The following is a 55,236-nucleotide window of genomic DNA, read 5'->3' as shown; positions in this document are numbered from 1 at the left end:
GTGCGGGCCGCCGGGTCCAGCAAGCCCGCGTGAAGGATCAGCCCGGGCGCGAGTTCGGTCGCCAATCAGCCACCCGCCGCGACGTCGCGGGTCAAGGTCTCCTTGGAGGCCACCGTGGTGTCGGCGCCGAGCTGGTAGATCAGCGGCTCGCCGGTCCTGATCTCCAGGCTGGCGATGGTGTCCGGCCCCAGATGGTCGAGGACCATCACCAGAGACCGCAGGGAATTGCCGTGGGCTGCGACCAGGACCCGCTGGCCGGCCATCACCCGCGGCAGGATCGTCTCGATGTAGTAGGGCAGCACCCGGGCCGCGGTATCCTTGAGACTCTCGCCCCCGGGCGGCCGAACATCGTAGGAGCGCCGCCAGAGGTGGACCTGCGCCTCACCCCACTTGGCGATGGCATCGTCCTTGTTGAGGCCGGCCAGGTCCCCGTAATCACGCTCGTTCAGCGCTTGCGCGCGTACGATTTCGATGTCCGAAACACCCATCGCCTCCAGCATCAGTGCGCAGGTGCGCTGTGCCCGGACGAGTCCGGAGGTGAAGGCGACATCGAATCCGTAGCCTGCGCGCCGGAGCGCCCCTCCCGCGGCCTGCGCCTCGGCGACGCCGCGCTCGGTCAGCCCGGGATCGCGCCAACCGGTGAACAGGTTCTTGAGGTTCCATTCGCTCTGGCCGTGGCGAGCGAGGACGAGCAGGCGCTCCATCGGACGGTCGTATTCCCTGATGGTCTAAAGCCCGAGCACGTCCGCCATCGAGTAGAGCCCCGGCGGCTTCGGATGCGCCCAGAGGGCGGCCTTCACGGCGCCGGCGGCGAACAACCCGCGGTCGGCGGCGTGGTGGCTGATGGTCAGGCTCTCGCCGGCCCCGGCGAAGATTACGCTGTGGTCGCCGACCACGGATCCGCCCCGCAACGTGGCGAAGCCGATATCGCCCGGCCTGCGGGCGCCCGTATGCCCGTCCCGGGTCGAGACCCGCACGTCCTTGAGCTCGACGCCCCGCCCCTCGGCGGCAGCCTCACCCAGGAGCAAAGCCGTGCCGGAGGGCGCATCCACCTTCATCCGATGGTGCATCTCGGTGATCTCGATATCGAACTCGTCGCCCAGAGTCTTGGCGACCCTGCGGACCAGTTCGGCCATCAGGTTGATGCCGAGCGACATGTTGCCGGAGCGCACGAAGCGGGCATGGTAGGCGGCAGCCTGCAGCTTCCCGAGGTCGTCGTCGGACAGGCCGGTCGTCCCGATCACGTGGACGATGCGCGCCTGGGCGGCCAGTTCGGCGAACTGCACGGTGGCAGCCGGGGCCGTGAAGTCCAGCACGCCGTCGGCGGTTGCGAACGCGGTCAACGGGTCGTCGGTCACCGGCACGTCGAGGGGCGGGAGGCCGGCGAGCACCCCGGCATCCTGCCCGAGGACCGACGAACCCGCGCGCTCGATCGCCGCCACCAGGGTACACCCCTCGGCCTCGTACACCGCGCGGATCAGCATCCGCCCCATGCGCCCGTCTGCGCCGACCACCACGAGCCGCATCTGTCGTTCCTATCGTCGTTCCGTCTCGGACGACCCTGGCCGATGCCGGGCGCCCCATCAATGGGCCCGACCTCGGCGAAGGGCCGTCGGGTTCCCGCGTCGCCGCTTCGAGGAGCGCGACCTGGGAACCCGGGCCGGCTCAGGCCTTCTCGGGGGCGATCGCCTCAAGGCCGCCAATATGCTTCTGGGCGTAGAGCGGCAGGCCGATCTGCTTGATCAGCTCGAGTTGGGTCTCGAGGAAGTCGATATGGCCTTCCTCGTCCGTGGCCAGATCCTCGAACAGGTTCTTCGAGACGCGCTCGTTGATCGATTCGCAGTACTGCGCGGCCTCGAGATAGAGGCTGCGGGCGCCGTTCTCGGCAGCCAGGTCGCACTCAATGATCTCCTGCACGGTCTGGCCGATGCGGAGCGGCTCCAGCTCCTGCAGGTTCGGGAATCCGTCGAGGAACAGGATCCGGTCTACGAACCGGTCGGCGTGGTTCATCTCCTCGATCGATTCCTTGCGCCAGAACTTGGCCAGATCGATATAGCCCCAGTCATTGAGCATCCGGAAATGCAGCCAGTACTGGCTGACCGCAGTCAGCTCGCTCTTCAGGCCGCGATTCAGGTACTCGATGACCTTGGTGTCGCCCTTCATGCCCCCGTACTCCTTACAGCTCTTTTGGCGGGGGGCTTAGGCGTTACGCCGTGATTCCGTCCTCCGCAGTTTGGAATAAGACCAAACTGCAAGCGTTAGCGCAAGTCGTCGAGCATTCATGGCTGCCCTGATCGGCTGCCGCTTCTCCCAGCGCGCTGCGCATGATCTCCCGAATGGTCCGGGCGCAGCGCCCGCATTTCGGGCTGCAGCCGAGGCAGGCGTAGACCTGCGCCGGGGTGCGGGGACAACCTGGGCCGGGTGACAGGCAGCTGCGAACGGCGCCATCGGACAGGACGTTGCAAGAACAGACGATCATGCGCGCTGCAGAACCCGTCTTCCTCGGGCCTGACCCGACCGTGTCGGACAAGGCGTTTCGGACCTACCAGATTAGAACGACTGAAAAGTAGAAGCTTTTTCAATAGTTTACTGGTCGCCGAGGGAGATGGCACCCAAGGCGGCCTCGGTCAAGACGGTGCAACTCTCAGCGCTTCGAGCGAATCGTCCCCGTCCGATCGACCAGCCGGCGGCCCGAACCGGCCGGCGTCAGCGCGCGAGTTCGCGCAGCCCGAGCCGAATCAAAACCTTCGCCTCGGCGCCCTCCCCGGCCCCCTTCAGGACCGACGCGATGGCCGAGGCCGCCTGCACCTGTGGATAGCCGAGATTGACCAGCGCCGAGATCGCGTCGGCCACCGGTCTGGGCGCGGCGCCGTCCTCGACCGCGCCGGTCAGGGCGACCAGGGCGGGGTCGATCGGCGCGAAGGTGGGCGCCTTATCCTTCAATTCGGCGGTCAGACGGGCGGCGAGCCGCGGCCCGACTCCGGGCGCTCGGCTGATCGTGCCCTTGTCGCCTGTGGCGATGGCGTTCGCCAGGGCATCGGGTTCCAGGACAGAGAGGATCGCCAGGGCGACCCGGGAGCCGACGCCTTGGACGGTCTGAAGCAGCCGGAACCACTCCCGCTCGGCATCCGAGCGGAATCCGTAGAGCCGGATCATGTCCTCGCGGACATACGTTTCGATCGACAGGTCCGCCGGCTCGCCGACCTTCGGCATGCGCTGGAGCGTCCGCGCCGAGCAATGCGCGATGTAGCCGACGCCGGAGACGTCGAGGATGACGAAATCCTCGCCGAACGAATCCACCACGCCCCTGAGCTTGCCGATCATTCTACGCCCGTCCGCTGCCGTCGCGATGCCTATAGAAGCCGGGGCGCGTCCGCCAGACGCGCTTGAGCCCGTGGGCACTTCGTGGAATCAGGGGCGCCGTGACGGCCAGGCTTGAGGACGACCGAGATCCGGCCGGACGAGCGGGGAAACGACCATGCGCGCGCCCATTCTCGCCCTGATCGGTCTTCTGTGCCTCGGCCCCGCCCGGGCCGAAGACGATCCGGCCGCCAAGACGCCGAGCAAGGACCCGACCCAGGTCCGGCCGGGCGCCTACGTCCTGGATCCGGATCACGGCAAGGTCACATGGTCGGTGAGCCATCTCGGCTACTCGACCTATTACGGCCAGTTCACCGGCCTGACCGGCACACTCACGCTCGACCCGAAGGCACCCGACAAGAGCCGCCTGGAGGTCAGCGTGCCGCTAAGCGGGGTCAGCACGGGCAGCACTCGCCTGAACGAAAATTTGGCGGCAGCCGATTTCTTCGACACGACCAAGTTCCCGAGTGCCACCTTCACGGCCACCACCGTGGAGCCGACGAGCCCGACCACCGCGCGGATCACCGGTGACCTGACCCTGCGCGGCGTCACCCGGCCGCTGGCGATCGACGCCACGTTCAATCAGGCGGGCATCCACCCGGTGGACAAGCGCTACACCGTCGGCTTCGACGGACGCGCGATGGTGAAGCGCTCGGATTTCGGCGTGAACGCCTACCTGCCGGCCCTCGGCGACGAGGTTTCGCTGCGCATCGAGGGTGAGTTCAAGGCGGCTCAATGACCTGCGGGAAGGATCGTGGCCGCAGGAAGGATCGGAGACACGGAAAGCAACGTCGGCCCGGCGCGTCGGCGCGATCGGACCGGCTCGACGTTGGCGCAGGCGGCCCCACCGGTTAAAGGCAGCCCAGGTCGCGCCCTCGCCGCGGACAGGTCGCCGGATGCGTCCGGGCCTGTCGCGGACGGCGCGCCGATCGCTGCCATGGAGATCTGAGCGTTGCGCGGAGCTTGGCTGATTTCGGTTCTGGTGCTGGCGGGTCCGGCCCGGGCGCAAGCGCCGGCGGTGCCTCCTGCGTCCACCCCCCTCGACAATTATGCCGAGGCGGCGGCTACGACCATTATCGCCGAGCAGGCCTGTCCGGGCATCCAGGTGAAGGCCGGGCAGCTCACGACCCTGCGGCTCGCGACCAAGGTCGCCGCGGCGCAGGAAGCCATCCTGCAGGAGAAGCTGCGGACCCGGGCCACGCAGGTCCGGCAGCAACTCGCCGCGGACGGGCGAGAGGCGTGGTGCACGCAGGCGCTGGCCGCGTTCGGCCCCCAGGGCAGCGTCGCCAAGGGCATTCTCGCGACCGGCGCACTGATCCGCTGATCCCGTCCAGGATTGACACGGAGCCACCCCGCCCCTACTGACCCGGCATGGCGCGCGGCCTCCTCGACGAGGTCCGCGCGTTTCGCGTTGTCCGGGTCCGCCCGTGCAATGACTTCAAACAAGAAGCCGGTCCAGGGGCAGCCGCCCCGGAGGCCGTTCGAGAACACGAGAGCAACGATGTTCGCAGTCATCAAGACGGGCGGCAAGCAGTACCGCGTCGCCGCCAACGACACCATCACCATCGCCACCCTGCCTGGCGAAGCCGGTGAAACCGTGACCTTCGGTGAGGTCCTCCTGTTCGCTGACGGTGCGGGCGCGACGCAAGTCGGTGCGCCGACCCTGTCGGGCATCAGCGTCACGGGCGAGATCGTGAGCCACGGTCGCGACAAGAAGGTCATCGCCTTCAAGAAGCGCCGCCGCCAGAACTCGCGCCGCAAGCGCGGTCACCGCCAGCACCACACCGTGGTGCGTATCACCGCCATCTCCGCGTGATCGAGCGCGGGCCTCCGGCGAGGCCCGCGATCCGCGCGACCCACACGCATTCGGAGCAGATCCCATGGCACACAAGAAAGCAGGCGGCTCGTCCCGCAACGGCCGCGACTCGGCCGGCCGTCGTCTCGGCGTCAAGAAGTTCGGCTCGGAAGCCGTGATTCCGGGCAACATCATCGTGCGCCAGCGCGGCACGAAATGGCATCCCGGCAGCAATGTCGGCATGGGCAAGGACCACACGCTGTTCGCGCTGGTCCCGGGCCATGTCCGCTTCGAGACGCGCCGCGGGCGCGAGTTCGTAGCCGTAACCCCGCTGGCCCAGGCCGCGGAATAACAGGCGGGCGCCCGAGCGGCGAAGCTGGCGTCCCGCCCGGTGTCCCACACCGGACCGGAGACGTCGATGCCGAGCCCCTGACGGGACGGATCGGACGGAACACCGGGGAGGATGGGGCACCATCCTCCCCTTCGTCGTCTTGAGGCGGTGCCCCGGAACCGGGAACGCCGCCCTGCGAGGGCACGATGTTCCCCGATCTCACCCGCGACGACGTTTTCCGGATCGAGACGCGCAGGCTCTGGCTGCGCTGGCCGACCGCCAAGGACAGGGACGCGGTCCTGACGCTGGCGGGCGACCGCTCCGTGGCCGAGATGACCGCCCGGATCCCGCATCCGCTCGACCGGCACGCCGTCGATGCGTTCCTGCTCGAGACGCGGGTCGCCAACACGGCCGGCCGCGGCCTGACGATGGCGCTGACCGAGCGGTCGGCCCCGGCCAAGCTGATCGGCCTGGTCGGGATCTCGGGTGGTGGTACGCCGGCGCATCTGGGCTATTGGCTCGGCCGGCCCTGGTGGGGCAACGGCCTGATGGGCGAGGCCGCGCGGGCCCTGGTCCATGCCTATTTCGCCTATGCGGGCGGGGGCCGGATCGAAGCTTCGGCGCTGCCGGCGAACCCGGCCTCCCGGCGTGTCTTGGAGAAGGTCGGTTTCCGGGTGACCGGGCGTGGCCCGCGCGCCTGCCCGGCCCGTGGCGGCGACCGGGAGGTCGACCTGTTCGGCCTCGACCGCAACGACTGGGTGGCCCATGTGGATGCTTCCGATTCCCCAGCGGAACTCGCAGCGGCGTCCTGAATCACAGCGTTCCGGCCTCCCCGAATGGAGGGGCCGGGCGCGGCGTCGAACAGTCCGACGCACCCACTCTATGCCGCGACGACTCCCGGGTTGCCGAGGCTAGCCAGCGACGAGATACACCGTGAAATTCCTCGACGAAGCCAAGGTTTATGTCCGCTCCGGTGACGGCGGTCCCGGCTGCGTCTCGTTCCGGCGGGAGAAGTTCATCGAGTTCGGCGGTCCGAACGGCGGCGACGGCGGCCGGGGCGGCGACGTCTGGGTCGAGTGCGTCGAGGGGCTCAACACCCTGATCGACTACCGCTACCAGCAGCACTTCAAGGCCAAGAAGGGCGAGCACGGCATGGGCTCGAACTGCCACGGCGCCAATGGCTCCGATGTGGTTCTGAAGGTCCCGGCCGGCACGCAGATCTTCGCCGAGGACGGCGAGATCCTGATCGCGGACCTCACCGAGGTCGGCCAGAAGATCCGGCTCGCAAAGGGCGGGAACGGTGGCTTCGGCAACGCCTACTTCACCACCTCCACGAACCGCGCGCCCAAGCACGCCAATCCGGGTCTTGAGGGCCAGGAGATGTGGATCTGGCTGCGGCTCAAGCTGATCGCCGATGCCGGCCTCGTCGGCCTGCCCAACGCCGGCAAGTCGACCTTCCTGGCGAGCGTCACCGCGGCCAAGCCGAAGATCGCCGATTATCCGTTCACCACGCTGCATCCGGGCCTGGGCGTCGTCCGCTCGGACAACCGCGAATTCGTGCTCGCCGACATTCCGGGCCTGATCGAGGGCGCCCACGAAGGCGTCGGGCTCGGCGACAAGTTCCTCGCCCATGTCGAGCGCTGTCGCGTGCTCCTGCACCTGGTCGACGGCACCACCGAGCATGCCGGCAAGACCTACAAGCTGGTCCGCGGCGAGATCGAGGCCTATGGCAATGGCCTGGCCGACAAGCCCGAGATCGTGGCGCTTTCGAAGGCCGACGCCCTCGATGCGGAGACGCTCAAGCGTCAGGTCGCCAAGCTGAAGCGTGCTGCCGGCCGGGCGCCGCTGGTCCTCTCGTCGGCCAGCCGCAAGGGCGTCCCGGAGGCGCTGCGGGCAATCCAGACCGAGATCGATGCGCGCATGGCTGAGGAGGCGAATGCCCGGCCCGTCGTCGCTTGGGAGCCGTGAGTGACGGGGCGGCACGCGCGCGTTCGTGGCGTACCGGCACCTTCGACGACGGGGAGCGGCTCGGTTAGCCCCCCAGGGCCGACTCGGACCGGGCGGATGCGCGAATCCCTGATCTTTGCCTACGCTTGCCGATCGGCACGGAACGCCGTTCGATAGGCCCGTGATCGACGCGCTGCCTGGCCGCCGTCTCAACGTTCGATGAGGCGCAGTCCAGCGTAGCGCGCAAGCTGGGCATGCCGGATCGGCCAGCGGTCGTGACATACTCGCGGTCGCGTCCCGGCCGCTGTTCATTCGCAAAAACATCGTCCAAACCGCATCCCGTGCCTCGTCTCCGCGAAGAATTATGATCCCGGCCCTCGAAGAATTCCGCCGCGTCGTCATCAAGGTCGGGTCGGCCCTGCTGGTCGATCGCAATGCTGGCCGGCTGCGCCATGCCTGGTTGGCGGCTCTGGCCGAGGACATCGCGGAGTTGCATGCGCGCGGCGTCGACGTGCTGGTCGTCTCCTCGGGCAGCATTGCGCTCGGTCGGACGGTGCTGGGCCTGCCGCCGGGGATCCTGCGGCTGGAGGAGAGCCAGGGCGCAGCCTCCGTGGGGCAGATCACCCTAGCCAGGCACTGGGCCGAGGCGCTCGGGCATCACGGCATCGTGGCGGGCCAGATCCTGGTGACCCCGCAGGACACCGAGGAGCGACGCCGCTACCTCAACGCCCGGGCCACCGTACTGAAGCTCCTGGAGATGCGCGCCGTCCCGGTGGTCAACGAGAACGACACGGTGGCGACCTCCGAGATCCGCTACGGCGACAACGACCGGCTGGCCGCCCGGGTCGCCACGATGATCGACGCCGACGTGCTGGTCCTGTTCTCGGACATCGACGGCCTCTACACCGCGCCACCCCTGTCGGATCCCGATGCGCGGCACCTGCCCGTGGTCGAGCGCATCACCCCGGAGATCGAGGCGATGGCCGGCGGCCCGGCCTCGGAGCTGTCCCGGGGCGGCATGCGCACGAAGGTCGAGGCGGCCAAGATCGCGGCCTCAGGGGGCACCCACCTGGTCATCGCGGACGGACGGGGCAAGAACCCCCTGAAGGCGGTGCGGGAGGGCGCGCGTTGCACGTGGTTCCTATCCGGCTCCACCCCGACCGCGGCACGCAAGACGTGGATCGCCGGCTCTCTGGAGCCGCGCGGGACGCTGACCATCGATGCCGGGGCCGCCAAGGCGCTGCTCGGCGGGGCCAGCCTGCTGCCGGTGGGCGTCCGGGCGATCGAGGGCAGTTTCTCCCGGGGCGACGCGGTGCTGATCCGGGATCCGGACGGGCGCGTTCTGGGCCGCGGCCTCGTGGCCTACGACAGCACCGAGGCGGCGCTGATCATCGGCCATCCGAGTGCGCACATACCGGATTTGCTCAACTATCCCGGCCGCGCCTGGATGGTGCACCGCGATGATCTGGCTCTGTTTTGAATTGAACTGACTCAGATCAATTATTCGCGTGCGGTCGATGGTGTGAACCCTGTCACGATTGCCGTGCCGACACACTTGTAGGCCCATCGCCCGATGTGCAAATACGACCCTCTCCCCCTGTCGGGCCGGTTTTCGCGGCCCTCGAACACTGAGGACGCCAGCGTGCCCGTCCTGAACCTGAGATCGGATTTCGCCGAGGCCGAGGCGCTGCCGGAGCAGATGGCGGCGATCGGTCGGCGGGCGCGCGTCGCCGGCCGGCGCATGGCTCTCGCCTCGGCCCAGACCAAGGACAGAGCCCTCCGGCTGATCGCCGAGCGCCTGCGGGCCAACGCCGCGGAGATCCTGCGGGAGAACGCCCGCGATGTCGCCGCCGCCCGCCAGGTCGGCCAGAGCCCGGCCCTGATCGACCGGCTCGCCCTCGATGCCGCCCGCGTCGCGGCGATCGCGGATTCCGTCGACAAGGTCGGCTCCCTGGCCGATCCGGTCGGGCGCCAGCTCGCCGCGATCGAGCGGCCGAACGGCCTGCTGATCGAGCGCATCGCGGTGCCGCTCGGCGTGATCGGCGTGATCTTCGAGAGCCGCCCCAACGTCACCGCGGATGCCGGCGCGCTCTGCCTCAAGGCCGGCAACGCCGCGATCCTGCGCGCCGGCTCCGACAGCCATCGCAGCGCCATGGCCATCGCCAAGGCGATGAGCGAAGGCTTGGCCGAGGCCGGCCTGCCGGCCGACGCGATCCAGCTGGTCCCGACCCGGGACCGCGCCGCAGTCGGGCTGATGCTCGGCGGCCTCGACGGCTGCATCGACGTGATCGTGCCCCGGGGCGGGCGCGGTCTCGTGGAGCGCGTCCAGGCCGAGGCGCGGGTGCCGGTCTTCGCGCATCTCGACGGCGTCAACCACGTCTACGTCGCGGCCGGGGCGGATCTCGACATGGCACTGGCCGTGGTGCTCAACAGCAAGATGCGCCGGACCAGCGTCTGCGGCGCGGCTGAAACGCTGCTGGTCGATCGGGCCTGTGCGGCGACCCACCTCGCGCCCCTCATCCGCACCCTGCTCGATGTCGGTTGCGCGGTGCGCGGGGATGCCGAGGTTCAAACGGCGGATTCCCGGGTGACGGCGGTCTCGGAGGATGACTGGCACACCGAGTATCTCGACGCGATCATCGCGGCCCGCGTGGTCGATGGGATCGACGCGGCGATCGAGCATATCGAGACCTACGGCTCGCATCACACCGACGCGATCATCACAGGTGACCGCGCCGAGGCCACGCGCTTTTTGGCGGAGGTCGATTCGGCGATCGTCACCCACAACGCTTCGACCCAGTTCGCCGACGGCGGCGAATTCGGCTTCGGGTCCGAGATTGGCATCGCCACCGGTCGGATGCATGCCCGCGGCCCGGTGGGCGTGGAGCAGCTGACCACGTTCAAGTACCGGGTCCACGGCAGCGGCCAGATCCGCCCGTGATCCCGTTCGAGGCGTTCGCCCCAGAAGACCCGGCGTGCGGCTGACCCTGCCGCCGAGCGCGCCCGGTATGCGGATCGGCCTCTACGGCGGATCCTTCAATCCCGCCCATAACGGACACCGCCACGTCACCGTGACGGCGTTGCGGCGCCTCGGGCTGGACCGGGTCTGGTGGTTGGTCAGCCCGGGCAACCCGCTCAAGAGCCGGATCGCCCTGCCATCCGTGGAGGCACGCTGCGCGCAGGCCCACGATATCGCCCGGCACCCGCGCATCGCGGTGACCGGGATCGAGGCGGCCCTCGGCGTACGATTCACGGTCCAGACCCTGCGCCACCTGACCCGGCGCTGCCGCGGTGTGCATTTCGTCTGGATCATGGGCGCGGATTCGCTCGCCACCTTCCACCGCTGGAAGGGCTTTGCGGAGATCGCGCGGCTCGTCCCCATCGCGATCATCGACCGGCCGGGCTACACCATGACGCCTCTGAGCGCCCGGGCGGCCCATCGGCTGGCGCAGGCCCGGGTGCCGGAGGCGGCGGCGCACACCCTGCCGGTGCGCCCGCCGCCGGCCTGGACGTTCCTCCACGGACCCCGATCGCCCCTGTCGTCGACCGAGATCCGCAATGGCCGCGGGGGGACTCGGGGACCTCCGTACGCGACGCAGTTGCAATCGCCGCACGTTACCGCCAATTTCATACCGGTTCGCGTGCCCTGAGAGGGCTGCGCGGCAACACGAGGAATCAGGACGCTGCCCGAGACTATTCGCACGGAGACCATCCGCACCAATGCCCCCGTTCCGGAAGAGCCTGGGATGGCGCGCTCGGACGACCTGAAGGCGCTCGCCCTCTCGTGCCTCGACGAGATGAAGGCCGAGGAGACCATCGCGATCGACCTGGCGGGAAAGACCTCTCTCGCCGACACGATGATCATCGCGTCCGGCCGGTCGCAGCGCCATGTCGGCTCGATTGCCGACAAGTTCATCCAGGAAATGAAGAATCGCGGCTACGGCAACGCCCGGGTCGAGGGCATGCCGGCCTGCGACTGGGTGCTGATCGACGCCGGCGACGTGCTCGTGCACATCTTCCGTCCCGAGGTGCGCGGCTTCTACAATCTGGAGAAGATGTGGGGCGCCGACCGCCCGCTGGGTCTGGCAGCGGATTAATTTCAGGGGGGCTGACGCTCGTCAAAACCGTCTCCGTCATTCCGGGACCGCGCAGCAAAGCGCGGAAGCCGGAGCCGCCGAGGAGCCGGACGCGATCGTCCCGCATGGCCCCATTGGTTTGGTGATTCTCAATTCCGCGCTCTCGCCCGCGGCGAGCCCCGGAACGAGGTGTCATCGGGCCAACATCGCCTCGACAGCCGACACATCAAGAGATCCCGCCCCGTGCGCCTCGTCCTGGCAGCGATCGGCCGTCTGAAGGCCGGACAGGAGCGAGAGCTCGCGTCCCGGTATCGCGACCGTGCCGCCCAGCTCGGCCGCGGCCTCGGCTTCCCCGCCTGCGACGGCGTCGAGATCGTGGAATCCCGGGCCCGCCGGGCCCCGGACCGCTGCGCCGAGGAGGCGTCCGCCCTGCTCGCCCACCTGCCGCCCGGCGGAGTGCTGGTGGCCTACGACGAGCGCGGCCGCTCGGACGTCGCCAGCGAAGCCCTGGCCGAGCGGATCGCCGGATGGCGCGACGCCGCCCGGCCGGCCCTGATGGTGGCGATCGGCGGGCCGGACGGCCTCGATGCCTCAATTCGGACGAAGGCGGAGCTGATCCTGTCCTTCGGGGCCGCCACACTGCCCCACGGACTCGTGCGCGTGCTCGCCCTGGAACAGATCTATCGCAGCCTGACCATTCTGGCGGGTCACCCGTATCACCGCGGCGAGCCGGGCTAGGGCGCCGTGCGGATCGATGATGGTGCCAAGAGCGGTGTCCTCCAGCGGTCGGCCCTGCGCGCCGCCCTGATGCTCGCCCTGGCCTGCGTGGCGGTCCCGTCGCGGGCCCAGGAGCCAGCCACGACCGCGGAATCCGAAAAGATCCAGCGTACCAACGAGGAGCGCGACCGGCGGGCCGAGAATCTCAAGCGCGTTCAGGATGCGCTCGCCGCCAGCGCGGGCCAGCGCACGCAGTTCGAGAGCGAGATCGCCGCCATCGGCTCGGACCGTGCCAAGCTCGACAGCGCCCTTTTGGACGCCGGACGCCAGGCGCAGGCGACCGAGGACCGGCTGAGCCGCCTGGAAGACCGCCTGAAGGCGATGACCGAGAGCGAGGCCGCGATCCGCCGGTCCCTGCACGCCCGCCGCGGCATCGTCGCCGAGATCCTGGCAGCGCTCCAGCGGATGGGCCGCCGCCCGCCGCCGGCCGTCCTGGTGAGCCCGGAGGACGTGCTGGCGGTCATCCGCACGTCGATGCTGCTCGGCGCCGTGGTGCCGGAGCTGCGCGGCGAGGTCGACACCCTGGCCGCCGACCTCGCCGAGATGATCCGCCTGCGCGGCTTGATCGCGCAGGACAAGGAGGGGCTGGCCAACGATCTCGCCGGCTGGGCCCGGGAACAGCAGCGCCTGCAGGCTCTGCTCACCGCCCGGCGCGCCCGGCAGGCGGAGGTCGAGGGCGGCCTGACCGCGGAGCGCAAGCGCGCGGTCGAACTCGGCGCCCAGGCGAAATCCCTCCAGGACCTGCTCGACCGCACGGAGGCCGAGGTCGCGGCGACCCGGCGCTCTGCCGACGAGGCCAAGGCGGCCGCCGAGCGCGAGGCCCGGGTGACGCAGGAACGTTTCGCCGCGGCCGGGGTCCGGGATCCGGCGCGCCTGGCTCCGAAGGTGCATTTCGCGGAGGCGCGGGGCGAAGTGCCGCGGCCGGTGAGCGGGCGGCTGGCGCGGGGCTTCAACCAGCCCGATGGCAACGGCGGGATCACCCGGGGCGTCTCCTTCACGACGCGGCCGAAGGCGCTGGTCGCCTCCCCGGCCGACGGATGGGTCAAGTTCGCGGGGCCGTTCCGGTCCTATGGGCGTCTCTTGATCATCGATGCGGGCGACGGCTACTATCTTCTGCTGGCGGGGATGGATCAGATTAGCGTAGAGGTCGGCCAGTTCGTTCTCGCGGGTGAACCGGTGGGCAGCATGGGCGAGGGCGGCGCGGGCCCGTCGGGGTCCGAAGGCGATCCATCGCTGTACGTCGAGTTCAAGAAGGACGGCGGCTCCGTCGATCCGGAGCCGTGGTGGGCGAAGAGCCCCAGTGACAAGATACTTGGCGAGAAGGTTCGCGGCTGATGCGCAAGACGTCCCTGATCATGCTCGGCGCCTTCCTGGGTGCCGGCACCTCCATGGTGGCGACCCAGACCGACTTCCTGTCGGGACCGCGGGCCGTGGCCGCTTCCGCCGAGACCTATCGCCAGCTGAGCCTGTTCGGCGACGTCTTTGAGAAGGTCCGCACCGACTACGTCGAGAAGCCCGACGAGTCGAAGATGATCGAGGCGGCCGTCAACGGCATGCTGACCTCGCTCGATCCGCATTCGAGCTACATGGACGCCAAGGCGTTCCGTGACATGCAGACCACCACCCGCGGCGAGTTCGGCGGGCTGGGCATCGAGGTCACGATGGAGGACGGCCTGATCAAGGTCGTCACCCCGATCGACGACACTCCCGCCGCCAAGGCGGGCCTGCTGGCCAACGACATCATCACCCAGATCGACGACGACCAGGTTCAGGGCCTGACCTTGAACCAGGCGGTCGACAAGATGCGCGGCCCGGTGAACTCGGCCGTGAAGCTTAAGATCTCCCGCAAGGAGTCGAAGGACCCGATCGACGTCACGCTCACGCGCGACGTGATCAAGATCAAGCCGGTGCGCTCCAAGGTGGAGGGCGGCGACGTCGCCTACATCCGCCTGACCCAGTTCAACGAGCAGACCTTCGACGGTATGCGCGCGGCGATCGAGAAGCTCTCCGGCGAGATCGGGGCCGACAAGCTCAAGGGCTACGTGGTCGACCTGCGCAACAACCCGGGTGGCCTGCTCGACCAGGCCGTGATGGTCTCGGACGGCTTCCTCGATCGTGGTGAGATCGTCTCCACCCGCGGCCGTAACCCGGACGAGACCCAGCGGTTCTCGGCCAAGGCCGGCGACCTGACCAAGGGCAAGCCCGTGGTCGTTCTGGTCAACGGCGGCTCGGCCTCGGCATCCGAGATCGTGGCCGGCGCCCTGCAGGATCACAAGCGCGCGACCATCATGGGCACGCGCTCCTTCGGCAAGGGCTCGGTGCAGTCGATCATCCCGCTCGGCGGCTCCGGCGCGCTGCGGCTGACCACGGCGCGTTATTACACGCCGTCGGGCCGCTCGATCCAGGCAAAGGGTATCGAGCCCGACATCGAGGTGCTGCAGGACGTGCCCGACGAGCTGAAGGGCAAGGACGAGACCAAGGGTGAGGCCGGTCTGAAGGGCCACCTGAAGCAGAAGGATACCGACGAGCGCGGCGGCTCCTCCGCCTACATCCCGCCGGATCCCGCCAAGGACAAGCAGCTCCTGTCGGCCATCGACTTCCTGCACGGTATTCAGAAGGGCGCCGCCAACAGCGGCACCCCCGCCCAGCAGCAGAAGCCCAGCCTGCCGAACTGATTTCTTTCCACCCACCGAAAATAAATCACCCCGTCCGGCAGGCCTGCTGGGCGGGGTTTTTCGTTCCAAACAGCGATGTTAGCAAAAGATTAACCATACCGACCGGCAATACGTGATGGGATACGCGCCGCTGCTATCGGGCGTGGGACGCGATTCCGTATCGAGTGCCGCTTGACCGAGTCCACCGACGATATCCTCACGCGCCCCCTAGGGGTGCCGGAGGCGCAGGCGCCGGAGCGGCCCCAAGGTCGGTTCGCACGCTTCGTCGCGCCGCTGCGCCGGCCGAGGATCGCCGCGGGGGCGCTCGCCGGCGCCATGCTGATGGCCTGCGGGCTCGTGCTCGCCTTGGGAGATCCCCGTGGCGGCGAGCCGCGCGTCGAAGTCGCGATCACGGTGCGCGAACCGGCCTCCCGGCCGGTGGTCGCCCCGGTTGCGGCCGCCCCGGAACCGCAGGGCGTGGTGGTGGTCAACGCGGGCGGCGCACAGCAGCGCACCGCCGAGGAGATCGAGACCGCGTCGGGCGTGACGGTCGTGCGACCGCCGGGCTCCAGCCCGAGCGAGGCCGTCGTGATCCGCGTGCCGCCGCCGAGCGCGCCGCGGCTGGCCCCGGCGCCGGATGCGCGCATCAGCGAGCAAGGCCGCCACGGCACGATGCCCAAGCTCGGCGAGGGCCGAACCCGCGCCCTCGACGTCTATGCCCGGGCCGAGGAGCCCGGCACCGGGCCTCGCATCGCGGTCCTGGTCACGGGCCTCGGTGTCGGGCAGGCCGCCACGGCTGGCGCCACCGTACGCCTGCCGACCGCAATCAGCCTCGCGTTCCTGCCCTACGGCGGCGAGGCGGAGCGCGCCGCCGCCCGGGCTCGGGATGCCGGCCACGAGGTCTTCCTCCAGCTGCCCATGGAGCCGTTCGACTATCCCGACAGCGATCCCGGGCCCCAGACGCTGCTCACCGCCCTCAAGGGGGTCGAGAATGCCGACCGTCTCGCCTGGTCGCTGGCCCGCTTCCCCGGCTATGTCGGCGTCGCGAACTACATGGGTGCGAAGATGATGGCCGACCCGGCCTTCGACCCGATCCTGCGCGAGATCGGCGCCCGCGGCCTTGGCTTCCTTGACGACGGGACCGGGCCGAAGCCGAGCTTCGCCAACAAGAGCCGCACCCCGGTCGCCAGGGCGGAGATCGTCCTCGACGCCGTTCCGCGGGCCGACGCCATCGATGCGGCGCTCGGCCAGGCGGAGGCGCGAGCCCGCGCGAATGGATTCGCCCTCGTGACGGCCAGCGGCTCGGCGCTCGGCGTCGACCGGATCGCGCGCTGGGCGCGGGACCTCGATACCCGCGGCATCCGGCTGGTGCCGGCCAGCGTGGCGCTGCGCGGGGCGGTGGAGAAGCGGGTCAGCACAGCGAATTGACGGCCTCCCGGCCGCGCTTTCGCCGCCGCCGCCGTTGCCGCGTGACTTGCGCCTGACCTATGGTCGCCCGCGATGACCACAGATTCCGACTCAGGCGCTGCGCTGCCCTACCGCCCCTGCGTGGGCGTCGCGTTGATCGCGCCCTCGGGCGGCGTCTTCGTTGGCCGCCGGACGAAGGATGCCGGACCGGAGCACGTCGCCGGCCCGTACATGTGGCAGATGCCGCAGGGCGGCATCGATCCCGGCGAGGATCCCGAGGCGGCCGCCCGCCGGGAGCTCTACGAGGAGACCAACGTACCACCCGATGCGATCCGCCTGCTCGGCGAGATCCCGGACTGGCTCGCCTACGACCTGCCGCCGGCGGTGATGAAGCAGGCCTGGAAGGGGCGCTATCGTGGCCAGACCCAGAAGTGGTTCGCCTACGGCTTCCTCGGCAGCGAGGACCTGATCGACGTGCTGACCCCCGGTGGCGGCGCCCACAAGGCCGAGTTCGACGCCTGGCGCTGGGCGCGGTTCTCCGAGCTGCCGAACCTGATCGTGCCGTTCAAGCGCCCGGTCTACGAGGGTGTGGTCGCCGCTTTCTCGGGGCTCGACGGCTGGGCGGCCGAGACCGGTGCGACCGCGCCGGCGCAGCCGTGACGTCCCGGGGGGGATCGTAGGGTGGTACGCTGGCTCGCGATTCCGCTCGCGCTCGCGCTGGCGTGGCTCGCCTTCACGGTGAGCCCGCTCTGGTCGCTCTACGATCTGGCTCAGGCCGTGCGCCGGCATGACGTGGCCTATATCGAGGGCCACGTGAACTTCCGGACCCTTCGGCTGTCCCTGGTCCGCCAGATCACCGCGGCGGTGCGCACCGCCTCCGACACCGACCTGGATCTGGAGCCCCGCGACCGGCAACGCCTCAACGACGTCGCGTACGGCCTGGCGCTGGCGCTGGCCGAGACCCTGGTCACACCCGAGACGGTGATGGACCTGCTCGACAACGGCTGGCCCGACAAGCTGGACATCGAGCGCCCCGCCAGCTTGAAGCCGGAGGGTTTGGCGATCCGGAATGCAGGACGACTCCTGCCCTATTACGCCGCCCTGGAGATGCGCGGGTTCCGGGCGGTGGTCATTCCGGTCCCGCCCGAGGGGCCCCGGGCCGAGCGCAACCGTATCCGGCTCCGTCTGCGCGGCTTCAGCTGGCGGCTGGTGGACATCGAGATGGCCGACATCCTGCGCGCGCAGATCGCCGCCAAGCTCGGCCGTGCGCTGGCCCGCGCCAAGGCCGGCGCGAGTGCTGCGGAGGAGCGGTAGGAGTCCGTCTCCGGTGTGTTGCGCCGCCGCCCTAATCCGGCGGCGAGATAGTTACACCAAACCTTCTGGACCCCAGCCACCCGTGAAACCCCCAAAGGCCACGTTCGAGGCTTTGTAGCGCTCCGGGGTGTGGTCGGTCGTCGGAGGAAGCGTCGATCGCTGCTGCGCGGGGTGACTCCCGGCTTCAATTCGCCTTGGGAGCCGTCTTCGGAGCCGCTGCCTTCTCGTCCGCCGGTGTCTTCGCCTTGGGCTCGCGCGCCTCGACTAGGCTCTCGGCCTCGTCCTCGTCGGTGTTGCCGCCCTGCACGATCGTCTTGTCGGGATTGGAGAGCAGCGACTTGGCGATGCCGAGCAGCACCTCGCACTCGCCCGGGAATTTGTAGGTCTCCAGCACGATCGCCGCGTCGCGCAGCGTGCGCAGGTCGCGCACCGTCTGGGCGTTGGCGTCCTCGCGCAGTTCCTTCTTGGCCGCGATCCCCTCCTCGATCTGCGCGCCCTTCACGTCGCACGCGGCCCGGGCCGGCACGGCGACGGCCGCGAGGGCGAAGGCGAGACCGGTGGCGAAGAGGGGGGGCCGCATGGCGGGATTCCTTGGGGTGGGTCAGGCGTGATGGGGATGGTGCGCGGCGCGCAGGATGTCGTTCGTGAGCGCAACGAGCTGGCTGGGGCGGTACGGCTTCGGAACGAACACCGATTCGGAGACGGCGTCGGCGGGCGACAGGCAGGCGCGCCCGCCGGACGTGTAGATGACGGGCAGGTCCGGGCAGACGCTGCGGGCCCGGCGTGCCAGCGCCAGCCCGTTCGTGTTGCGGGCGAGGTCGATATCAGTGAAGAGCATGTCGACGCTCTCCCGTGCCAGGATCGCTTCGGCCTCCCAGGCATCCGCGGCGGTGAGCACCCGATATCCCTCTTCGAGAAGCGCTTCGGCCGCGAGCTCGCAGACGGTCGGCTCGTCCTCGACCACCAGGATGGTGGCGGCGGCCGAATCCAGGGCGGGCATGGACGGGCAGGCGAAGGCGGCGACGAACGGCATCATGACGCAACTCCCACTCACCCGGCGGGGGCGCTGGAGCCCCGTGCCGGATCGAAGGAGCAACGGGCCCCTGCGCCCCGGCGTTCGCCGTGATTGCATCGAATTGCCCGGACTTGGTGCACGGCCCGTTAACCCCGCCCCTGCGCAGATGAACGGAGTGGCCGAAATGGTTAATGGCTCGTTACCGGGATGCTGCGGGAGGCTTGATCCGTGAACCGCTCCTGGCAATTGGGCACCGGCCTGCTCCTCACGGGGCTGGCGGGATATGTCGATGCGCTGGGCTTCGTGCGGCTGGGCGGCCTGTACACCTCGTTCATGAGCGGCAACACCACGCAATTCGCGGTCTTCGGCGCCGAGGCGAAGCTGCAGAAGATGGTGATGCCGGCGATTCTGATCGCCGCGTTCCTGACCGGCTCGGTCCTGGGCAGCGGCCTGGCGATCCTGGTGCCGTCGCGCTGGAGCACCCCGGTGGTGCTCGCCTACGAATCGCTGCTGATCCTGGGCGGCCTGGCGCTCGGTCTCGCTTCCCCCGAGCTGGGCCTTGCCGCGTTCTTCGTAGCCGTGGCCATGGGCGCGCAGAACGCCGTGCTGGCGCAGGTGCAGGGTTTCCGGGCCGGTACCACCTTCGTCACCGGAGCCCTGTTCAGCCTGGGCCAGAAGATCGCCCGGGCGCTGACACGCACGGGCGACCCGCTCGGCTGGATCGGCGACGGGCTGGTCTGGTTGTCCCTGTTGCTGGGCGCCTTCCTGGGGGCGCTGGCCTACGATGCGTTCGCCCTCTACGCCCTGATCGCGCCGGCGGCGGTCTCGGGGGTGCTCGCGCTGATCACCGCGTTCCTGGTCCTGCGCGCCGGCCAGAGGACCACGAAGGTCGAGTTTCCATGAGCGATTCCGTCAGCCATCCGTCCCTCACCGAACACGTCGCGCCGCTGGAGGCGGGCGCCCACGTGGTCGCGGCGCAGTTCCTGAAGGACGCCCTCGCCCTGGCGCTCGGCGACGGCACCGTGGCCCTCATGCAGGGGGACGCGCTGACCCGGATCGCCGCCCATCCCGACAGCGGGATCCTGGTGGCGGCCGGGAGCAGCGACCGCCTCGTCACGGGCGGCGACGACGGCCGGGTCGTCGAGATCCGGGCCGGTGGCGCCGTACAGGAGCTCGGCGCGGCCAAGGGCGGTGCCTGGATCGACGCTCTGGCGCTGCATCCGGACGGCGCCGTGGCCTGGTCGGCCGGTCGCGCGGTCGTCGCCCGGGATGCCAAGGGCCGGGAGCGCAGCTTCACGGCGCCCTCGACGGCCCGGGGGCTGGTCTTCGCCCCGAAGGGCTACCGTCTCGGCGTCGCCCACTACAACGGCGTCAGCCTCTGGTTCCCGAATCTCGAGACGCCCGCCGAGGTCGTGAGCTGGAAGGGCTCGCATATCGACGTCACGTGGTCACCGGACGGCCGCTTCGTGGTCTCGACCATGCAGGAGAACGCGCTGCACGGTTGGCGCCTGCAGCCGGATCGCGGCCACATGCGGATGTCGGGTTATCCTGGCAAGGTCCGCTCCGTGTCCTGGTCTTCCGATGGGCACTGGCTTGCCACCGGAGGCGCCGAGGCTGCGATCGTCTGGCCGTTCGATTCGAAGGAAGGCCCCACCGGTAAGGCGCCGCGGGAATGCGGCGTCCGCCCCGCCCGGGTGACGCGGGTCGCGTTCCACCCCAAGGCGCCGCTCCTGGGAGTAGGCTACGAGGATGGCTGCATCCTGCTGGTGCGCTTCACCGACGCCTCGGAGCTGCTGGTGCGGCGCGCCGTGCCGGGCAGCGGGATCACGGCACTCGCCTGGGACGCACGCGGCAACCGCATGCTGTTCGGCTGCGCCGACGGCCAGGCCGGACTGCTGACCCTGCCAGCGTGATCTGCCGGTGCCCCGTTCTTTTGGTTATCGGCCGAAGCCATGCTTTTTAGGCCGCGTCCTGTCTCCGACCCGGAGGGTCTGCCGTGTTCCGCGTGTTCCGCACTCTCGGCCTCGCCCTCGGCCTGCTCGGCGGCTTGATAGCCGCCCAGGCCCCCGAATTCGCGCAGCAATACGCGCAGCGCCTCGGTGGCGCGGTGGACGAACTGCGCCGTCAGGTGGCGGTGCTCGAATCGGACGCGCAGGCCTCCGGCACCACCCGCGACGGCGCGGTCGACCGGCTGCGCACCAATCCCGACCAGCTGGTGGCCCGGCGCGGCGAGGCCGCACAGGCCGACATCTCTCGGCTGGCAAGATTGAGCGCGCAGGAGCAGGCCCTCGCCTCGGCGACGAGCCCGCTCGGCAAGGTGGTGGCGATGCTGCGCGACCCCGACGTGCCGGTAGCGCAGGCCGCCTACCAGGATTTCGGCCCGGCTGTGCCGACCAATGCCGACGGCCTCGCCGCCGGTCTGATCGGGTTCCTGACCGCCTGGGGCGGCTGGCGCGTGCTCTCGGATGTCGGCCTGCGGTTCGCCCGCAAGCGCCCGCGAACGGCGACCCGGACGGCCTGATCCGCCACCGGCGCGACGCGCTGACCCGGGAGTGTTGCTCAGGGTCTACAGCGGCTTGCGCGGAGCTTGCGTATCGAGCGTGATCCGGCCATCTCGGTCCGAGAGAAGGCGCAAGATGCCGCGGGCGTCGAACTCAAACACGATCGATCCGGCGCTCGACGCCGCCGCCCTGCTGCGGCGCGTCGGCTTCTTCGGCCTGTTCGTCATCCTGCCGGTGCTGGCGCAGGTCGCCCGCCGCGCCACCGTTATCCTTGCGCCGATCGCCGTGGTGCTGCTGATCATCGCCAGCGCGATCGACCGCCGCCAGCGGCCCGTGCGCCCGGGTGTGTCCCGTCTGCTCACGGCGCCGGCCTTCCTGGCCGGTATGCTGGTGGTGCTGTGGTCGGTGCTGTCGCTGACCTGGACGCCGTTCCTCGGCCCGGCCGTGGAGCGTCTGGCCAACCTCGCGGCGACGATCGGGCTGGCGCTGCTCGGCTACTTCGCCCTGCCCGACCGGATGCGCTCGGCCAATCTCTACCTGCTGCCGCTGGGACTTGTCGCGGGCGCGATCGTTGCGATCGTGCTGGGGCTGTTCGGGGCGCACATGGCGCCGCCCGGCATCGACGACGACGGGGCCCTCGATCGCGGCTTGATCCTGCTGATTCTTCTGGTCTGGCCGGGGCTCGCCTGGCTGCGATCCCGGCGGCGTGACCGCGAGGCGCTCGGACTCGCGCTGCTGGTCGCCCTGGCGCTGACGGTCCAACCGGACGCCACCCAGATCGCTGCGCTGGCGGTCGGCGCGCTGGCCTTCGCGGTGACGAGCTACCGGCCGAAGCTCGGCGTGATGCTGACCGCGACCCTTTCGGCCGCGCTGCTCGCCGTGGCGCCGCTACTGCCGTTCCTCGCCCGGCCGATCGGCGCGGTGTTGTTCGGGCCGCTCTCGCCCGCGGTGCTGTCATTGAAGAGCTGGCAGAAGGTGGTGACCACCGATCCGGTGCGGCTGATCACCGGCCACGGCTTCGAGACGGCGCTGCGCGGGCGCCTGGTCGGCATGCTGCCGCTCAACGCGCCGACCACGGCCCTGTTCGAGTTCTGGTACGAACTCGGGATCGTGGGCGCGCTGGCCGCCGCCTTCGCGCTCTACGCCTCGATCCGCCGGGCCGGCCGGGACATCCCGGCCCTGATCCCGGGAGCGATGGGGTGCTTCTCCGCCGCCTTCACGGTCGCCTGCCTGGGTGTCGGCCTCACGGCGATCTGGTGGCTCAGCATCGTCGCCATCGTCATCGTGGTGTTCGTGGCGGTGGAGCGCGGCCAGTTCCGCACCAACCGCCCCAAGGTCGCGAAGCTTCCTCGGCTGCGCGCGGACTGATCCTCGGCTCACCGGTTCAGGAAGCCGTGCAGGCGGATCCAGGCCAGGAACAGGCCCGGCCACGCGGCAGCCGGCGTACCCGGGGCGCCCAGGCCGAAACCGTGCCCACCGCGCTCGAACAGGTGCAGTTCGGCCGGCACCCGCGCCCTCCGCAAAGCGGCGAACATCAGCAGCGGATGGTCGGCCACCGCCACCGGGTCGTCGATCGCCTGGACCAGGAAGGTTGGGGGCGTCTGCGGCCCGACCTGCAGGTCCACCGAGTAGGTCTTCATCTCGAGCGGGGTGACCTCGTCGCCGACCAGGATCCGTCGCGTCGCGGTGCCGTCGAACGGCTTGCCCATGGTGATGACCGGGTAGATCAACCCTGCCAAGACAGGCCGAACCGGCTGCGCGTCGGCTTCGTCCACCGGGGTGTAGAGGTCGCTCGCGGTGCCGACCGCGGTCTCCCCCATCAGGTGGCCGCCCGCGGAAAAGCCCAGTACGCCGACCCGGGCGGGGTCGATCCCGTATTCCGAGCCCCGCGCCCGCACCAGCCGCAGCGCCCGCTGCGCGTCCTGCCGCGGTGCGTCTGGGCCTGCGCCCCAGCCCTCCGCGGGCAGACGATAGACCAGCAGGAAGACTGTAATCCCCGCTGCGTTGAGGACGCGCCCGACCGGCACGCCCTCGTTGCCGAGCGCGATGAACTGGTAGCCGCCGCCGGCCGCCACGATGATCGCCGCGCCGTTGGGATTGGCCGGCCGCATCGCCAGCAGGCATGGCTTGGCCACCCGGGTGACGTCGCCCGAGCGGCCCTCGACATAGCGGTAGCCGTCCGGATCGGGCCCGCTGCCGCCCCCCGGAGGCTGGCCGGGCCACAGATCGATCACCTGCAGGTCCGCCCCGGGCAGCGAGCGTGGCAGCGCGCGGATCGCCTCGTGGGGCGCCGGCTCCGGCGGCTTTTCCTGCGCCTTTGCCGCGCGCAGGCCGAAAGCGGTGGTCAAGCCTGCGAGCAGCAGGCGGCGGTCGAGATTCATGGACCGGTCCCGGGGGCCGCTCAGGACAGGGCCCGGATGGCGGGACGGGCGGACTCGGGCATGGCGCTCTCCTGAAACATTCCTCGCCCAACGTCGTGGGACGCGGGGACGGTTCCGGAGAGGCGCGTCCTCAGGCGCGCCGGGTGATCACGGATACGTAGAAGCCATCGGTGCCGGTCCGCAGCGGGGTCATCTGCAGGCCGTGTTCCGTCTGGCGAACAGAGGATGCGAGGCTTGGCGGTCCCGCCGCCAGCACGGTCTCGGCCGGCACGGCATCGAAGCGGCCACGCCAGCGGGACAGCAGCCCGGCCACCGCCGCGTCGTTCTCCGCGGGCAGGAGCGAGCAGGTGATGTAGACGATCCGCCCGCCGGGCCGGACCAGCTTGGCTGCGCGGTCGAGGACCTGGGACTGCTCGGCGATGCGCAGGGCCAGGCTGCCGGGCCGCAGCCGCCACTTGGCATCCGGGTTGCGCCGCCAAGTCCCGGAGCCGGTGCAGGGTGCGTCGACCAGCACCCGGTCGATCTGGCCGTCCAGATCCTCCAGCACGTCGGCGCGGGCTTTGCCACTGCGCGGTGTCCGGACTTCGGCCGCGGCCCCGGAGCGGCGCAGGCGCTCGTGGATCGGCGCGAGCCGGCGCGGATCGCCGTCCGTGGCGATCAGGCGGGCGCCGTTACGGGTCTGGGAGGCCAGCGCCAGGGTCTTGCCGCCACCGCCGGCGCAGAGGTCGACGAGGGTCTCGCCCGCGTGCGGATCCACCAGGAGGGCGGCGAGCTGCGAGCCTTCGTCCTGGATCTCATACCAGCCGTCCAGGAACTCGGCCTCGACGTGGAGCGCCGGGCCGCGGCCGTCAGCGCCGATCGGGATCCGGACGCCGAGTGGTGCGTGCGGGGTCGGGGCGGCATCGAAGCCGCTCAGCGCAGGCATCAGGTCGTCACGGCTGCCCCGTAGGGCGTTGACCCGGATATCGAGGGGCGCGCGCCGGGCGAGCGCCTTCAATTCGGGGATCAGGTCGTCGCCCAGCGCGGCCTCCAGCTCGGGCAGCACGAAGGCCGGGGCATCGCCGGCCACTTCGGGCGGGGCTTCGTCCAACGTGCCGGATTCGAGGCGCGCGCGCTCGTCGTCGCTCAGCGGCTCGGGGGCGAAGCGCTCGCCGGAGAACAGCGCGGCCACGGACGCGGCGGCGAGCCCCTGCTGCAGCCGCAGGGAGCCAATCAGCACGGCGCGCGGCGCCTCGGAATCCATGATCCAGGCGGCGGAAGCCCGCCGGCGCAGGGCGTCGTAGACCAGACTGGCGATTCCGGCCCGGTCGCCGGAGCCGGCGAAACGGTGGGCGAGCCCCCAATCCTTCAGCGCGTCGGCGGCGGGGCGGCGGCGCTCCGCGATATCGGTCAGGACTTCGATGGCGGCGGAGCAGCGGGCGGCGGGGGTCAGGGTCGACATCCTTTAAAACGGCGCTCGGCCGACGCGAAACGGCCACGCTTGGCCCACGATGCCGCCACGGTGCGGCCGAGCTTCCAGCACGATCCCGGCTCAGACCGGGTCGCGGGCGGTCCCGCGATGCGGGCCGGCCCCGTGTCGTATGGCATCCTCCCGCCGCGGACCAGTGCGTTCCGCGGACGGAGGTCTGTCCGGGAGTGCCTCAGATCATGTCTTCCCTCGTTCGCGTAACCCGCTCCGTGACCCTCGCCGGATTCGTCGCCGCCGCCCTCGCCGCCTGTGCAAGCGCCCCGGCCGCCCCCGATCTCACCCCGCCGCCGCGCCGGCCGCTGGATGCCAAGACGCAGCTCGAATACGGCAACCCGCCTCCGCCGCCTCCGCCCGGCCGCTACTGAGAAGCGACGACTCGCCCATCCCCACCTCATCCCGGTGTGACGGAGCGAAGCGGAGGACTTGGGGGGGCCTCCGGCCGGCAGCGCGAAAGCCGGAAGCGCCCTTCCAGGGTTGCCGTCGCAGACATCCGGGACCAGCGGATCTCTCGATCGTGTCGCTGGGTAAAACCGGACGGTTGCGGCGCGCGGCTCAGGCCGCCTCCCTAGCTCGCCGGGCCTCATAGGCCTTCAGGCCGGCATAAACCTGACCGAGCAGCGGGAAGGCCGCCTCCGGACTGAGGCGGCCACCCCGGGCGATCAGGTCGCCGATCACGTGGTCTGCCTCTATCCGGCCGCCGTTCTCGATGTCGCGCAGCATCGAGGCCGTGAAGGTCGAGCCCTCCGCGGTGAGCTGCGCCCGAGCCCGCTCGGCGACGACTCCGCGCGGCTCGAACCCACTCGCCGCGGCCACCGCCGTGCATTCGGCGTGAAGGGCGGCGATGAAGGCCGTGCCGCCGGGCGCAGCCACGATGTCGCCGACCGCGGCCCGCATCAGCGTCGTCGCGCCCGCGAGCGTCGCCAGGAACACCCATTTCTCCCACATCTCCTGCAGGATCACGTCGCTGAGGCGCGCCTGGAACTTCAGGCCGCGCATCAGGTCATCGACGGCCTCGATGCGGGCCGAGTGCGACCCGTCGCGCTCGCCGTAGGTGATGCTGCACAGCTCGCTCATGTGCCGGATCGCGCCGTCCGGCGCGAGGGTCGCCGCGATGGCGCAGGAGCCGCCCAGCACCCGCGCAGCGCCGAACTTGGCGTCGAGCGCGTCGAGATGGGACATCCCGTTCAGCAGCGGCAGGATCGCGGTGCCCTCGCCTATGGCAGGCGCGAGGTCGGCAAGGGCGCTGTCGAGGTCGTAGGCCTTGCAGGAGAGCAGCACGAGGTCGAACGCGCCCGCCTGGGCCAGCGTGTCGGCCGTGACGGTGGGCGGCGCGGGCAGATGCAGGTCGCCCAGTGGCGAGCGCAGCACCAGCCCGTTCACCGCCAGTTTCTCGGCCCGGGCCGGCCGGACCAGGAAGGTCACGTCCGACCCCGATTCCGCGAGCCGCGCCCCGTAATAGCCGCCGGTCGCCCCGGCTCCGACGATCAGCGTGCGCATTGGGTCTCTCCGGGGCGAGATCGTTGTCGGCCGCATCGGTCCGTGCCGGCCCAGCCATCGGAGGTCGCCCACCGGACCGAGTCAAGGCGGTGATGATCGGTGGGCCTAGGCTGACGTGCCTGTCCCCTCGCCGCCGCGGGCGAGGGGACGCTTCGTGACCACATCGAACGTGGGCGTTAGGTCCGCGACGGGTAGTTCGGGCTCTCGCGGGTGATGGTCACGTCGTGGACGTGGCTCTCGCGGAGGCCGGCATTGGTAATGCGGATGAACTGCGCCCGCTCCTGGAAATCCGGGATGGTCGCGCCGCCGACATAGCCCATGGCGGCGCGCAGGCCGCCGGCGAGCTGGTGCAGGACGTTGCCGACCGGGCCCTTGTAGGGGACCTGGCCCTCGATACCCTCCGGCACGAGCTTGTGGGTGTCGTTGACTTCGGCCTGGAAGTAGCGGTCGGCCGAGCCGCGAGCCATGGCGCCCACTGAGCCCATGCCCCGGTACGACTTGTACGAGCGGCCCTGGTACAGAAACACCTCGCCGGGCGCCTCGTCGGTGCCGGCCAGCAGAGAGCCGAGCATCGCCACCGAGGCGCCGGCCGCGATCGCCTTGGCGAGGTCGCCGGAATACTTGATGCCGCCGTCGGCGATGACCGGGATGTCGGCCTCGCCGGCGGCCTCCACGGCCTCAAGCAGGGCGGTGAGCTGGGGCACGCCCACGCCCGCCACGATGCGGGTGGTGCAGATCGAGCCCGGGCCGATGCCGACCTTGATGGCGTCCGCGCCCGCGTCGATCAGCGCCTTGGTGCCCTCGCGGGTGGCGACGTTGCCGGCGATCACCTGGACGGCGTTGGAGAGCTGCTTCACCCGGGCGACGGCGTCGAGCACCTTGATCGAATGGCCGTGGGCGGTGTCGACCACGATCACGTCGCAGCCGGCGTCGATCAGGCGCTCGGCCCGCTCGAAGCCGCTGTCGCCCGTGGTGGTCGCGGCGGCGACCCGCAGCCGGCCCTGCTCGTCCTTGACGGCGAACGGGTAGGTCACGCGCTTCTCGATGTCCTTGACGGTGATCAGGCCGATGCAGCGGTAATGGTCGTCGACCACCAGCAGCTTCTCGATGCGGAACTGGTGCAGGAGGCGCTTGGCCTCGTCCTGGGTCACGCCCTCGCGGACGGTGATCAGCCGATCCCGGGTCATCAGCTCGGCAACCGGCTGTGCGGGGTTCGTCGCGAAGCGGACGTCGCGGTTGGTCAGGATGCCGACCAGCTTGCCCCGGGAGCCGTTGGGCCCGCGCTCCACCACCGGAATCCCGGAGATGCGGTTGCGCTTCATCACCTCGAAGGCGTCGGCTAGGGTCTCGTCGGGATGGATGGTGATGGGGTTCATCACCATGCCGGACTCGTACTTCTTGACGAGACGGACTTGCTCGGCCTGCTCTGCGGGCTCCAGGTTGCGATGGATCACCCCCATGCCGCCGTTGGCCGCCATGGCGATGGCCATCGGCGCCTCGGTGACCGTGTCCATGGCGGAGGCGAGGATCGGCAGGTTCAGCGGGATCGAGCGGGTCAGCCGCGAAGCGACGTTGACCTCGGTCGGCATCACCGAGGAGGCGGCGGGCCGCAGGAGCACGTCGTCGAAGGTCAGGCCTTCGATGATCGTGGCGGAATCGACTCGGGCCATGTGCCAACTTTCCTCGGACGGCCGCGCTTTGAGGGGGTGCGCAGCGGGATCGGGTTGGCAAGTGCCAGTATCATGGGGTCCGCGGCCGCGCCAATGCGCCGTCGCCGCGCCGCAGCGGGAAATCGCGCATGGCTCCCCCGCTTTTTTGTACCGGCGGTCGGGTCAGCGTGTTGCCGGAACGGCAGCGCCCCTGTCGGTGTATTCCGGCGGCAGGCCGATATAGTCGCCCAGGATGCCGTCGATGCCCGGCGCCCGGCCGTAGGCCTCGCAATCGGGGTCGAGAGGTGCCTCGCCGAGCGTGGTGATCCGGATGCGGTCCCAGGTCGGCAGGGTGTTGGGGGCGTTGAACGGGTCGTCGCCGGTGGCCAGCATGAAGCCGAAATCCTGGCCGAACTCGCCGGCGAGGTCGTAGGCGTCGCTGGCGCGCGAGAAGCGCGGCTGGCTCGTGAACGAGTTCGCGGCCCCGCCCCAGACCATCGCGGCGCGCTGCTCGCGACGACGATCCAACGCCTCGGCCTCGACCGTGAGGCTGCCGAGCCCGATCGGGATGCGCGGGATCGGGATGCGGCCGATACCCTCGACGGCGCTAAGCCCCACCTGCGAGGCCACCGTCACGCCGGCCGAGCCCGCGATGGTGGCGCCCGCGCCGAGCAGGTCTGTTGGCTCGACCCGGGTGACCTGCGCCCGCACGGTGAGATCGGCGTCGCGACCGGTCACCACGTCGTAGCGCAGCGACAGGTCGTAACAGAGCGCGCGGTCGGCCGCGTTCGCGATCAGGCGGCGTTCCGCCTGAGTGAGCGGCGCGGCGCCCGCGACGTCGGCGTGGAACGCGGTCGGGATGATCCGCACGGTGCGGGCCTTGGCCAGGGCCGGCCGGTCCACGTAGAGCCGCGAGGCCGAGGCGACGGCGCTGCTCGCCTGCAGCCGATCGTAGCGGGTGAGCGAACCGCGGTCGTTGAGCAGCACGGTGCCGCAGGCCGTGACCGTCGACAGGAGCGCGACGGCGGCGGCGAGCCGCGACAGGGAACGGCGCTTGCTCGGACTGGGCTGCATCGAGTGTCTCGTGGCCGGCACCGCGCCGGTATCGACGGCCGGAAGACCGCTCGCGCTAAACGTAGCCATTGGATCACGCGCACAAAAGGTGGTGTTCGGTCACGACGCAACCCCTGTTGCGTTGCGGATACAGGCGCGAAACACGACCGTGCGAGTTCGCGGCCCCGCCGTGCAACCGTCTCGGCACGACACGCGTCTGCTGTCCGATGCCTGCCTCGACCCAAAGACCGCTCTGGATCGTCCCCCTGACGGTGGCCACCGCCCTGTTTATGGAGAACACCGATTCCACGGTGATCGCCACGGCGCTGCCCAGCATTGCGGCAAGCCTCGGCGAGGATCCGATCGCCCTGAAGCTGGCGCTGACTTCCTATCTGGTCAGCCTGGCGATCTTCATCCCGGTGAGCGGATGGATGGCCGACCGCTATGGCTCGCGCACGGTCTTCCGGGCCGCGCTCGTCGTGTTCATGCTGGGATCGCTCGCCTGCGCGGCGGCTAACGGGCTGGCGTGGTTCGTCGCGGCGCGGTTTCTCCAGGGCATGGGCGGGGCCATGATGGTGCCGGTCGGGCGCCTCGTTGTGCTGCGCAGCGTGCCGAAGTCGCAGCTGGTGACCGCTCTGGCCTACCTGACCTTCCCGGCGCTGGTCGGCCCGGTGCTCGGTCCGCCGCTGGGTGGGCTGATCACCACCTGGTTCGACTGGCGCTGGATCTTCTTCATCAATCTGCCGATCGGCGTCGCCGGAATCGTGCTGGCGAGCCTGTACTTCGAGGATGTGCGCGAGCCGGAGCGTCCGCCCCTCGACCTGATCGGCTTCTTCGTGCTCGGCACCGGCCTCGCCGCCCTGATGCTGGGGCTGGCCTCGATGGGACGCCATCTGCTCCCGGCCTCGGTCTCCTGGGGATGCCTCGCCGCGGGGGCGATCCTGCTGCCGCTCTACGTCGCGCATGCGAGGCGGGCCGCCCACCCGATCGTGCGGCTGGACCTGATGAACCGCCCGACCTTCCGGGTCGCGATCCTGGGCGGCAGCCTGTTCCGGGTCGGGACCGGCGCGATCCCGTTCCTGCTGCCGCTGCTGCTGCAGGTCGGGTTCGGGCTCGACGCCCTGCATTCAGGATTGATCACCTTCGCGGCGGCGGCCGGCGCGATGTTCGTGAAGACCCTCGCGCCCAAGATCCTGCGCCGCCTGGGATTCCGCGCCGTGATGGTCTTCAATGCCGTGCTGGCTTCGGCCTTCCTGGCGGTGAACGGGCTCTACACCGCCGACACGCCGCACTGGATCATGATCGCGCTGCTGTTCCTGGGCGGCTGCTCGCGCTCGGTGCAGTTCACCTGCGTCAACGCCATCGCGTATGCCGACCTCGAATCCCGTGAGATGAGCGCGGCAACGAGCTTCGCCAGCGTCTGCCAGCAGCTGTCGCTGAGCCTCGGCGTGACCCTCGGCGCGTTGGCGCTCGAGGGCGCCGCCGGCTTCCACGGCCGAGCCCAGATCGAGGCCGGCGATTTCGGCCCGGCTTTCTTCGCCGTAGCCGTGCTGTCGGCGGCCTCGGTGCTGGCCTTCCGCAAGCTGACGCCCGATGCCGGGGCCGAGATCTCGGGCCGCAGGATGGTCGCCGCGACCCCGCCGGCTTCGGCCGAGATAAAGCCGCGGGCGAGCTGACCCGATCAGGCCGCGGCGCGCGCCGGCGTGCGGCCACCGGATTTCTTGCCGGCGCCGCCCCGTGCCGCCGAGCTCTTGGCGGGTGCCTTGGCGGCAGCGCGCTGCGGAGTCAGTCGCTCCGTCGCGACGCCGGCTCGCCAGCCCTGCCAGCTGAAGGCGCCGGGGCCCGTCAGCGCATAGATCAGGAACCCGCCCGCGAGGCCGAGATCGGCCAGCATCAGTGTTCGCTCGGCGACTGCGGCCGGTCCGACATATTGCCAGAAGGCGTGCAGCATCACGGCCGTCACCGCGGCGAAGACCGCGAGGGCCAGACCGGTCAGGCGCGGCAGAACGCCGAGGATCAGGGCGAGCGGGCCGAAGACCTGCACGACGACGGCCGCGGTGGCGACGCCGTTCGGGAACGGCATGCCGCTGCCGGCGAGCGTCAGCGCGAAGCCCGAGACGTTGAGCGCCCGGGCGATACCCGTCGGCAGGAGTGCCGCGGCCAGGAGCAGGCGCGCGGCGAGAAGGGTTCCGTCCTGGGCGCGGGCGATCATGGTCGAGTCCGGTCGGCTGTTAGGGCTGACCGGAGGGTGCCGTATTGGTTTGAAGGCTGGGTTAAGTCCGAACGCTCAACCCGCCACCCCGCCCCGGAACAACCGGCCGCGCTCGGTCCAGAGCACCACCAGCAGCGCCAAGCCCCCGAGGGTAGCGTAGCCGATCCCGACCGGCAGCACGGTCCCGTCGAAGGCCTGGCCGATCACGTAGCCCGAGAACGCCCCCAGCATCGTGGTGTAGAACCCGACGAACGACGAGGCCGTGCCCGCGATGGCGCCGAGCGGCTCGAGCGCCAGGGCGTTGAAGTTCGGCAGCGCGAAGCTCATCAGGAACTGGTTGGCCGCCAGGATCGACAGGAACGCCACGAGCGGCGGGTGGCCGTGATAGGCGAGCCCGACGCCGACCTGGGCCAGGGCCACCAGCGTGAAGGCGATGATGCCGGCATGCGAGAGCGCCCGCATCCCGAGCCGCCGGACGATCCGGGCGTTGATCAGCGTCGCCGCCCCCATGGCGCCGGCCACCAGCCCGAAGGCCAGGGGGAACAGCGGCCCGAGATGGTACAGCCCGGTGTCGAACACCTGCTGGGCCGATCCGACATAGCCCATGATGCAGCCGGTGAGCAGGCCGAGCGCCGTGGCGTAGCCGATGGAGACCCGGGTCGTCACGGTGGTGCGCACCGCGTCCCAGGTCGCCCCGAGGGAGAGCGGGCGACGATATTCCGGGTGCAGGGTCTCCGGCATCCGCAGCGAGAACCAGGCGGTCAGCCAGAAGGCCAAAGCCAGCATCGAGACGAACACGTAGACCCACGACCCCAGCGCCAGCATCAGGCCGCCGATCGCCGGGGCGATCATGGGGACGATCAGGAAAACCATCATGGTGAGCGACATCACGCTCGCCATCTCGCGTCCGGCGAACCGGTCGCGCACGATCGCCACCGAGAGCACGCGCCCACCCGCTGCGCCGATGCCCTGGATGACCCGGGCCGCCAGCAGCCACCCGAAGCTCGGCGCCACCATGGCGAGCCCGCAGCCCACGACGTAGATCGCAAGGCTCGCCAGGAGGACCTTCCGGCGCCCGAAGGTGTCCGAGATCGGCCCGTAGGCGAGCTGGGCGATTCCGAATCCCGCCATGAACACGTAAACGAGGAGCTGCAGTCGGTTCGGATCGGGCACGGAGAACCGGGCCTCGATCGCCGGGAAGGCCGGCAGCAGGTTGTCGATGGAGATGGCGGTGACCGCCATCATCAGCGCGATGATGGCGACGAACTCGGTGAAGCCCGGTCCCGACCGCGTCTGCGCGGCAGGAACGTCCTGGACCGGCGGGTTGGGCCGGATCGCGATTGTCACAATACGCCCTCGTGCTGCGAAGGAATCGCCCGACGGAGGCGCCCCCTTCGCGGCACGCTTATGGCCGACGTGCCTGCGCGGTGCAGCTCAGGCCGGCAACGGGCGCAGGGCCGGCTCCCGGGGGTTGCGCCCGACGAAGCCCGCCATCAGGGCGGCGACTAGGCAGAGCAAGCCGGCCGACACGAAGGCGCCGAGATAGGTCCCGGTATCGGTCCGGACCATGCCGGCGAGCCAGGCGGCCGAGGCGGCGCCGATCTGGTGGGCGGCTGCGATCCAGCCGAACATCAGCGCGGCATTCTCCTCGCCGAAGGACTTTCCGGCGAGCTGCACGGTGGGCGGCACGGTGGCGATCCAGTCGAGCCCGTAGAACACCGCGAACAGAGATAGGCCGTAGAAGCTGAGGTCGAACGAGTAGGGCAGGAAGATCAGCGACAGGCCGCGCAGGCCGTAATACCAGGCCAAGAGCTTGCGGGAATCGAACCGGTCGGTGAGCCAGCCCGAGGCCGTGGTGCCGATCAGGTCGCAGATGCCCATCACCGCGAGCAGGCCCGCGGCCGTGACCTCGGCGATCCCGTGATCGATGCAGGCCGGAATCAGGTGGGTGCCGATCAGCCCGTTGGTCGAGGCGCCGCAGATGAAGAACGTGCCCGAGAGCAGCCAGAAATCCTTCGATTTGAGGCCAGTCCGCAGACCGCGCAGGGCACGCACCGCTGGGTTCTCGGTGAGCACCGGTGTCGGCGTGATCGTGGTCTCGCCGTAGCGGGGCAGGCCGAGATCGGCCGGCCGGTCGCGCAGCAGCAGGGCCGCCAGCGGGATCAGCAGCAGGGTCACGGCCGCGACCAGGAGCGAGACCGAGCGCCAGCCCGATCCGACAGCCAGCGAAGCCAGCATCGGCAGGAAGATCAGCTGCCCGGTGGCGCTGCTGGCGGTGAGCAGCCCGACCACGAGGCCGCGCCGCTTGCCGAACCAGCGGCCCGCCACGGTGGCGCCGAGCACGTTGGCGACCATGCCGGAGCCCGAGCCGACCACGATGCCCCAGAGCAGCACCATCTGCCACGGCGCCGTCATCAGGCTGGTGGCGGCCGTGCCGACGGCCAGGACGAAGAGCGAGCAGCACACTGCGGTGCGCAGGCCGAAGCGCTCGATGATCGCCACCGCGAACGGCCCGATCATGCCGTACAGGAAGATGTTAAGCGCGATGCCGACGCTGATCGTGGCGGCCGTCCAGCCGAATTCCCGCTCCCACGGAACGATCAGCACGCTCGGCGTCGCGCGCACCCCCGCCCCGATCAGCAGCACCAGGAAGGTCACCGCGACCACGATCCAGGCATAGTGGAGGCGCGGCACGGGGGGCGGCGCGGGCAGCGTCTCGACGGGAACGGGCATGTTCGGGCTCCGGGGTGTTGAGACGGCCGGCGGCGTGTCAGGGGGCGGCTGTGAGGGCTTCGGTCAGAGCCGCGACGGCGGCGGGTTCGATTCGCGCGTTGATGCGCCCTTGCGCGACCCGCCAATGGGGGATTGCCGCCGCCAGGGCGGCGCGTCCGGCGTCCGTCAGCGAGACCACGCGAGCGCGCGCATCCGCTTCGCCCGCTTCGATCCGCACGAGGCCGCGCCGCTCCAGCGGATCGAGGTTGCGGCCCATCGTGGTGCGTTCCAGGGCGGCTTCAGCGGCGAGCCGCGTCACCGGGCTGGGACCCAGACGGTCGAGCAGGCGCAGGATCGCGAATTGGGTGACGCGCAGCCCGCAGGGACGTAGCGCCTCGTCATAGATCGTGGTCACCGCCCGCGTGGCGCGGCGCAGAGCGGAACAGGTGCAGGGCTCGCTCGGACGATCCGTCATCACGATGCGTGTATATGCACGGATATGCAGCGCGACAAGCCGGCCCTGACGGTTCGGCCGGTTCGACATGCAGCGATAGGGAAATCCGTCACGCTGTCATCGACACGGCGGATCTCCCTGATAACGCTGCGCCGGCAGGCTCCCGGTTCGTGAGAGGCGCGATGACACTCGAAACTTCCACGGCGTTGTCGTCCTCGGAACAGAAATCGGCCCGGTCCGGACTCATCGAGGCTGCGGCCGAGATCGTGGCACAGAGGGGCGGCCCCGGCGGCTTCGTCCGCGACTTGTTCGGGCGCGTGACCCCCGAGGACGTGGCCCCCTACCCGGGCGATTCCTTGGCCGAGCTCGCGGTCCGCGCCCGCGCGTTCCTGTCAGAGCCGCGCAAGCCCGGCGATCCGGCCCGACTGCGCCTGAGCGGCACCGAGCTTGTTCGGGACGGCCGGTCGCGCGAGGTGACGATCATCGAGGTCATCAACGACAACCGGCCGTTCCTGTTGGATTCGACCCTGGCCGAGCTGACCGAGCAGGGCCTGACGCCGGATCTCGTCGCCCACCCGATCCTCGGGGTCGAGCGCGACGCGTCCGGGGCGCTGGTGCGCGTGGTCGGCGAGACGACCGCGGATGCCCATGGCAGCCTGGCGCGCGAAAGCTTCATCCACCTCCATCTCGGCCGCCTCGACGGCGAGGCCCGGGCGCGGCTGGAGGAGGCCCTCGCTCAGGTCTATCGGGACGTGGCCCTGGCGGGCGACGACCACGACGCGATGCTAGCCCGCATCTCCGCACTGTCCGAAAGCCTGGGCCGCGCCCCCTCCCCGCTGCCGAAGGCCGAGGTCGCCGAGGCGCGCGCCTTCCTCGACTGGCTGACGGACGGGCAGTTCCTGGTGCTGGGCATGCGCCAGCACGGTATCGAGGGCGACGGCCATCCGCTGATCGAGGGCTCCAGCCTCGGGGTGCTGCGCGATCCGGGCGCCACGCCGCTGCGCCGGGGCCGGACGCCGGTCGACTACACGCCCGAGATCCTCGCCTTCCTGGAGGAGCCGCAGGCGCTGATCATCACCAAGGCGAGCGCGAAGTCCCGGGTCCACCGGGTCTCCTATCTCGACTATGTCGGCGTGAAGCTGTTCTCGAACACCGGCAAGCTGTCGGGCGAGGTGCGGATCGTCGGCCTGTTCACGGCCGCGGCCTATACCAGCCCGGCGCGCGAGGTGCCGGTCCTGCGCCGCAAGGTCGAGGCGGTGGCCGAGCGGGCCGGCCTGGACCCGACCAGCCATGCCGGGCGCAGCCTCCTGGCGGTCCTGGAGACCTATCCGCGGGACGAGCTATTCCAGATCGATATAGACCGGCTGTACCGGTTCACCCTGGCGATCGCCAACCTCGCCGACCGGCCGCGGCTGCGCGTGCTGTCGCGCCCGGACCGGTTCGGCCGCTTCGTCTCGCTGCTGGTGTTCGTGCCGAAGGACCGGTTCGACTCGACCGTGAGCGCCCGGATCGGCGCCTACCTGGCCGAGGCCTATGGCGGCCGCCCGAGCGCGGCCTACTCGGAACTGCCCGAAGGCCCGCTGGCCCGGACCCACTACATCATCGGTCTGCCCGAGGAGGGCATGCCCGAGCAGGACCCCGCGGCGCTGGAGGCCGGAATCGCCGCCCTGGTCCGCACCTGGGGCGACGCCCTCAGTGCGGCCCTGGCGGAGGCCCACGACGGCGGCCGGGCTCGCCGGCTCGCGTCGCGCTACGCGGAGGCGTTCACGGCGGCCTACCGGGACAACTTCCAGTCCGGTGCGGCGGTCGCCGACATCGCCATCCTGGAGGCACTGAGCGACGTGCAGCCGCGCGCGGTGCATCTCGGCCGCCGGGCGGGCGATTCGGATGCGCAGGTCCGCCTAAAGGTGTTCTCCCGCGGCACCGCGATCGCCCTCTCCGACCGCGTGCCGGTGCTGGAGAACCTCGGCTTCCGCGTCATCGATGAGCGAACCTACCAGGTCCGCCCGGCCGGGCTCGACGAATCCGCCCGGGTCTGGCTGCACGACATGCGGATCGAGCGGGCCAGCGGCGCCGCGATCGACCTTGCTACGCTGGAGCAGCCCCTCGAGGAGGCGATGCTGGCGCTGGCCGACGGTGCGACGGAATCGGACGGCTACAACCGGCTGGTGCTGGAAGCCGCCCTGCCCTGGCGCGATGCCGCCCTGCTCCGGGCGCTCGGGCGCTACCTGCGCCAGCTGCGCATCCGCTACGGCCAGGACTACATGGCCGGAACGCTGAGTCGGCATCCCGGGATCGCCCGGGCGATCGTCAGCCTGTTCCGGACACGCTTCGATCCGCTGATCGACGGCGACCGGGCCGCACGCGAAGCCGAGACCCGTGCCCTGATCGAGGAGGCGCTCGGCGACGTCACCAGTCTGGACGACGACCGGATCCTGCGCCGGTTCGTCAATCTGGTCGAGGCCGCGGTGCGGACCAACTTCTTCCAGAAGGCCGAGGGTGATCGCCCCCGGGAGACGATCAGCTTCAAGTTCGCCTGCGCCAAGGTGACGGCGATGCCGCTGCCGCGGCCGTTCTTCGAGATCTTCGTCTATTCGCCCCGGGTCGAGGGCGTGCACCTGCGCTTCGGCTACGTCGCCCGCGGCGGCCTGCGCTGGTCCGACCGGCCGGAGGATTTCCGCACCGAGATCCTGGGCCTGGTGAAGGCGCAGCAGGTCAAGAACGCCGTCATCGTGCCTGTGGGCGCCAAGGGCGGCTTCTTCCCCAAGCGCCTGCCCCCGGCCTCGGACCGGGCGGCCTGGATGCAGGAGGGCACCGAGAGCTACCGGCTGTTCATCCGCACCCTGCTCGAACTCACCGACAACATCATGGATCAGGCGATCGTGCCGCCGCCGGACACGGTGCGGCACGACCCCGACGACGCCTACCTGGTGGTGGCGGCCGACAAGGGCACCGCCACCTTCTCGGACATCGCCAACGCGCTTTCCCTGGAGAAGGGCCATTGGCTCGGCGACGCCTTCGCGTCCGGCGGCAGCCAAGGCTACGACCACAAAGGCATGGGCATCACCGCCCGGGGTGCCTGGGAGGCGGTGCGCCGCCACTTCCGCGAGATCGACGTCGACGTCCAGGCCGACCCGATCACCGTGGTCGGAGTCGGCGACATGTCCGGCGACGTGTTCGGCAACGGCATGCTGCTGTCCGAGAGCATCCGCCTGGTGGCGGCCTTCGACCACCGCGACATCTTCCTCGACCCGAACCCCGACGCGGCGAAGAGCTTCGCCGAGCGTAGGCGCCTGTTCGACCTCGGCCGCTCGTCCTGGGCGGATTACGACACGGCGCTGATCTCGCAGGGCGGCGGCGTGTTCGCGCGCAGCCTCAAGACCGTGCCGCTTTCTCCGGCCGTCCAAGCCGCCCTGGGGTTCGACCGGGCCGAGGCGACGCCGACCGAGCTGATGCAGGCAATCCTGAAGGCGCCGGCCGACCTGCTCTGGTTCGGCGGCATCGGCACCTACGTCCGCGCCACCGCCGAGACCGACGAGGATGCCGGCGACCGCGCCAACGACGCCGTGCGCATCACCGGGCCGGAGCTGCGGGTGAAGGCTGTCGGCGAGGGGGCCAATCTCGGCCTCACCCAACGCGGGCGCATCGAGGCGGCCCGGGCTGGGATCCGGCTCAACACCGACGCGATCGACAATTCCGCCGGCGTGAACACCTCCGACGTCGAGGTGAACATCAAGATCGCCCTCATGGTCCCCGAGCGGGATGGGCGGCTCGACTATGCGGCGCGCAACACATTGCTCGCCACGATGACCGACGAGGTCGGACGGTTGGTCCTGCGCAACAACGAATTGCAGACCCTCGCCCTGTCGCTCGCCCAGCGCGGCGGCCTCGGCGAGACCGGCTTCGCGATGCGCACCATGCAGGCGCTGGAGGCCGAAGGGCGCCTCGACCGCGTCGTGGAATACCTGCCCGACGATGCGACGATCACCGAGCGGATGCGCCGCGGCGAGGGGCTGACCCGGCCGGAATACGCCGTGCTGCTCGCCTACGCGAAGCTGTCGCTGCACGACGCGATCCTGGCCAGCACGGTGCCGAACGACCCGTATTTCGATCGCGAATTGCAGCGCTACTTCCCGAAGGCGCTCCGCGAGCAGTTCCCCGATGCCGTGAAGGGCCACCGGCTGCGCCGCGAGATCATCTCGACGGCGCTCGCCAACATCATCGTCAACCGCGGCGGCCCGTCCCTGGTCACCCGGCTGATCGACGGCACCGGGGCGGACGCCGCGACCATCGCCAAGGCCTACGCGATCACCCGCGACGCCTTCGGGCTGATGGAGTTGAACCTCGCTATCGACGGTTTGGGCGGCGGCCTGTCCGGACAGGACCAGCTCGGCCTCTATGCCGAGGTGCAGGGCCTGCTTACCAACCGGATCGTCTGGTTCATTCGCAACCTCGACTTGACCGGGGGTCTCGCCCCCCTGGTTGCGCGCTACCGTGACGGCGTAGCGGCCGTGGAGGCGGCGTTGCCGAAGGTGCTCGACGCCGAGGCGCTCACCGCCATCGGCAACCGCGCGTCGGAGCTCGAAGGCCACGGCATGGCCCGGCAGAAGGCCCGGCGGCTCGCCTCCCTCGACGCCCTGATATCCGCGCCCGACATCGTGCGCGTCGCCGAGGCGAGCGGCCGCCCGGTCGAGGAGGTGGCGGCGACGCATTTCGCCCTGGAACACGCGTTCCGCCTCGACGAGCTCGCCGCCGCGGCGCGAACCGTGCCGGTGGCCGATACGTTCGACCGGGTCGCGCTGGAGCGCGCGGTGGCCGGCATCGCCGCCGCGCACCGCAAGCTCACGGCCGAGGTGGTGGCCGATCTCGGCGCCGGGCCCGAGGCGGTCGAGGCCTGGGCCAAGGCCCGGGGCGCGCCGTTGGTCCGCATCCGTGATGCTGTCGACGCGATCAGCGCCTCGGGCCTCACTGTCTCAAAGGCCACGGTGGCGGCGAGCCTGCTCGGCGATCTGGTCCGAGCGGATTGAAGGGTCGCCCGGTGGTCAGGCGCCCGGCGTCGAGGCGGAGAAAATCCGGCGGCCGCTTCGGCTGACGGCGGTGACCGTAAGGCCGAGGCCCAGGATCGAGACGGCGGCTGCGAGCAAGGGAAGCTGGCCGTAGCCCGCCCCGAACGTCAGGGCGGTGCCGCCGATCCAGGCGCCGGTGGCGTTGCCGAGGTTGAACGCACCCTGATTCAGCGTGGAGGCAAGGTTCGGCGCGTCGCTGGCGGCCTCGACCACCCAGATCTGCAGCGGCGAGACCAGCGCGAAGGCGAGGCCGGACCACAGGACCAGCACGGCGACGGTCGGGATGGCGTGGTGGGCGACCGCCGCCAGGACCAGCAGCACCGCGACGATGCCGATGAACCCGCCGATGATCGTGGCCATCAGGCCCCGATCGGCGAAGTGGCCGCCCGCGAGGTTGCCGACCGTGAGGCCGATACCGGCGGCGAACAATACCCCGGTGACGCCCTGCGACGAGAACCCGGTCACGCCGGTGAGGAACGGCGTGATGTAGGTGAACACCGTGAAGAAGCTGACCGAGGAGAGGGTCGAGATCAGCATCGGCCGCAGCACCGGCCAGCGCCCCAGCGCCCGGAACTCCTTGACCAGGCCGCCGCGGGTACCGGGCAGGCCGGCGGGCACGAACAGCTGGATCGCCAGCCCGGCCAGCAGGCCGATCACCACCACGGCCCAGAAAGTAGAGCGCCATCCGGTGACCTGACCCAGGGCCGTTCCCAACGGCACACCGAGGACGTTGGCCAGGGTCAGCCCGGCGAACATCAGCGAAACCGCCTGGGTCCGCTTCTCGCGCGGCACCAGATCGCGCGCCACCACGGCGCCGATGCCGAAGAACGCCCCGTGCGCGAAGGCGGTGACGATCCGGGCCGCCATCAGCAGGCCGTAGCTCGGCGCCAAGGCGCAGCCGACGTTGCCGATCAGGAAGACCGCCATCAGGGCGAGCAGGGCCGTCTTCCGGGGCAAGCCCGCGGTGGCGATCGCCACGATCGGCGCGCCGACAACGACGCCCATGGCGTAGCCGGACACGAGGTAGCCGGCCTGTGGGATGGTGACACCGAAGCCGTGCGCCACCTCTGGCAGCAGGCCCATGATGACGAATTCGGTGGTGCCGATGCCGAATGAAGCGACGGCAAGGGCGAGGATCGGCAGGGACAGCACGTCGGCTTCCTTCGTTCAGACGGCGGGCGTCGCGTTGTGCAACGCAGCATGATGAAGGATGGAGCAGCGCGCGCTTTTGCATAGCGATGCACACGCGACGCACAGTTGCGCCGCGTGCAAGGTCTCGGCATCGACGATCCCGGACGATCAGGCCCGGGTGCTGCCGCGCTCGATCAGCCGCGGCGGGATCAGCACGCGCTCGCCGAGGGCGGTTTCAGGCCCGGACATCCGGGCGATCATGGCCAGCGCCGCCTCGACCAATGCCGGCACGTCCTGGTCGAAGCTGGTGAGATCGTAGCCGCCCCACCCTGCCGCCGGAATGTCGTCGTAGCCGATCACGCGGACCTCGTCGGGGACGCGACGGCCGGCGCGCCGCAGCGCGTCGATCGCGCCCAGAGCGCAGAGGTCGTTGGCGCAGAAGACGCCGTCGACCGGGGCCTCCGCGTGGAGCCGCGTCGCCGCCGCGGCGCCACCCTCATACGTGTAGGCGGATCCCGAGATGCGCGGTTCGGGCAGTCCGGCCGCGCGCAGGCCCTCGCGAAAGCCTGCGAGCCTCTCGGCACTGGCCGGGCTATCGGCCGGCCCCGCGATGAAGGCCGGACAGTGCGCGCCCCGGGCGTGCAGGAGCGCGGCGGCCTGCCGACCTCCCAGCGCGTTGTCCGAGCCGACCGAGCCGATGCGCTCGGCCGTCACCGGGGTATTGAACGAGACGACCGGGATTCGAGAGGCCGAGAGCGTCTCGGCGGCGTCCTGCGACAGGACCGCCAGGGCGCTGACGATCGCGTCGACCCGGTACTGAGCCAGGCGCGCCGCCACCGCGTCGAGGGTGTAGTCGCTGTCGACCGGGACCAGCACGATCTGGTTGCCGGCTTCCCGGAGCCGCGCCGCAAAGATCTGGACGACGCGCGCGTAGAACGCGTTCTCCAGGCCACCGACCACGAGGGCCACGAGGCCCGACCGATCGGTCAGCATGATCCTGGGGATCAGGCTCGGCTGAAAGCCCAGGGTCTCGGCCGCCGCCAGGACCTTGTCGCGGGTCCGGGCCGACACGCTGGCACCCGGCGTGAAGGTGCGGGACACCGCCGATTGCGAGACCCCGGCGAGGCGGGCGACCTCGACCGATGTCGGGTAGCGCTTCGAGACCATGATGTGCGTGCATCGCTTCGGGAGAGAACGCGCTTAGGTTGCGCGCCCCGTCCGGCGTGTCACGCTCCGAAGCGTCCCCTGTCAAACGGAGGCCGTGCGTCCGGGTCGAATCCTACTCGGCTGGGACCTTCTTGCGTCCCCGCGTCTTCGGTGCGGTTGGAGCCGGCTCCTCCGGCGCAGGCGCGGCCGCCGCTCCCCGGGACTTGCGCCGTTGCTGGCCGAGGCCGAGGGCGCGGGCGAGTTCGGACCTCTGGGCCGAGTAGCTCGCCGCCGTCATCGGGTAGTCCCGCGGCAGGCCCCATTTCTCGCGATACGCCTCCGGGCTGAGCCCGCGCAGCGTCAGATGGCGGCGCAACGTCTTGTAGGGCTTACCGTCTTCGAAACTGACGATGTAGTCGTGCGTGATGGATTTCCGGATCTGCGCCGGGCTCATCTTTTCCACGACGGTCGTCGCCGATGACCCCGAAGCCGCCAGGCTGTTCAGGGCCGCGTGTATGCCACCGATCAACCCTGGAAGTTCCGAGGGTGGCACCGAATTGTTGGACACATAGGCCGCGATGATATCGACCGCTAGGTCAATGTGTTCGGCCTGCTCAGCTTCAGCGCTATCGTTCACGTTGAACCTCTGTCGTAGCAACTATCCGGTGTGGCGTATCCCGTACGGAATATGACGAATTCTGGGATAGGCTAACGGATCCGCGATAAAAGCTCAATCGCAACTTTCTTGCAGTATCGAAATTTAGGAGTGACTGCACCGGGGCTGTAACAGCCGTCGGGGCTCGGTGTTGACCGCGCATTAACCAAGCGGGCGCTAGCTTGCGTTAACCATGTCGGCGACCGCGCAGGCGGCGGCGTGATCTATTGATCCCGGCTCTTGGCGCCCGGGGCTTAGGTGGAGGCCAAGAACAGGTGCGGATGGCGGGCGCTGATCGGCGGGGACGGCAGGAGATGCGGCTCGCCTTTGCGGCGCTGACGCTCGCGCTCGCCGCATCGCCGTCCGCAGCCCAGCGCTTCGACGCGATCAGCCCGGTCACCGGCCAACCCGACAATCCCGGGATCGGGCAGGACACGGCGCCCAACGGCCTTCCCGCGCTCCGGCGGCGCGTTCCGGACGGACTGTCCCGCGACGACGGACCCGCATCCACCGGTGGTGACGCCACGAGCGGCGAGCGGACCGGCGGCGACAGCCTGCGCTCCCCCCTCTCCCCGGCGATCCCGACCCAGACTCAGCCGGGGCTCTCGCAGCTCGGCACCCGCATCACCGGCGGCGGCCAGCGCACTGGTGGGTCCACCACGGCCCCAAACAACCGGACGCCGTCGAGTCTGCTGCGCACCCGAGCCGCGCCGCCCCGGCGCATCGGCTCCCCGACCCGCCGGGTCACACAGGAGGTGACACAGGTTCCGGCCCCCGCTCTGCGCCTGACCCCGGTGGTCCAGCAGGCCGTCGTCGGCGTGCCGGTGTCGCAGGTCCTGGCGTCGCGCCCGATCCTTCCGCTCTTCGCGATCACTCCGGCGCTAGGCCTGCTGACGCCCGGCTTCATCCTCGGCACGGACCTGGCGCGGCCGATCCCGACCGACCCGGCCTACGCACCGATCGGCTATCGGATCTGGACCTTCACGGTGCTGCCGAGCTTCACGCAGAGCATCGGGTACGATTCGAACCCGGACCAGACCAGCCGTCAGCTCGCCAAGGGATCGGTGGCCCTGCGTACCGAAGCGGCCGTCGACTTCCGCAGCGACTGGTCGTCGAGTTCGTTCCAGGGAGCGTTGCGCGGTTCCTACCTGGAGACGCCCCAGAACGAGGCCGCCAGCCGGCCGGCCGCGGACGGAACGGTGCGCCTGCGTATCGACGTCAACCGCGACCTGCACGTCGATGCCGAAGGACGGTTCTTGGTCGACACGCAGCGCACGTCGAGCCCGAACCTGCAGGCAGCCGCGGCGACCAGCCGGCCGCTGCTCGCGGTCTACGGCACGTCCCTCGGTGCCACGGAGACGTTCAACCGGCTTTCCGTGACCCTGCGCGGCTCGGTCGATCGCTCCCAGTTCGACAACGCTCAGCTCCCGGGCGGCGTGACCATCAACCAGGCCGACCGCAACCTGAACCAGTACAGCCTGCAGCTGCGCACGGCCTACGAGGTCAGCCCGGACCTGAGTCCATTCGTGGACCTCCTCGGCGATACCCGCGTCTACGACCTGCGCCGCGACACCAACGGCATTCAACGCGATTCCGACGGCATCGCTCTCATGGTCGGAGCGAGCTTCGGGCTGGCCCGCTCGATCACTGGCGAAATCTCCGCCGGCATCCAGCACCGCTCCTACGTCGACCCGTCTTTGCGGGCGATCGACGCGCCGCTGGTCAATGCCGCGCTGGTCTGGTCCCTCAGTCCGCTCACCACGGTCCGCCTCACCGCGGCGACGGGTGTGACCGAGACCACCGTGCTCGGCTCCAGCGGCATCTTCACCGAGGTCGCGACCCTGGAGCTCCAGCACGATCTGCTGCGCAACCTGTCGATCGTCTTCGGGGGCTCGTTCCTGAAGAACGACTATCAGGGCAGCACCATCCGCGAGAACGGCTTCTCCGCCACGGCGCGCCTCGACTACCGGTTTACCCGCTGGCTGACCTTGCGCGGCACCTACATCTACCAGCAGATCGACAGCACGGTGGCGGGCTCGAGCTTCCGCGACAACACCTTCCTGCTCGGCGTGCGCGTGAATCCCTGAACCACCCTCAGAATCGCTCGACCCAGGGGCGCAGCTCGAGCTCCGTCGTCCAGGCGCTCCGATCCTGGCGCAGCAGGTCGCGGTAGGCGCGGGCGATGGCATCCGGATCGAGATGGCTGTCGGGGGCGTCCACCGGCTCACCGCCGCGCGCCGGGTTCCGGATGGCGCCATCGATCACCACGTGGGCGACATGGATGCCCTGCGGCTGCAGCTCGCGGGCGAGGCTCTGGCCGAGTCCCCGCAGGGCGAACTTGCCCATCGCGAAAGGCGCTGAGCCGGCAAAGCCCTTCACGCTGGCCGACGCGCCTGTGAGCAGGATCGCCCCGTGCCGGTGCGGCAGCATCCGGCGTGCTGCCGCCTGCGCCACCAGGAAGCCGCCATACGCGGACACCATCAGCGACTGCGCCACCGCTGCCGGATCGAGGTCGACCACCGGGCCGCGCAGCCGACCGCTGGCATTGTAGACCACCACGTCGGGCGGGCCACCCAGCGCCGGCTCCATCCGGGCGAACAGGGCCTCGACCTGGCCGGGGTCGCTCGCATCGCACGCGTGGATTGCGGCGCCGGTCTCGGCCGCCAGCGCGGCGAGCTTGTCGATGTTGCGGGCCGCGAGGCCGACCTTCAGCCCGTCCGCCGCCAGCAGTCGGGCGAGCGACGCGCTGAGGCCCGAGCCGGCTCCGACGATCAGCGCGCGGGAATAATGCGGTGTCATGGGCGGACGCTCCGTTCGATCCTGTGAGGATGCCGCGCGGCGCCGCTTCTTCAAGCCCTCGCTCGCTTCAGCCCTCACGCGCGGCGCACGGCGAAGAACCTGCGCAGCAACAGGGCCGCCTCGGTCTCGCGGAACCCGCCATAGACCTCCGGGGCGTGGTGGCAGGTCGGCTGGTTGAAGACACGCGGGCCGTGCTCGACGCCGCCGCCCTTGGGATCGGGGGCGCCGTAATAGAGCCGCCGGATCCGGGCGAACGAGATCGCGCCGGCGCACATCGGACATGGTTCGAGGGTGACGTAGAGATCGCAGCCGGTCAGGCGCTCGTCGCCGATGGCCGCACAGGCGGCGCGGATCGCCAGGATCTCGGCGTGGGCGGTCGGATCGTGCAGGGCCCGCGGCTGGTTATGGGCGACGGCCAGCACCACGCCGTCGCGCACGATCACCGCCCCGACCGGAACCTCGCCGGCCTCAGCGGCCGCGCGCGCCGCTGTGAAAGCGCGGTCGAACGCCCCCGCGGTGTTCGCGGTTTCGTGCTCAGCGTCCTGGATCGGATCGACCGTCACGGTGTTTATCACCCCATCGCCGGGACAGGCACCGACCGGCGCCGGAAACCGATCCAGGTCAATGTTAATGCCTGGAACATTCCTCTCATCGTCACCGTTGCATTTACGATTGCGGCGCCGCCGCGAGAGATTGTACGGAAGGAAACGCCATGAGCAGCACCACGGACAAGATCAAGGGCGCCGCCAACGAGGCCCTCGGCAAGGCCAAGCAGGGTCTGGGCGACGTGACCAACAATGACAAGATGAAGGCTGACGGCGCGGCTCAGGAGCTCAAGGGCAAGGCCCAGAGCACCGTGGGCGACGCCAAGGGCGCCGTGAAGTCGGCCACCGACAAGATCTGATCGTTCGGGCAAGATCTGATCGCTCGGGCAAGATCTGATCCTTGAGGATCGACGGGATCGGAATCCACATCTCGCGGGTTCCGATCCTGAACCGGCTGAACTTCGCGAGGATGCCATGATCGGTTGGGCTATCACGTTTCTCGTCGTCGCCCTCGTGGCGGCGCTCCTGGGTTTCGGCGGCATCGCCGGCACGGCCGTCGAGGCGGCCAAGATCGTCTTCTTCGTGGCGATCGCGCTGTTCCTGATCTCCGCCGTGTTCGGCGTGATGCGGGGGAGATCCCCGAGGCTTTGAACGGCGCGCCGCGGCGCGGATCTTTCGGGGCGGTCCGGCCGGGCCGCCCCTTTTGCGTTCGCGGGCTGCGCGTTGTCGGGTTGTGCATCCGTGGATGCTCAACCCGTCTCGCCTGTCCGGGCCGGCTCTGATATGGCCGGCTCATGAGTGACTTGCCGAAAGACGACGGTCCGGGGGCTTCTGCCCAGCCGGACACCGACACCACGCGGACCGAGCGCTGGACGCCCGCAACCGACGCGGGCAGCGAATCTGAGACGAAGCCGAAGGGTAAGTCTTCGCAGAGCGAGCCGCGGCCGCCTCAGCAGCCGGTCGCTGCCGAGCCCGTTGCCGAGGACGCCGCTGAGGCCGCGGAACCGGAGGCCGAGGCGCCGACCCCTCCGGGCGAACGCATCGCCAAGGCGATGGCGCGGGCGGGCATCGCCTCCCGCCGCGACGCGGAGGCGATGATCCTGGCCGGCCGCGTGAGCGTCAACGGCGAGACCCTGACCTCCCCGGCGCGAAACGTCTCCGACGACGATACGATCCTGATCGACGGCGAGCGCATGCCGGCGCGCGAGCGCAGCCGCCTGTGGATCTTCCACAAGCCGCGCGGCCTCGTGACCACGGCCCGGGACCCGGAAGGCCGCCAGACGGTGTTCGAAGTCCTGCCCGAAGATCTGCCACGGGTGGTCGCGGTCGGCCGGCTCGACATCAACACCGAAGGCCTGCTGCTTCTCACCAACGACGGCGGTCTCGCGAAGGTGATCGCCCATCCCGATACCGGCTGGCTGCGCCGCTACCGCGTCCGCGCCCACGGCGACACCGACCAGGCCCAGCTCGACAAGCTGGCGAAGGGCGTGACCATCGACGGGATGGAGTACGGCCCGATCGAGGCGACCCTCGATCGGGTCCAGGGCGACAACCTCTGGCTCACGCTAGGCTTGCGCGAGGGCAAGAACCGCGAGGTCAAACGCATCCTCGAGCATCTCGGCCTTTCGGTGAACCGGCTGATTCGCCTGTCGTTCGGGCCGTTCCAGCTCGGCGACCTCGAAGTCGGCCTGGTCGAGGAGGTGCGCATGCGCGTGCTGAAGGACCAGCTCGGCAAGGCGCTGGCCGAACAGGCCGGGGTCGATTTCGAGAGCCCCGTGCGCGAGCCGATCGGCGCCTTCGGCAGCCCCAAGAAGGCCGAGCGCGCACCGGCGCCCTCGAACACCCGCAATGCCGCGCGTCCCGCGCCGGCGCCCCGGGTCTCGACCGGTGGGGCTGGCTCCGGTCCGCGCCGCTCCGCGTGGCGGTCGGATGAGGAATCCGGCAAGCCGCGGGCGGCCCGCGTACCGCGACGGGGCGAGGATCCCCGCGCGTCCCAGGCAGCCGCGGCCGAGCGCGGTCACGAGCGGGTCGGCTCGATTCGCACCGGTGATCGTCGCGTCGTGGTCGAGCGCCTGTCGGCCAGCCCGGTTGCGCCGGCGCCGGAGGAGCAGCCCCGGCGTCGCTACGCCGATCGCGGCGCCCCCGATGGCGCACAGCGGGGCGCGCCCGGCCGCTCGGATCGCGAGAGCTGGGGCAATCGCGGGCCGGCTCCGCGGACTGACAGAGGTGCGAGCGATCGGCCGGGGTTCGGTGACCGTTCCGGGCCACGCGACGCCCCCCGGGGCGCGCCTGGCCGACGGGACGACGCGCGACGGGACGACACGCGACGGGACGATCGCCGTGACGGCAGGCCGCCCGAACGCCGGGATCGGCCGTTCGGAGGTTCGACTGCAGACGGCCCGCCCCGCGGCAATGGCGGTTTCCGGAGCGAGCGCTCCGGCCCTGGGGGCAAGCCGGCCTTCGGCGGACCGAAGCCGGCGGGCGCGCGACCCGGCGGCAAGCCCGGTGGATTTGGCGGCAAGCCCGGCGGGTTCGCGGGGAAGAGCGGGGGCTTCGCCGGGAAAAGCTCTGGCGGTTTCGGGGGCAAGAGTGCTGGCGGGTTTGCCGGCAAGGGCCCGGGCGGCAAGCCGGGCGGGCGTCCGGGCGGCTTCAAGGGCGGCGGCAAGCCCGGCGGCGGTGGTGGCGGCGGTGGCGGTCGTCCGCCGCGCGGAGGCCGATGAGGATCGTCGGCGGCGCGTGGCGCGGCCGCAAGCTCGCGACCCCGCGCTCCGACGCGATCCGGCCGACCTCCGACCGGCTCCGGGAATCGCTGTTCAACGTGCTGACCCACGCCTACGACGAGGTCGTCGCCGGGGCGCGGGTGCTGGACCTGTTCGCCGGCACTGGAGCGCTGGGCTTCGAAGCGCTGTCGCGCGGCGCGGCCTACGCCCTGCTGGTCGATGAGGGGGCCGAGGCCCGGGCGGTGATCCGGTCGAACATCGAGGCGTTCGGCGCCGAGGGCGTGACTCGGCTGTTCCGGCGCGACGCGACGCGCCTCGGTCCGGCCGGGATCACGGCTCCGTTCTCGCTGGTCTTCTGCGATCCACCGTACAATCGTGGGCTTGCGCCCCAGGCGCTGGCAAGCGCGGCCGGCGGGGCCTGGCTGTCGCCGGGCGCCCTGGCCGTGGTGGAGGAGGCGGAGGGCGTTCAACTGGACTGGCCCGAGAACTTCACCGCGCTGGAGCGGCGGGTCTACGGCGACACGGCGGTATCGGTGGCGCGCTTCGCCGGCTGACGGCGCGTCGGTCGCGAACGCCCGCCCCGCGTTCGGGCCTGAAATGTATCGCGAGCCAGATCGCCGGCGGATCAGCCTGTTCGACGCGGTGCCGACGACGGGGCTCGATCAGGACGGTTCGCGAGTTCACACGGTTCGCCGGCTCCGTCTCGTCGGCCAAGCGCAACGCGAGAGATCTCTCGCAAGCATCGCAACCCCTTCGCCATGGGGCTGGTCGTCTTCGAATCCAGGCGGGCTCGCCTGTCCCGTCGAAACGATGTGCTCAGCGCAGCCCCAGCGCCGACTACCGAACGGTGACGACCTCCTCAGAGGCCGCAAGGTCGCGATCGGCGTAGAGGTTCGTCAGGTCCAAAGCAGACATCGCCGTCGCCTCCAGAAACAACTTCGCGAGACGACGTGTGCGAACGGCCGGGGCCGGTCAGCCGATGTCGGTCAGGCTATCAGGCCGACGGTGCGGCGGCGCCGTTGGTGACAATCCGCTGCGGGGCGCTGTCCGCGGCAGCGGGACCATGGCCGATCCGGGCCGCGGACTTCACGAGCGCAATGACGTCCCGGCGCATCTGATCGTCGCCGATCTGGTTGTAGGCGCGGAGCAGTTCCACGGCACCGGCGATCCGGAGCAGCGTCGGGCCGTTCTCGGAGGCGGCCTCCGGCTCGGGTTCGAAGAAGCTCGAGACCGGGACGCCGAGGCGCTCGGCAATCGCCTGAAGGCGCCCCGCGCCGACGCGGTTCTTGCCGGTCTCGTACTTCTGGACCTGCTGGAAGCTGACGCCCAGCGCGCTCGCCAGTGCGGATTGGCTCAGCCCGTTGGCCGCGCGCAGGAACGCGATGCGGCTGCCGACCCCGTGATCGATGGCCGTGGTCTGTTTCGGCTTGGGGGTTGGGTTGGACATGGTGGAGAGTCCGAACTTCTTCAGGTTGCGGCAGGCGTGTGGTCGTGCGGAACTTAGCCGCCGCTCACAACCCACAGGTGCAACATTGAGCGGCCAAGGTCCAGCCGAGCCGCATGTTGATGCCACAGTGCAGCCGAGTGTGCAACGAATGGTCACGCTTGCGCGACCATGCAGTGTGAGCATAGCCGCCTCGGTTTCTCAATGACTTCAAGGCGATCGACACAGAGTGCGACGGCCCATCAATTCTGACGACACCGACTACGCAGACGGGGACTTCTCGCAACCGGTCGCCTTTGCACGATTGCCTACTGCGCAAGTGATTCGGTTTTGCCTAAACTGACGGGATGCGGATCGGCGCCGATGCGCTCGGCGCGGATCCTTGACGATCACGCGGCCGGGCCGAGCCAGTCGGTGACGATGCGAAGTTGTTCCGCGTCGAGCAAGGCCGGGGCGTGGCCGCAATCCGGGATCTCGATGCGCTCGGTGGGCGGGCCACGCCGGCTCATCTCGTCCGCGGTCGAGGCGAGGAGCAGCTCCGAGCGCTCGCCGCGCAGCAGCAGGACCGGGCAGGTGATCGCGTCCCAGTCGCGCCACATGCTGACGCTGTAGACCCGGCCCGGCCGGAAGGCGTCACCGATGCCGGGATCGTAATGCGGGCGCCAGCCGCCGTTGGGCTCGGGGAAGAAGCTGTGCTTGGCGATATGCCGCCACTGTTCGTCCGTGAGCGGGCCGAAGGCTGCCAGGACGGTCCGAAGCCGCGACTCGCCCGAGGCCAAGTTGTGGTGAAGCCGCGGAGCATCGCGCAGCCGTGAGCCGATATGGCGGATCGGCGCCCAGGGCAGGAACGGCCCGATATCGTTGATCACCATCCGGCGTATCGGGGTGTTGGCGGAGGCCGCCAGCACCATCCCGGTGAGGCCGCCGAGCGACGTGCCGACCCAGTCGATCTTGCCCGTGATCCGCAGGTGACCGATCAGCGCCGCCATGTCGGCGGCGTATTGGGGCAGGCCGTAGAGTTCCGGATCCTTGAGCCAGCCGCTCAACCCACGCCCGGGCAAATCGGGACAGACCACCCGGTAGCCCATCTTCGCCAGCATGTAGCCGAGGGGATCGAAGTCCCTGCCCTGCCGGCTCAGGCCGTGGACGCACACGACCACGTGCGGGCTGTCCGGGTCGCCCCATTCGACATACGCGATCCGGTGGAAGTCATGCGGCGCGTAGGCGGCGAAATGACCGGTCCGGAACGGAACGTCGGCGCGGCTGAGGTCGTCGAGGCGCGGCATCGCCTCGGGCGCGCCCGCTTCAGGCCTCTCGGCGGCGGAGGAGGTCACGGGGTATCCGTGCGGGATGCGGCCTCACGCGCCAGGCGGGTCGTGGTCTGGTGCAGGTCGACCATCTGGTCGGTGAGGCGACGCGACTGCTCCTGCATGAACGTCACGTGCAGCGCCGCCATCTCGCGGGCGTCAGCCGCCTTCGCGAGGCGCTCGGCGAAATCCAGTGAGGCGCGGACGTTGGTGTCCGAGGCGACCAGCATGCGGTGCCCGATCTCTCGCATCGCCGCCATGGAGTGGCCGGCATTGTCCTCGAATGCATTGTAGAGGCGCGCGCCGGCAGCCTCCCATTGCTCGCGCATCCTGCGCGTGCCTGCGATGTTGCTGTCGGAGAGCTGGTGCGCGGTCTCCCGGCTCGAGCCCATGACCGAGCGCCAGCCCTCGAACGTCTGGGCCATCGAGGTTTCGAAGGCGTTCAGCGCCATCTCGCCGGCCTCGGCGAAGTGTTCGTAGGCCTCGCGAACCCGCGCAAGACTGCCCTCGGCCATCTCGCGCCCGGCCTGTGGCGGCCGAACCATCGGCAGATTGTCGTCCTTCACGAGCTCCTCCCCCCGTCGACTGCCATGACCGCCCGGTCAGGCACCGGGTCCGGCATCCGTCAGGGCGGGGCCGCCGTCAACCGCAGCGGCGTGACAGACCTCGGACCGCCCCGCCGGGTACTCCGCGCCCGTGCGGCCCATGATGACCGGCACCGGCTGTAACCAGCGCCCCGATTGACAGTCCGGAGGGACGCGACGTCATCTCTCTCCCTGCGCACGCCACGCCAGCCGCCCGATCAGAAGGCCCACCGATGACGGAGACAGTTCCGCCCCAAGCGGGCGCCCGGGACTCCGATTCTCATCCGTTCGAGACCGGGCTCGACCGGAGCCCGGCGAACTACGTCCCGCTCACGCCGGCCAGCCTGCTGGCCCGGGCCGCCGCCTCCGTCGGGGCGCGGGTCGCGGTCATCGATGGGGATCGCCGCCTGTCCTACGCCGAGTTGTACGCGCGGTGCCGCCGGCTCGCCTCCGGCCTGGCCGGGCGCGGGATCAGGCACCTCGACACGGTGGCGATCCTGGCGCCCAACGTACCCGAGATGATCGAGGCGCATTTCGCCGTGCCGATGCTGGGCGCGGTGCTGAACCCGCTCAACACCCGCCTCGATCCGGCGACGATCGCGTTCTCCCTCGACCATGGCGGCGCCCGGGTGCTGATCGTGGAGGCTGAGTTCGGTGCGCTGGCCGCCCGGGCGCTCGCCGACCGCGCGAAGCCGCTCCTGGTCGTGGAGATCGGCGCCACCGGCATCGCCGGCGCGGTCCCGTACGAGACCCTGCTCGCCGAGGGCGACCCGGACTATGCCTGGCCCGGGCCGGCCGACGAGTGGCAATCGCTCTGCCTGCTCTATACGTCGGGCACCACCGGCGATCCGAAGGGCGCGGTCTACAGCCATCGCGGCGCCTACCTGCAGGCCCTCGGCAATGCGGTCACGTTCGGCCTCACCACCGAGAGCGCCTATCTCTGGACCCTGCCGATGTTCCATTGCAGCGGCTGGTCGTACCCCTGGGCGAGCGTGGCGGCCTGTGCGACGCAGATCTGCCTGCGCAAGGTCGAGCCGGCGGCGATTTTTTCGCTGATCGCCCAGCACCGCGTGACGCATTTGTGCGGCGCGCCGATCGTGCTCTCGATGATCGCCCACGCGCCGGCCTCGACCCGCGTGCCCTTCCGGCATCGGGTGCGCTGCGCGGTGGGCGGGGCCGCGCCATCCTCGACCATCATCCGCACCATGGAGGAACTCGGCTTCCAAGTGACGCACCTCTACGGCGCCACCGAGAGTTACGGCCCCGCCACCGTCTGCCTGGAACAGCCCGACTGGGCCGACCTCCCGGAGCAGGACCGCTACGCCCGGATGGCGCGCCAGGGCGTCGCGCTGGCGACCCTGGAGGGCGTCGTCGTGTTCGATGCCGCCACCGACCGGCCGGTGCCGCAGGACGGCACCACGGTCGGCGAGATCTGCCTGCGCGGCAACACTGTGATGAAGGGCTATCTCGGCAACCCCGAGGCCACCGCGCGGGCGCTGGCCGGAGGCTGGTACCGCACCGGCGACCTCGCGGTCTGGCACCCAGACGGCTCCGTGGAGATCAAGGACCGGGCCAAGGACATCATCATCTCGGGTGGCGAGAACATCTCCAGTCTCGAGGTCGAGGAGGTGCTGATGCGCCATCCCGCCGTGATGCTGGCGGCCGTGGTGGCACGCCCGGATGAAACCTGGGGCGAGAGTCCCTGCGCCTTCCTGGAGATGAAGCCCGGCGCGGCGGCTCCCACCGACCGCGAGCTGATCGATTTCTGCCGGGAGCGGATGGCCAGGTTCAAGGTGCCCAGGACGGTGGTGTTCGGCCCCCTGCCGAAGACTTCGACCGGCAAGATCCAGAAGTTCATCTTACGCGAGCAGGCTCGGGAGCTGTCGGATCCTGTCTGACGCCGGGTACCCCAGCGGCCACCTCAACCCGAGGTGCTGCGCAGCTGCCTCGAAGGAATCCTCCAGTTCGTCGAACGATCGCTGGAGGCTTCCTTCTTCGAGGGCCCCGCTTCGCGGCGGCGTCTCAGGGTTAGGCGCTGGGCTGGATGTCTCCCGATATGAGCGTCACGCCGCGGGCTTCGACGGCTTCCAGATGTCGGCGGCGGCCTCCGTCGCGGCGCTGAGGCGGGTGTGCAGTTCCGGGTCGGCATCGCGCGCGCCGGCTCGAATTGTACCGATCAGGTCGTCCAGGGCGTCATGGCCGGCGCCGCCCAGCAGTCGAGCGCCGGTCTCGCCGAGCCGGTCGGCCTGGGCGATCTCCCGGGCAGCGATTCCGATCGCGTTGGCGACCATCAGGGCGACGTAGCGGGGGCGGCCGGTGAGGCCCGGGGCGACCTCCTCGGTCAGCGCCCGGCGGGCGGCGTCGAGGAGAGCGGCGCCAGAGGGTTCGTCCTGCATGCTCAGCTCCAGTTCTCCGGGGCGGTCGCCCGCAAAATCGTGCGTTCCAGCTCGGGCACCATCCGGCCGGTGAGCGCCAGTTCCAATGAGAATTCCCGGCCCGAGACGTGGCGGGCACCCTGTTCCAGGGCGATCACCGCCCAGCGCAGATGCGCCATCACCTCCCAATAGGCGACGCTGTCCGGATCGATGGTCCGGCCGCTCTCCTGCGTGTAACCCCGGTAGAACGACGCCCGGGAGCCGATGCCGCCGGCCTCCAGATCCGTTCGGCCGAACCGCCAGCAGGTTGCGCAGAACCAGCCGAGATCCTGCGCAGGATCGCCCCAGCCGGCGAACTCCCAGTCGAGGATCGCGGTCAGGCCCGACGCATCCACCATGTAGTTGCCGGTGCGGAAGTCGCGATGCACCAGGGATGGCGCTGGACAAGCCGGGGCCCGCACCTCGCCCCAGCGCAGACCCCACTCGATCGCCGGGCGCTTGGCGCCAATCCCGTCGAGGCTGGCACGCAGGCGGGCGATCTCGGCCAATGCCGGCTGCGGCTCGGGCGCCCCGAGGAAGGCGAGTGCAGCCGGCACCTCGCGCGGGTCGAGCGCGGCGTGGATCCGGGCGAGTTCGCGGCCAAGGGTCTCGGCCAGGATCTCCCGGTCGCCGCCGAGGCTCAGGTCCTTGGCGATGCGCGGCCCCAGGCCCACGCCCTCGACGAGGCCCATCAGCGCGAAGGGCGCTCCGACGATTGCGGGATCGGCGCAGAAGGCGACCGGCTCCGGCACCCGGACGCCGGCTTTCCAGACCGCGTCCAGGATGTGGAACTCCTCCGCCCGGGAACGGCTCGACGCGATG

56 protein-coding genes (2 of these 56 cut by a window edge) are annotated in these 55,236 nt (G+C 70.2%); 29 read left to right on the top strand and 27 right to left on the bottom strand.

The window, feature by feature from the left end:
* The 6 genes from AC0IY0_RS07345 to ruvA form a co-directional block, all read right to left on the bottom strand.
* Nucleotides 1–65, bottom strand: partial view of an alpha-ketoglutarate-dependent dioxygenase AlkB gene (locus tag AC0IY0_RS07345; protein ID WP_471763419.1) — the 5' end (the start) only. The gene continues 580 nt to the left of window position 1, outside the view; 65 of the gene's 645 nt are visible here — the first part of the coding sequence; the start codon lies at nucleotides 63–65; its stop codon lies beyond the left edge, outside the window.
* Nucleotides 66–704, bottom strand: a complete 639-nt coding sequence (locus tag AC0IY0_RS07340; protein ID WP_471763417.1) for a 2,3-bisphosphoglycerate-dependent phosphoglycerate mutase — start codon at nucleotides 702–704, stop codon at nucleotides 66–68.
* A gap of 24 nt (nucleotides 705–728) precedes the next feature.
* Nucleotides 729–1,526 (bottom strand): 4-hydroxy-tetrahydrodipicolinate reductase, encoded by a 798-nt coding sequence (gene dapB, locus AC0IY0_RS07335; protein WP_471763415.1) that lies wholly within the window; start codon nucleotides 1,524–1,526, stop codon nucleotides 729–731.
* A gap of 139 nt (nucleotides 1,527–1,665) precedes the next feature.
* A complete protein-coding gene (gene bfr, locus AC0IY0_RS07330) occupies nucleotides 1,666–2,163 on the bottom strand; it encodes a bacterioferritin (protein WP_147908227.1) in 498 nt (165 codons plus the stop codon).
* Between the two features lie 43 nt (nucleotides 2,164–2,206).
* Nucleotides 2,207–2,479 carry a (2Fe-2S)-binding protein gene (locus AC0IY0_RS07325; protein ID WP_147908228.1) on the bottom strand — a complete coding sequence of 91 codons (273 nt, stop codon included), beginning with the start codon at nucleotides 2,477–2,479 and terminating at the stop codon, nucleotides 2,207–2,209.
* A 227-nt stretch (nucleotides 2,480–2,706) separates the two neighbouring features.
* Nucleotides 2,707–3,324 carry a Holliday junction branch migration protein RuvA gene (gene ruvA, locus AC0IY0_RS07320; RefSeq protein ID WP_147908229.1) on the bottom strand — a complete coding sequence of 206 codons (618 nt, stop codon included), beginning with the start codon at nucleotides 3,322–3,324 and terminating at the stop codon, nucleotides 2,707–2,709.
* Nucleotides 3,325–3,478: 154 nt separating this feature from the next.
* On the opposite strand from ruvA, the gene AC0IY0_RS07315 reads away from it, so the two are divergent.
* The 16 genes from AC0IY0_RS07315 to AC0IY0_RS07240 all read left to right on the top strand — a co-directional run bounded on the left by AC0IY0_RS07315 (nucleotide 3,479) and on the right by AC0IY0_RS07240 (nucleotide 17,661).
* Nucleotides 3,479–4,099 (top strand): YceI family protein, encoded by a 621-nt coding sequence (locus tag AC0IY0_RS07315; protein ID WP_471763413.1) that lies wholly within the window; start codon nucleotides 3,479–3,481, stop codon nucleotides 4,097–4,099.
* A 213-nt stretch (nucleotides 4,100–4,312) separates the two neighbouring features.
* Nucleotides 4,313–4,684, top strand: a complete 372-nt coding sequence (locus tag AC0IY0_RS07310; protein WP_147939236.1) for a hypothetical protein — start codon at nucleotides 4,313–4,315, stop codon at nucleotides 4,682–4,684.
* A gap of 177 nt (nucleotides 4,685–4,861) precedes the next feature.
* Complete coding sequence (gene rplU, locus AC0IY0_RS07305; RefSeq protein WP_147854182.1) at nucleotides 4,862–5,176, top strand: 50S ribosomal protein L21; 315 nt, start codon at nucleotides 4,862–4,864, stop codon at nucleotides 5,174–5,176.
* Nucleotides 5,177–5,240: 64 nt separating this feature from the next.
* On the top strand, nucleotides 5,241–5,507 hold the full coding sequence (gene rpmA / locus AC0IY0_RS07300; RefSeq protein WP_147908232.1) for a 50S ribosomal protein L27: 267 nt from the start codon (nucleotides 5,241–5,243) through the stop codon (nucleotides 5,505–5,507).
* 185 nt (nucleotides 5,508–5,692) lie between these two features.
* Nucleotides 5,693–6,298 carry a GNAT family N-acetyltransferase gene (locus AC0IY0_RS07295; RefSeq protein ID WP_471763411.1) on the top strand — a complete coding sequence of 202 codons (606 nt, stop codon included), beginning with the start codon at nucleotides 5,693–5,695 and terminating at the stop codon, nucleotides 6,296–6,298.
* A 121-nt stretch (nucleotides 6,299–6,419) separates the two neighbouring features.
* Nucleotides 6,420–7,454 carry a GTPase ObgE gene (gene obgE, locus AC0IY0_RS07290; RefSeq protein ID WP_471763409.1) on the top strand — a complete coding sequence of 345 codons (1,035 nt, stop codon included), beginning with the start codon at nucleotides 6,420–6,422 and terminating at the stop codon, nucleotides 7,452–7,454.
* A 343-nt stretch (nucleotides 7,455–7,797) separates the two neighbouring features.
* A complete protein-coding gene (gene proB / locus AC0IY0_RS07285) occupies nucleotides 7,798–8,913 on the top strand; it encodes a glutamate 5-kinase (protein WP_471763407.1) in 1,116 nt (371 codons plus the stop codon).
* A gap of 162 nt (nucleotides 8,914–9,075) precedes the next feature.
* Nucleotides 9,076–10,374: a glutamate-5-semialdehyde dehydrogenase gene (locus AC0IY0_RS07280; RefSeq protein ID WP_471763406.1), complete on the top strand. Its 1,299-nt coding sequence runs from the start codon at nucleotides 9,076–9,078 to the stop codon at nucleotides 10,372–10,374.
* Nucleotides 10,375–10,408: 34 nt separating this feature from the next.
* Nucleotides 10,409–11,083, top strand: a complete 675-nt coding sequence (locus tag AC0IY0_RS07275; RefSeq protein WP_471763404.1) for a nicotinate-nucleotide adenylyltransferase — start codon at nucleotides 10,409–10,411, stop codon at nucleotides 11,081–11,083.
* Between the two features lie 96 nt (nucleotides 11,084–11,179).
* Nucleotides 11,180–11,530, top strand: coding sequence for a ribosome silencing factor (gene rsfS / locus AC0IY0_RS07270; RefSeq protein WP_147908236.1), 351 nt, complete (start codon nucleotides 11,180–11,182; stop codon nucleotides 11,528–11,530).
* Between the two features lie 222 nt (nucleotides 11,531–11,752).
* Nucleotides 11,753–12,247 carry a 23S rRNA (pseudouridine(1915)-N(3))-methyltransferase RlmH gene (rlmH, locus tag AC0IY0_RS07265; RefSeq protein WP_471763403.1) on the top strand — a complete coding sequence of 165 codons (495 nt, stop codon included), beginning with the start codon at nucleotides 11,753–11,755 and terminating at the stop codon, nucleotides 12,245–12,247.
* A 69-nt stretch (nucleotides 12,248–12,316) separates the two neighbouring features.
* Nucleotides 12,317–13,621 carry a murein hydrolase activator EnvC family protein gene (locus tag AC0IY0_RS07260; RefSeq protein ID WP_471763468.1) on the top strand — a complete coding sequence of 435 codons (1,305 nt, stop codon included), beginning with the start codon at nucleotides 12,317–12,319 and terminating at the stop codon, nucleotides 13,619–13,621.
* Nucleotides 13,621–14,961, top strand: coding sequence for a S41 family peptidase (locus AC0IY0_RS07255; RefSeq protein WP_147908238.1), 1,341 nt, complete (start codon nucleotides 13,621–13,623; stop codon nucleotides 14,959–14,961). The genes AC0IY0_RS07260 and AC0IY0_RS07255 overlap by 1 nt, the downstream gene beginning before the upstream one ends.
* A 171-nt stretch (nucleotides 14,962–15,132) precedes the next feature.
* Nucleotides 15,133–16,368 carry a divergent polysaccharide deacetylase family protein gene (locus tag AC0IY0_RS07250; RefSeq protein WP_471763401.1) on the top strand — a complete coding sequence of 412 codons (1,236 nt, stop codon included), beginning with the start codon at nucleotides 15,133–15,135 and terminating at the stop codon, nucleotides 16,366–16,368.
* Nucleotides 16,369–16,440: 72 nt separating this feature from the next.
* Nucleotides 16,441–17,007 (top strand): RNA pyrophosphohydrolase, encoded by a 567-nt coding sequence (locus AC0IY0_RS07245; RefSeq protein ID WP_147908240.1) that lies wholly within the window; start codon nucleotides 16,441–16,443, stop codon nucleotides 17,005–17,007.
* A gap of 21 nt (nucleotides 17,008–17,028) precedes the next feature.
* On the top strand, nucleotides 17,029–17,661 hold the full coding sequence (locus AC0IY0_RS07240; protein WP_419829394.1) for a DUF2939 domain-containing protein: 633 nt from the start codon (nucleotides 17,029–17,031) through the stop codon (nucleotides 17,659–17,661).
* 184 nt (nucleotides 17,662–17,845) lie between these two features.
* On the opposite strand, the gene AC0IY0_RS07235 is transcribed toward AC0IY0_RS07240, so the two are convergent.
* Both AC0IY0_RS07235 and AC0IY0_RS07230 read right to left on the bottom strand, forming a co-directional pair.
* Nucleotides 17,846–18,241: a photosystem reaction center subunit H gene (locus AC0IY0_RS07235; protein ID WP_147908242.1), complete on the bottom strand. Its 396-nt coding sequence runs from the start codon at nucleotides 18,239–18,241 to the stop codon at nucleotides 17,846–17,848.
* Nucleotides 18,242–18,262: 21 nt separating this feature from the next.
* Nucleotides 18,263–18,697 (bottom strand): response regulator, encoded by a 435-nt coding sequence (locus AC0IY0_RS07230; protein ID WP_147908243.1) that lies wholly within the window; start codon nucleotides 18,695–18,697, stop codon nucleotides 18,263–18,265.
* Nucleotides 18,698–18,904: 207 nt separating this feature from the next.
* Between AC0IY0_RS07230 and AC0IY0_RS07225 the strand changes: the two genes are divergently transcribed.
* From AC0IY0_RS07225 to AC0IY0_RS07210, 4 genes are all read left to right on the top strand, one after another.
* Complete coding sequence (locus AC0IY0_RS07225; RefSeq protein ID WP_147908244.1) at nucleotides 18,905–19,579, top strand: YoaK family protein; 675 nt, start codon at nucleotides 18,905–18,907, stop codon at nucleotides 19,577–19,579.
* A complete protein-coding gene (locus AC0IY0_RS07220; RefSeq protein ID WP_471763399.1) occupies nucleotides 19,576–20,589 on the top strand; it encodes a WD40 repeat domain-containing protein in 1,014 nt (337 codons plus the stop codon). Before AC0IY0_RS07225 ends, AC0IY0_RS07220 begins: the two co-directional genes overlap by 4 nt.
* A gap of 83 nt (nucleotides 20,590–20,672) precedes the next feature.
* Nucleotides 20,673–21,197: a DUF2937 family protein gene (locus tag AC0IY0_RS07215; RefSeq protein WP_471763397.1), complete on the top strand. Its 525-nt coding sequence runs from the start codon at nucleotides 20,673–20,675 to the stop codon at nucleotides 21,195–21,197.
* A 115-nt stretch (nucleotides 21,198–21,312) separates the two neighbouring features.
* Entirely contained in the window at nucleotides 21,313–22,545 is a 1,233-nt protein-coding gene (locus AC0IY0_RS07210; RefSeq protein WP_471763396.1) for a peptide ABC transporter permease, read from the top strand.
* 8 nt (nucleotides 22,546–22,553) lie between these two features.
* Here the strand turns inward: AC0IY0_RS07210 and AC0IY0_RS07205 are convergent, their stop codons facing one another.
* Both AC0IY0_RS07205 and AC0IY0_RS07200 read right to left on the bottom strand, forming a co-directional pair.
* On the bottom strand, nucleotides 22,554–23,558 hold the full coding sequence (locus tag AC0IY0_RS07205; protein WP_461230908.1) for an alpha/beta hydrolase: 1,005 nt from the start codon (nucleotides 23,556–23,558) through the stop codon (nucleotides 22,554–22,556).
* Nucleotides 23,559–23,688: 130 nt separating this feature from the next.
* A complete protein-coding gene (locus tag AC0IY0_RS07200) occupies nucleotides 23,689–24,999 on the bottom strand; it encodes an RsmB/NOP family class I SAM-dependent RNA methyltransferase (protein ID WP_419829391.1) in 1,311 nt (436 codons plus the stop codon).
* 206 nt (nucleotides 25,000–25,205) lie between these two features.
* Here AC0IY0_RS07200 and AC0IY0_RS07195 point away from each other — a divergent pair, with 206 nt between their 5' ends.
* Nucleotides 25,206–25,391: a hypothetical protein gene (locus tag AC0IY0_RS07195; RefSeq protein ID WP_419829390.1), complete on the top strand. Its 186-nt coding sequence runs from the start codon at nucleotides 25,206–25,208 to the stop codon at nucleotides 25,389–25,391.
* A 187-nt stretch (nucleotides 25,392–25,578) separates the two neighbouring features.
* On the opposite strand, the gene panE is transcribed toward AC0IY0_RS07195, so the two are convergent.
* The 3 genes from panE to AC0IY0_RS07180 all read right to left on the bottom strand — a co-directional run bounded on the left by panE (nucleotide 25,579) and on the right by AC0IY0_RS07180 (nucleotide 29,246).
* Nucleotides 25,579–26,523, bottom strand: coding sequence for a 2-dehydropantoate 2-reductase (gene panE, locus AC0IY0_RS07190; RefSeq protein WP_471763394.1), 945 nt, complete (start codon nucleotides 26,521–26,523; stop codon nucleotides 25,579–25,581).
* A gap of 176 nt (nucleotides 26,524–26,699) precedes the next feature.
* A complete protein-coding gene (gene guaB, locus AC0IY0_RS07185) occupies nucleotides 26,700–28,193 on the bottom strand; it encodes an IMP dehydrogenase (RefSeq protein WP_147909779.1) in 1,494 nt (497 codons plus the stop codon).
* Between the two features lie 162 nt (nucleotides 28,194–28,355).
* Nucleotides 28,356–29,246, bottom strand: a complete 891-nt coding sequence (locus tag AC0IY0_RS07180) for a DUF3313 domain-containing protein (protein ID WP_147909778.1) — start codon at nucleotides 29,244–29,246, stop codon at nucleotides 28,356–28,358.
* Between the two features lie 206 nt (nucleotides 29,247–29,452).
* On the opposite strand from AC0IY0_RS07180, the gene AC0IY0_RS07175 reads away from it, so the two are divergent.
* Entirely contained in the window at nucleotides 29,453–30,901 is a 1,449-nt protein-coding gene (locus tag AC0IY0_RS07175; RefSeq protein WP_471763393.1) for a DHA2 family efflux MFS transporter permease subunit, read from the top strand.
* A gap of 5 nt (nucleotides 30,902–30,906) precedes the next feature.
* Here AC0IY0_RS07175 and AC0IY0_RS07170 read toward each other — a convergent pair whose 3' ends face one another.
* From AC0IY0_RS07170 to AC0IY0_RS07155, 4 genes are all read right to left on the bottom strand, one after another.
* Entirely contained in the window at nucleotides 30,907–31,437 is a 531-nt protein-coding gene (locus tag AC0IY0_RS07170; protein WP_147940149.1) for a DoxX family protein, read from the bottom strand.
* A 75-nt stretch (nucleotides 31,438–31,512) separates the two neighbouring features.
* Nucleotides 31,513–32,784, bottom strand: a complete 1,272-nt coding sequence (locus AC0IY0_RS07165) for a multidrug effflux MFS transporter (RefSeq protein ID WP_471763392.1) — start codon at nucleotides 32,782–32,784, stop codon at nucleotides 31,513–31,515.
* Nucleotides 32,785–32,871: 87 nt separating this feature from the next.
* On the bottom strand, nucleotides 32,872–34,170 hold the full coding sequence (locus AC0IY0_RS07160; protein ID WP_147909775.1) for an MFS transporter: 1,299 nt from the start codon (nucleotides 34,168–34,170) through the stop codon (nucleotides 32,872–32,874).
* 37 nt (nucleotides 34,171–34,207) lie between these two features.
* A complete protein-coding gene (locus AC0IY0_RS07155; RefSeq protein ID WP_246692789.1) occupies nucleotides 34,208–34,693 on the bottom strand; it encodes a MarR family winged helix-turn-helix transcriptional regulator in 486 nt (161 codons plus the stop codon).
* Between the two features lie 92 nt (nucleotides 34,694–34,785).
* Between AC0IY0_RS07155 and AC0IY0_RS07150 the strand changes: the two genes are divergently transcribed.
* Entirely contained in the window at nucleotides 34,786–39,630 is a 4,845-nt protein-coding gene (locus AC0IY0_RS07150) for an NAD-glutamate dehydrogenase (protein ID WP_471763391.1), read from the top strand.
* 15 nt (nucleotides 39,631–39,645) lie between these two features.
* On the opposite strand, the gene AC0IY0_RS07145 is transcribed toward AC0IY0_RS07150, so the two are convergent.
* The 3 genes from AC0IY0_RS07145 to AC0IY0_RS07135 all read right to left on the bottom strand — a co-directional run bounded on the left by AC0IY0_RS07145 (nucleotide 39,646) and on the right by AC0IY0_RS07135 (nucleotide 42,583).
* Complete coding sequence (locus AC0IY0_RS07145) at nucleotides 39,646–40,821, bottom strand: MFS transporter (RefSeq protein WP_147909773.1); 1,176 nt, start codon at nucleotides 40,819–40,821, stop codon at nucleotides 39,646–39,648.
* 147 nt (nucleotides 40,822–40,968) lie between these two features.
* Complete coding sequence (locus AC0IY0_RS07140; protein WP_419829385.1) at nucleotides 40,969–41,967, bottom strand: LacI family DNA-binding transcriptional regulator; 999 nt, start codon at nucleotides 41,965–41,967, stop codon at nucleotides 40,969–40,971.
* A 112-nt stretch (nucleotides 41,968–42,079) separates the two neighbouring features.
* Nucleotides 42,080–42,583, bottom strand: coding sequence for a Ros/MucR family transcriptional regulator (locus tag AC0IY0_RS07135; protein ID WP_147940153.1), 504 nt, complete (start codon nucleotides 42,581–42,583; stop codon nucleotides 42,080–42,082).
* Nucleotides 42,584–42,915: 332 nt separating this feature from the next.
* On the opposite strand from AC0IY0_RS07135, the gene AC0IY0_RS07130 reads away from it, so the two are divergent.
* Nucleotides 42,916–44,688 carry an outer membrane beta-barrel protein gene (locus AC0IY0_RS07130; protein ID WP_471763389.1) on the top strand — a complete coding sequence of 591 codons (1,773 nt, stop codon included), beginning with the start codon at nucleotides 42,916–42,918 and terminating at the stop codon, nucleotides 44,686–44,688.
* A 7-nt stretch (nucleotides 44,689–44,695) separates the two neighbouring features.
* On the opposite strand, the gene AC0IY0_RS07125 is transcribed toward AC0IY0_RS07130, so the two are convergent.
* A complete protein-coding gene (locus AC0IY0_RS07125; protein WP_419829384.1) occupies nucleotides 44,696–45,400 on the bottom strand; it encodes an SDR family oxidoreductase in 705 nt (234 codons plus the stop codon).
* A 74-nt stretch (nucleotides 45,401–45,474) separates the two neighbouring features.
* Nucleotides 45,475–45,963 (bottom strand): nucleoside deaminase, encoded by a 489-nt coding sequence (locus AC0IY0_RS07120; protein ID WP_419829383.1) that lies wholly within the window; start codon nucleotides 45,961–45,963, stop codon nucleotides 45,475–45,477.
* Nucleotides 45,964–46,112: 149 nt separating this feature from the next.
* On the opposite strand from AC0IY0_RS07120, the gene AC0IY0_RS07115 reads away from it, so the two are divergent.
* The 4 genes from AC0IY0_RS07115 (at nucleotide 46,113) to rsmD (ending at nucleotide 49,219) form a co-directional block, all read left to right on the top strand.
* Entirely contained in the window at nucleotides 46,113–46,304 is a 192-nt protein-coding gene (locus AC0IY0_RS07115) for a CsbD family protein (protein WP_147857530.1), read from the top strand.
* Between the two features lie 115 nt (nucleotides 46,305–46,419).
* Nucleotides 46,420–46,596 carry a DUF1328 domain-containing protein gene (locus tag AC0IY0_RS07110; protein ID WP_007558816.1) on the top strand — a complete coding sequence of 59 codons (177 nt, stop codon included), beginning with the start codon at nucleotides 46,420–46,422 and terminating at the stop codon, nucleotides 46,594–46,596.
* Nucleotides 46,597–46,739: 143 nt separating this feature from the next.
* Complete coding sequence (locus tag AC0IY0_RS07105) at nucleotides 46,740–48,665, top strand: pseudouridine synthase (protein WP_419829382.1); 1,926 nt, start codon at nucleotides 46,740–46,742, stop codon at nucleotides 48,663–48,665.
* Entirely contained in the window at nucleotides 48,662–49,219 is a 558-nt protein-coding gene (gene rsmD / locus AC0IY0_RS07100) for a 16S rRNA (guanine(966)-N(2))-methyltransferase RsmD (protein ID WP_471763388.1), read from the top strand. Before AC0IY0_RS07105 ends, rsmD begins: the two co-directional genes overlap by 4 nt.
* Before the next feature lie 440 nt (nucleotides 49,220–49,659).
* Here rsmD and AC0IY0_RS07095 read toward each other — a convergent pair whose 3' ends face one another.
* The 3 genes from AC0IY0_RS07095 to AC0IY0_RS07085 all read right to left on the bottom strand — a co-directional run bounded on the left by AC0IY0_RS07095 (nucleotide 49,660) and on the right by AC0IY0_RS07085 (nucleotide 51,982).
* Entirely contained in the window at nucleotides 49,660–50,112 is a 453-nt protein-coding gene (locus tag AC0IY0_RS07095) for a helix-turn-helix domain-containing protein (protein ID WP_147908485.1), read from the bottom strand.
* Between the two features lie 386 nt (nucleotides 50,113–50,498).
* Complete coding sequence (locus AC0IY0_RS07090; RefSeq protein ID WP_461230894.1) at nucleotides 50,499–51,443, bottom strand: alpha/beta fold hydrolase; 945 nt, start codon at nucleotides 51,441–51,443, stop codon at nucleotides 50,499–50,501.
* Complete coding sequence (locus AC0IY0_RS07085; protein ID WP_419829380.1) at nucleotides 51,440–51,982, bottom strand: phasin family protein; 543 nt, start codon at nucleotides 51,980–51,982, stop codon at nucleotides 51,440–51,442. The genes AC0IY0_RS07090 and AC0IY0_RS07085 overlap by 4 nt, the downstream gene beginning before the upstream one ends.
* Nucleotides 51,983–52,233: 251 nt before the next feature.
* On the opposite strand from AC0IY0_RS07085, the gene AC0IY0_RS07080 reads away from it, so the two are divergent.
* Nucleotides 52,234–53,898 (top strand): AMP-binding protein, encoded by a 1,665-nt coding sequence (locus tag AC0IY0_RS07080; RefSeq protein WP_471763387.1) that lies wholly within the window; start codon nucleotides 52,234–52,236, stop codon nucleotides 53,896–53,898.
* Between the two features lie 165 nt (nucleotides 53,899–54,063).
* On the opposite strand, the gene AC0IY0_RS07075 is transcribed toward AC0IY0_RS07080, so the two are convergent.
* A complete protein-coding gene (locus AC0IY0_RS07075) occupies nucleotides 54,064–54,396 on the bottom strand; it encodes a DUF6285 domain-containing protein (RefSeq protein ID WP_147908488.1) in 333 nt (110 codons plus the stop codon).
* A 2-nt stretch (nucleotides 54,397–54,398) separates the two neighbouring features.
* Nucleotides 54,399–55,236: the 3' portion of a phosphotransferase family protein gene (locus tag AC0IY0_RS07070; protein ID WP_147940159.1), read on the bottom strand. 173 nt of this gene lie beyond the right edge of the window; the window shows 838 of its 1,011 coding nt (coding positions 174–1,011); its start codon lies beyond the right edge, outside the window; it ends in the stop codon at nucleotides 54,399–54,401.

It is taken from the genome of Methylobacterium sp. AC315 (assembly GCF_979253755.1).
This window is presented reverse-complemented; position numbering and strand designations above follow the sequence as displayed.

Coding starts and splice junctions, on each gene's coding strand:
- AC0IY0_RS07340 (WP_471763417.1), bottom strand. CDS start 704: ATGGAGCGCCTGCTCGTCCTCGCTCGCCACGGCCAGAGCGAATGGAAC.
- dapB (WP_471763415.1), bottom strand. CDS start 1,526: ATGCGGCTCGTGGTGGTCGGCGCAGACGGGCGCATGGGGCGGATGCTG.
- bfr (WP_147908227.1), bottom strand. CDS start 2,163: ATGAAGGGCGACACCAAGGTCATCGAGTACCTGAATCGCGGCCTGAAG.
- AC0IY0_RS07325 (WP_147908228.1), bottom strand. CDS start 2,479: ATGATCGTCTGTTCTTGCAACGTCCTGTCCGATGGCGCCGTTCGCAGC.
- ruvA (WP_147908229.1), bottom strand. CDS start 3,324: ATGATCGGCAAGCTCAGGGGCGTGGTGGATTCGTTCGGCGAGGATTTC.
- AC0IY0_RS07315 (WP_471763413.1), top strand. CDS start 3,479: ATGCGCGCGCCCATTCTCGCCCTGATCGGTCTTCTGTGCCTCGGCCCC.
- rplU (WP_147854182.1), top strand. CDS start 4,862: ATGTTCGCAGTCATCAAGACGGGCGGCAAGCAGTACCGCGTCGCCGCC.
- rpmA (WP_147908232.1), top strand. CDS start 5,241: ATGGCACACAAGAAAGCAGGCGGCTCGTCCCGCAACGGCCGCGACTCG.
- AC0IY0_RS07295 (WP_471763411.1), top strand. CDS start 5,693: ATGTTCCCCGATCTCACCCGCGACGACGTTTTCCGGATCGAGACGCGC.
- proB (WP_471763407.1), top strand. CDS start 7,798: ATGATCCCGGCCCTCGAAGAATTCCGCCGCGTCGTCATCAAGGTCGGG.
- rsfS (WP_147908236.1), top strand. CDS start 11,180: ATGGCGCGCTCGGACGACCTGAAGGCGCTCGCCCTCTCGTGCCTCGAC.
- AC0IY0_RS07260 (WP_471763468.1), top strand. CDS start 12,317: ATGCTCGCCCTGGCCTGCGTGGCGGTCCCGTCGCGGGCCCAGGAGCCA.
- AC0IY0_RS07255 (WP_147908238.1), top strand. CDS start 13,621: ATGCGCAAGACGTCCCTGATCATGCTCGGCGCCTTCCTGGGTGCCGGC.
- AC0IY0_RS07245 (WP_147908240.1), top strand. CDS start 16,441: ATGACCACAGATTCCGACTCAGGCGCTGCGCTGCCCTACCGCCCCTGC.
- AC0IY0_RS07235 (WP_147908242.1), bottom strand. CDS start 18,241: ATGCGGCCCCCCCTCTTCGCCACCGGTCTCGCCTTCGCCCTCGCGGCC.
- AC0IY0_RS07230 (WP_147908243.1), bottom strand. CDS start 18,697: ATGATGCCGTTCGTCGCCGCCTTCGCCTGCCCGTCCATGCCCGCCCTG.
- AC0IY0_RS07220 (WP_471763399.1), top strand. CDS start 19,576: ATGAGCGATTCCGTCAGCCATCCGTCCCTCACCGAACACGTCGCGCCG.
- AC0IY0_RS07210 (WP_471763396.1), top strand. CDS start 21,313: ATGCCGCGGGCGTCGAACTCAAACACGATCGATCCGGCGCTCGACGCC.
- AC0IY0_RS07205 (WP_461230908.1), bottom strand. CDS start 23,558: ATGAATCTCGACCGCCGCCTGCTGCTCGCAGGCTTGACCACCGCTTTC.
- AC0IY0_RS07200 (WP_419829391.1), bottom strand. CDS start 24,999: ATGTCGACCCTGACCCCCGCCGCCCGCTGCTCCGCCGCCATCGAAGTC.
- AC0IY0_RS07195 (WP_419829390.1), top strand. CDS start 25,206: ATGTCTTCCCTCGTTCGCGTAACCCGCTCCGTGACCCTCGCCGGATTC.
- panE (WP_471763394.1), bottom strand. CDS start 26,523: ATGCGCACGCTGATCGTCGGAGCCGGGGCGACCGGCGGCTATTACGGG.
- guaB (WP_147909779.1), bottom strand. CDS start 28,193: ATGGCCCGAGTCGATTCCGCCACGATCATCGAAGGCCTGACCTTCGAC.
- AC0IY0_RS07180 (WP_147909778.1), bottom strand. CDS start 29,246: ATGCAGCCCAGTCCGAGCAAGCGCCGTTCCCTGTCGCGGCTCGCCGCC.
- AC0IY0_RS07175 (WP_471763393.1), top strand. CDS start 29,453: ATGCCTGCCTCGACCCAAAGACCGCTCTGGATCGTCCCCCTGACGGTG.
- AC0IY0_RS07170 (WP_147940149.1), bottom strand. CDS start 31,437: ATGATCGCCCGCGCCCAGGACGGAACCCTTCTCGCCGCGCGCCTGCTC.
- AC0IY0_RS07160 (WP_147909775.1), bottom strand. CDS start 34,170: ATGCCCGTTCCCGTCGAGACGCTGCCCGCGCCGCCCCCCGTGCCGCGC.
- AC0IY0_RS07155 (WP_246692789.1), bottom strand. CDS start 34,693: ATGTCGAACCGGCCGAACCGTCAGGGCCGGCTTGTCGCGCTGCATATC.
- AC0IY0_RS07150 (WP_471763391.1), top strand. CDS start 34,786: ATGACACTCGAAACTTCCACGGCGTTGTCGTCCTCGGAACAGAAATCG.
- AC0IY0_RS07140 (WP_419829385.1), bottom strand. CDS start 41,967: ATGGTCTCGAAGCGCTACCCGACATCGGTCGAGGTCGCCCGCCTCGCC.
- AC0IY0_RS07130 (WP_471763389.1), top strand. CDS start 42,916: ATGCGGCTCGCCTTTGCGGCGCTGACGCTCGCGCTCGCCGCATCGCCG.
- AC0IY0_RS07125 (WP_419829384.1), bottom strand. CDS start 45,400: ATGACACCGCATTATTCCCGCGCGCTGATCGTCGGAGCCGGCTCGGGC.
- AC0IY0_RS07115 (WP_147857530.1), top strand. CDS start 46,113: ATGAGCAGCACCACGGACAAGATCAAGGGCGCCGCCAACGAGGCCCTC.
- AC0IY0_RS07110 (WP_007558816.1), top strand. CDS start 46,420: ATGATCGGTTGGGCTATCACGTTTCTCGTCGTCGCCCTCGTGGCGGCG.
- AC0IY0_RS07105 (WP_419829382.1), top strand. CDS start 46,740: ATGAGTGACTTGCCGAAAGACGACGGTCCGGGGGCTTCTGCCCAGCCG.
- rsmD (WP_471763388.1), top strand. CDS start 48,662: ATGAGGATCGTCGGCGGCGCGTGGCGCGGCCGCAAGCTCGCGACCCCG.
- AC0IY0_RS07095 (WP_147908485.1), bottom strand. CDS start 50,112: ATGTCCAACCCAACCCCCAAGCCGAAACAGACCACGGCCATCGATCAC.
- AC0IY0_RS07080 (WP_471763387.1), top strand. CDS start 52,234: ATGACGGAGACAGTTCCGCCCCAAGCGGGCGCCCGGGACTCCGATTCT.
- AC0IY0_RS07075 (WP_147908488.1), bottom strand. CDS start 54,396: ATGCAGGACGAACCCTCTGGCGCCGCTCTCCTCGACGCCGCCCGCCGG.